A 57,671-nucleotide genomic window follows, 5' to 3' on the forward strand; every position below is an offset into this window, starting at 1 on the left:
GCGCGCACTCCCAAGGTTCGCCCGGCTTCCCGGACCAGCCCGGTCACACGGTGACCGAGGAGCACGTCGACGCCAGGAGTCTTGGCCGCATGGGACCTGATCAACGGGTCGAGGGTGCTGCGCCGAATGTTGTACGCGTACGGCAGCTCGGGGCCCGCCGGCGCGGCCCTCGGCTCGATCCATCCCCAGCGGGTGTACCAGCGGGCGTCGTTGCGGACGGCGCCCGCCTTCTCCAGAGCGGGGATGAGGCCGAGTTCGTCCAGCACGGGGTAGGCGCTGGCCTGGAGGGAGTGGCTGCAAAGCACCTTGTGCGCTTCAGGGTCCGAGCGGCGTTCCAGCAGTGCGACGCGGACACCGCGCCGAGCGAGCAAGATCGCCGCGGCGCTGCCGGCGAGGCTGGCTCCGCTGATGACGACCTCGTAGTCGTATCCCGCGCTCTCAGGCTTGGTCATGCGCTGATCGCCCCCTTCGGGTGTGGTGCCGTTCGTGGGAGTGGTGCAGTGCCACTGGTGTCAGGAACATGGCTAATTGTCAAGCGAGGACCACCTGCGCATCGCGATCGCGGGGCCGGGCGGTAATCGCCGGCACTGCCGGCCCCTGCGGGGCGCCGGACAGACGTCCGGGACGACGGCCACATCATCGCCCTGGAGCGGGGGTGCCGGCGTCGTTCGCCGAGCAACTGCGAGGCCAGCTCAGGAGCGTGCGCTCGCCGTTCGCAACTCGTCTGGTCGGGCCTGCTCCTTGTTGACGGTGCGTGCGGGCCGTCAGGCCGGGCTGTCGGCGGGCGCCTCGTCGGAGTCGAGGATCGAGATCTCCAGTTTGCGCAGCAGCCGGGCGAGCTGACGCCGTTCGGAAGGGGAGAGACCAGCCAGCATCCGCCGCTCGTTGTCCAGGTGCTCGGCGAAAACAGTGTCGACCGTGACCAGTCCCTGCTCGGTGAGACGCGAATATACGAGCCTGCGGTCGTCCGCATCCCGTTCGCGGACGATCAGCCCGTCCTTCTCCAGCCGGTCGATCCGCAGGGTCACCCCGGCGGAGGAGACCAGGCCGGAGTCGGCGAGCTGTCCGGCCGTCAGCCGGTATGGCTCACCGGACCGCCGGAGCGCGGTGAGCACGTCGAAGCCGGCGACGGACAGGCCTCGGCGCTCGATCGAGGAGGTGAGCCGGGTGTTGTACCGCAGGAAGGAGCGGTGTAGCCGGGCGAGGACCTCCAACGGGCTGGTGTCCAGCTCGGGGCGTTCACGCGCCCAGTCCTCGATCACCTGCGCCACGGCGTCCAGGTCTGCCGGCCTCGATGTAGCCATGCCCGTCCCCTCGTACAGCGGCCGCGAAGATTCTCACGGTACTGAGAATCTTACTGCTCAAAGGACGGCCTCCCGCCGGGGAAGCTGTGCCGGTCAGCCGAGCGAACGCCGCCGCAGCGCCCGGATCAGCACGACCGCCGCCAGGACCGCCGCCGGTTCGGCTGCCTTGCGAAGCAGCACGGGCAGCGCCGCCGCCCCGAGGCCTCGCTCGCCGCCGGCCCGGCGGCGAGCGAGGCCTCCGGCTCCCGCAACAGCGCTTCGAGACGGGCGGCGTGCGGCCGGACGATGCGGTCGCCGACCTCGTTCATGATGCGGCGGCCGAACTGCGCGGGGCGGCCGGTGGTGTCGAGGTCGGTGCCGACCCACATACGGGTGCCGGCCAGGTCGGCGGTGAGCGTCGCGGTGACGGTGGCCGACGTGGTGCCCGCGCCTTGGGTCTCGCTGTCGCTGAGGTCGAGTCCACCACCTTCACGCCACCCCGACCCACCCCCCTCACCCCGAGGATCGGACCACCGGACGGCGACCGCACACGGCCACGCCGCGCCCGAAAAGCCCGGAAACCCCCAGGCACACACAGAGTTCTAGAGACGCTGTTCCATCGGTGCAGGGTCATGCCGGACGGCGCGAGCGGGAGCCGCCGCCGCGGGGAGGCGCAGTTCGAAGAGCGCGCCCCCGGACGGCGCCTCGCCCGCGGTCAGCGTGCCGCCGTGGCGCCGTGCCACGTCGCGGGCGATGGCCAGGCCCAGGCCCGCGCCGCCGTCGTCGCGAGTGCGCGCGTCGTCCAGCCGGACGAACCGCTCGAAGATCCGCTCGCGTTCGGCGGCCGGCACACCGCCGCCGTCGTCCGTGACGGTGAGGACGATCCGGTCGCCCTGCCGCCGTATGCGCACGGCGACCTCGGCGCGCGCGTGCCGCTGCGCGTTGTCCAGGAGATTGCCGATCACCCGAACCAACTGACCGCGCGAACCGGCTACTTCGTGCCCCGCTTCGGCGTCGACCGACACCGGCCTGCGGTCGGTGGGGCGGCGCCCCACCTCCTCGCGGACCAGCTCGCCCAGGTCGACCGGCCCCTGCCCCGGCCGCTCCCCGGCGTCGAGCCGGGCTAGCAGCAGCAGGTCGGCCGCGAGGTGCTGCAGTCGCTCCGTGTCCTTGACCGCGCCGGGCACGTCCAGCAGTTGCGGGTGCGCCGAGCCGACTTCCAGTTGGGTGCGCAACGAGGCGATGGGGCTGCGCAGTTCGTGCGAGGCGTCGGCGACGAAGCGGCGTTGCCGGTCGACGGCGGCCTCCAGCGCGGTCAGCGTCTCGTTGGTGGTGCGGGCCAGCCGGGCCACCTCATCATGCGAGGCGGGTTCAGGCACACGCCGGGAGAGGTCCTCGGAGGCGGTGATCGCCGCCATCTCCCGCCGGATGCCCTCCACCGGGGTCAGCGCGCGCCGTGTCACCAGCCATGTCACCCCGCCGACGACCAGCAGCACCAGCGGCAGTCCCGCCAGCATCGCCGTCCCGGTGCTGCGGACCGCGGTCTCGCGTGCCGTCAGCGAGGCGCCCGCGTGGACGAACACCGTCCGGCCCCCGAGATCCGTGGCCTTGATCGTGGCGAACCGGTACGGGGCGCTCCGCCCGTCGACCACTGCCCGCCCGGAGCTCTCCTGGACGGTGTCGCTGATGGTCCCGATGGCCGGGTCGTTCGTGTGGGGCGTCGCGCTGTCGTCCGTTCCGTGGTCGTCCGTCGCGCTGTCGTCCGTCCCGCGGCCGTCGCTACCGCGGTCCCGGCCCCGGCCACTGCCGTGCCCGCCGCCGTGATCGTCGGCCGTCTCGTCGTTCCGGTCGGCAACGGGAGCGCGAGACGAGGTTGGGGCCGGGGAAGCGGACGCGGACGGGGACGCAGCTGCCGGCGAGGCGGTGGCCCGCGGCACGTGCACGGCCGTCACACCGGTGCCGCGGATGCTCTCCAGCCCCCGGCCGACTGCCAGCAGTCGGCCGTCCTCGTCCGTCACCTGCACCGGGACCCCTTCCCGTACCCCCTCCGGCAGCGGCAGCCGGGCGCCGCCCCCGCGCCAGGTGGCGACACCGAGGGCGATCCTGCGGGCTGTGTCGTTGGCCTCGCTCTGCGCCTGCTCCGTGAGGTTCGTGCGCAGCGACAGCAGCACCGCGATCCCGGCGGCCATCAGCGCGACCGTCACCACGGCTGTCGCCCCCAGCACCATCGTGGCCTGGACGGAACCGAACAGCCGCCGCCTCACGGCGCCACCATTCGATAGCCGGCGCCGCGCACGGTCTGGATCGTGTCCGTGCCGAGCTTGCGGCGCAGCGTGCTGACGTAGACCTCGACGATGTTCGGGTCGCCGTCGTAGGCGAAGTCCCAGACGTGCTCCAGGATCTCGGGTTTGCCGACCACCTGCCCGGCTCGTGTCGCGAGCTGTTCCAGCACGGCGAACTCCTTCGCGGTGAGCGTCACTTCCGTCTCGTTCCGGCACACCCGGCGGGTGGCCGTGTCGACGACGAGCTGCCCGACGCGCAGCACCGGCGACGCGCCCGCGGAGCCGCGGCGGCGCAGCAGAGCCTTTACGCGCGCCACCAGCACGACGTACGAGAACGGCTTCGTCAGGTAGTCGTCGGCCCCGGTGTCCAGGCCCTCCGCCTCGTCGTATTCGCCGTCCTTGGCCGTGAGCATCAGGATCGGCACGTCGTGGCCCGCCGCGCGCAGGGCCGCGCAGACGCGGTAGCCGTTGAGGCCCGGCAGCATGATGTCGAGCACCACCAGGTCGTGGACGCCCTCGGCGGCCAGGTGGAGCCCCTCGGTCCCGTCGTGGACGACGTCCACGGCGAAGCCCTCGGCCCGCAGGCCCTTCGCCAGCGAGAGCGCGAGCCGCTTCTCGTCCTCCACGATCAACAGGCGCATGTGCCCAGCCTCCCAAATGGAACCTGAAGGGATCTTCAGGTGGCTTCAGGTCTCCTTCAGCTTGCCCCCGGCACATTGGCGTCACGGAACAGACAGGACACAGACGAGACACAGGCCGGACAACTGCCCGGCCGGGGAGGCCCATCATGAAGCGCACCACCTCGATCGCCACCGCCTTCGTGGCCGCCATGCTCATCGGCGGCGGCAGTTACTCGGCGCTCGCCGCCGGCGGCAGCGACCGGCACGGTAGCGGTTCCGAGGATCGGCCGGTGGTGACGGCGTCGCCGTCGCCGTCGTCTGTGACGGCCGCACAGGCGGCAGCCGCCGCGCAGAAGATGTACCCGGGCACCGTCGCCAAGGTCGACCTCGACGACGACCACCCGGGCTACTGGGAGGTGTACGTCGTCGGCGCCGACCACGTCCGCCGCGAAGTGCGCGTCGACGCCCGCACGGGCGCTGTCACCATGGACCGGCGAGGCAGCGACGACCGCCCGGGTGACGGCCAGGGCGTGCACACCGGGGGAGGCGGCCACGGTCGCGAAACCAGCGGGCAGGACGACCGTCCAGGAGATGACCACGGTGGCGCCATGGGCGGCGGTGACGACCGCCGGGGTGACGACCACGGCGTACACGACCACGTCGGTGACGACAACGACAACGGCGGCGGTCGTGGCCGGGACCGTGACGGCCACAACGACGACGACCGCTGACGGGACGCGATGGGACGCGTCGGAGCAGGCAGGACGGGCCACGCGTGTCAGTATTGCGCCCCGGTGTTCCCTTCCGTCGATCCCGATGGGGAGGGCGCGGAACACACTGGCCGAGGGGGTTGACGGGGCTCACACCTCATCGCCCCCAACGTCCGGGTCCACGAAACCCGGCGCGCGCCCCGTGATCTCGCGACCTGCACGTTCGCCGGGCGGGGTGCTCACCGACTGTGGATGCCGGCGTTTGCGCGAGACATGCTGCCGGCGAAGGGGCGGCTCCTACGGCGGCGCCTGCCACAGGCGGTCTGAGTGCCTTCGGCTCTGGCCGGGCTGCCTGGGGCCGGGTCACAGGATGGCGATGTGAAACGGCTGGTCGGAGGCGTTGCCGCCGCGTCCGGTTATCACCCGGACGGTGTTGGGGGTGTCGGAGTCGCCGATGTAGACCTCGCTGCCCGGGGCTGCGTTCCGGTCGAGTGTGGCCTGGTAGGCCGCTCCTTGCAGCTTTACGGAGGCATGCACGTTGACGTCGTAGCGGCCCGTGCCGAGCTTGGTGACCCTGGTGATTCCCTCGGCACGCACCAGGGTGCCGTCGGCACGGACCACGGCGGTGGCGCGCACGTAGAGGGCGTTGATCTGCTGGTCGATGACGACGCGCGCTTCTTGGACAGGGATCAGGCGCCACTGCTGCGTGACAGAACCGCTGGCCGCATTTTGCACGACGTGGTGGCTCTTCGTGCCCGCGCTCACGACGTCCAGGAGCATGCCGCTGGAAGCGTTGATGAGGGTGTAGGTGTCTTCCGCGGTCCGCGTGAAGTGCCACTGCTGATGAAGGCTGCCGTCGGCCTCCCACTGATGGAGCTTGGCACCGTCCTCCGTACTCCCTGCAGGGATATCCAGGCACTTGCTGCTGAAGACGTTGCGCAAGGTGTAGCGGGCGTCGCCCACCTGGGCCAACTCCCACTGGTGGATGACCTGGCCATGTCCCCGCATGGCTTGCGCAGCCACGCCGTTGTCCTTGCTCTCGCCGGCGAGGCCCAGGAGATAGCCCCACTTCCGCTCAGCCAGTAGGTATACGCGGTTCTCCGGCAGCGACTCCCGGGAAGGGACGCCGATGTGCACCGACTCGATGGACTTGCTCCAGCGTCTGGTGTCCCAGCTGTCGTCCGATACACGCATGCCATCAAGGTTCGTGCGAGCGCCCCCGTTCGGGACAATGAGCTGGTTGGACACGAAGGCGGGCCCGGTGCAGCAGGTCACGTCGTACCCGGTGCGGTTCACCAACGACATGCCCTTTCCCTGGAAGCCGTAGGCGGACAGGTCGACGACGCTCTCGTCACTGACCAGGACGCGATTGGCGTTGTCACCGCCGTCCGTGTTGAAGTGAGGGTTGCCGTAGAGCGCCCATGAGCCTCTTGGGCAGGCAGCCGTACCGCAGTCCGTGACCACCTCGACAGGCACTCCGTCTCCCCTCCTGCTGACCGAACCGAGCGGTTAACCGGGCGATGCTCCGGTGGATGTGGGTGCGGTGGGGGCCCGGGCGCGGAGATGTTGGGTGAGGGCGTCGCCCAAGGCAGGGTCGGAAGGGCCCACGTGGGCGATGCCGAGTTGGGTCGCCAGGTCGGTGGCATGAAGGCGGACGGCCGCTTCCAAGAGTTGGGCGTAGGTGTCGACGGCATTACGTATGCGGTACCTGGCGGTCAGGGCGAGGGCAGCGGCGAGCGGGGCGGCAGGCCACCACCATGCGGTCAGCGGGGTGTAGAGCAGGGCCCAGCCCCCCAGGGCGGCGGCGCGAGTGAGAGCCCGCTCCGCGCTGGTGATCTCGACGCGGGTGGTTTCGGGCACAGTCAGCCACAGGTGCGGCCACAACACCGACACGTCGAGATGATGGTCACGCTGCAAGCGTACGGCTGCTGCCTGGATGCGGTCACCGCTCCAGGTGGGGCGGTCCGGTTCCTCAGCGGCGATGCGCTGCACGGCGAGGAACGCAGCCCTACGTGGCGCAGGATCGGGCCTGCTCCCTGTGCGGGCCAAGGACCGTGCGTCGGTGTTGAGTTGCTGCTGGTAGCGGTGTACGGCGGCGATCCAGCGGGCGCGGCGGCGAGTCACGACAGTGCGCGCACACCGCGCCAGCGGAGTCGGCCAGATGTGCCAGTCCGCGGCCAGTGCGGTGCGCTGGATCAAGCTCCCCAGGCCCTGGGCAGCCAGTCCAGCCCCAGCAGCGGCGGCAAGGACCGCGCTGATCAGCACCACTTGGCCACCGACCGTGGTGACGGCGGGACTCCTGGCCCACTGGGTGATCCGCTCGGTGAGGCGGACGTAGTCCAAGGCGTGGGTCTGACCGAGAATGCGGGCGGCGGCGGCAGTGGCCAGGAAGAGGGCCCCGGGGAGCACCAGCAGAGACAGCCATCGCTCGGCGAGCTTCTGCCCCAGGGCACTCAAGAACCCGTTCACCACTACAACCGCTCTGTGCGGAGGGGTTGGCCGCTGATGAGACACCGGGCTGCGCCGCAGCTGCCGGGCCAGGCATGACGCGAGCACTGATGGATCGGGCACAGCAGCACCCGTTCGTCGGGTGTGGGTGCACCGACACCGATCGGCTCCAGACCGCGGGCCTGGCCACGGATGCCCGCGGCGTCGCCTGCGGCCAGCAGTGCCTCGTGGAGCGTGCTCAGCGGTGCGGCGAGATCCTCCCCGCCGTGCAACGCTGTCAGAAGGCACTCCAGCGGGACCACGCCATCACGGCCGTATGCTTCCAAAGCCGTGCGGATGCGGTCCAACTGGTCGCACACGTAGGCGATGTCCTCGCGCAGGTCCGGAGCGGTTCCGTCGTCGTACTGGTTCGCCTGATCAGCCTGGTCACGCACCCCGTTCCCCCGTCGTCTGAGAGCCTTCACGGCGATGGCGCGGCCGCGTGCCTGGGGTGTGCGGCACCCGGTCCACCGCCGAAGTGCTCATGATGTCCGAATCGACCATGGCTGGGCAACAGTCGCCTCGAGTTTCATAATTGACGACTCGGCAGGTGTGTGCGGGGGTGGTTCGTGCAACGGCGTGATGAGCTGATGGCGGCCGTGGGGGCACGCGTCCAGCGGGTGAGTGTGACGAGCGACGATTTCGAGGTTCTTTCCCCGGCAGCATGCGCGGAGGCACGCCATCTGTTCCGGTACGCCGACGCCGACCCGGCCGATCTGGAAGTGGCGTACGTCCTGGGCCGGCTGCACTACCGTCGAGCCCTTGCTCTCCCACGCGCGGTCGCCGAGCAGGATCGGGAGGCCACGATTCGCCTGTTGACGAAATGTTTCATTGCGGGGAGAGAAGACCTGCCGCAGCCTCTGCTCGCCGCCCTTGCCGAGGCGGCCGTCCACGCCGCACAGGACCTGACGAACGCCATCGTCATGTGGCCGCGAGGCGCGCTGCCGTCGAAGCCGTCCCTCACGATCATCCCGAACGTGGCAAGTATCCGGACACTTCCAGAGCGGCTCTCGTGATGCACTTCGACCGTCTGGGGGAGTTGACGGATCTGGATGAGGCAGTGGAGGCGAGTCGCGCCGCCGTCCGGGCCACTCCGCTCGATCACCCCGACCACGCCCACTTACTGTCCAGGCTCGGGCACTGCCTCGTGAGGCGCTTCGAGCACACCGGGCAATTGGGGGATGCGGACGAGGTGGTGGAAATCCTCCGCACCACCGCCCACGGACATCCTGAACACGTCGCGATCCTGTCCAACCTTGGCTGCGCTCTGGTGAAGCAATGCGAGCCCACTGGGCAGTTGGAGGAGCTGGCCGAGGCAGCGGCAATACTCGGCACCATAGCCGAAGTCACCGCCGGCGATCACTTTCACCATGCCACCAACCTTGTCTATCTCGGCATCGCCCGGCTGAGGTGCTTCGAGCGCACCCGTGAGCCGGGGGACATGGAGGAGGCGGTGGAAGCGGGTCGTGCGGCCGTCCACGAGGCCGGCCGCGACCACCCTCACTACGCCACTGCGCTTTCCAATCTTGGCAACGCCTTGCTCGCGCGGTTCAAACACACGGGGGAGTCGGGGAACGTGGACGAGGCGGTGGAGGCAGGTCGTGCCGCCGTCCAGGTCACCCCTCGAGATGATCCGAACTACGCGGTCCTCCAAACCAACCTCCGCGAAGCTTTGATGGCGCGGTTCGAGCGCACCGGACAGTTGAGCGATCTTGATGAGGCGGTGGCGGCCAGTCGCACCGCCGAGGCTGCCCTCCACGATCATCCGCACCCCGCCCGCGTCCTGGACCATCTTGGGTACGCCCTGGGGGTGCGGTTCAGTCGTACGGGCGATGTGACGGATGCGGACCAGGCCGTGCAGGCATATCGGGGCGCACTCGAGGCCACCCCCCACGACGACCCCGATCGCGTCGGCCGCCTGGGCAGATTTGCCCACGCCCTGAAGGAGCGGTTCAGGCGGTTCGGGGCGGTGAAGGACTTGAATGAAGCGGTGGACGCGGGCCGCGCAGCCTCGGATGCCACTCCTCAGGGCCATCCCGGCCGCGCCGCGCACCTCAGTTCTCTCGGCCACCTCCTGCAGATGCGGTTCGAGCGGTTCGGGGCGCTGGGGGATCTGGATGAGGCGGTGGCGGCGAGCCGCGCCGCCGTCCAAGCCGCCCTTCATGACCACCCCAGGCACGCCCACTTCCTGGTCGACCTCGGCATCGCCCTGGGGAGGCGCTTTGAGTACACCGGTGATTTGGGGAATTTGGATGAGGCAGTGGCAACAATCCGGGCCGCCGTCGAAGCCACGCCCCCCAGCCGTCCCGAGCACGCCGGTTACCTGGTCAATCTCGGCGCCGTCCTGGGGAAGGGTTTCGAGCGTACGGGTGACCTGAGGGATCTGGACAAGGCAGTGGCCACGGTCCGTACCGGTGTCGAAGCCACACCCCTCGACCACTCTTTCCACGCCAGGTATGCGAACTGTCTCAGCGGCATCCTGCTGCGGCGCTTCCATCACACCGGGGAGCTGAGGGATGTGGATGAGGCGCTGGCCACGATCCGTGCCGTCGTCGATGCCACACCTCCTGACCACCCCGAGCACGCGGCCTTCCTCGTCGGCCTCGGCCGTGCGCTGGAGAGCCGGTTCGAGCGGAGCGGCGAGCTGAGGGATCTGGACGAGGCAGTGGAGACGATTCGCGCAGGCCTCCAAGCCACCCCTGACGATCACGCCGACCGCGGCAAGCATCTGACGGCGCTCGGCTTGGCGCTGGACAGTCGCTTCGAACGTACCGGGGACGTGGGGGATCTGGGTGAGGCGCTGGCCATGATCCGCGCCGGTGTCGAAGCCACGCCTCCCGACCACCCCGAGCATGCCATCCGCCTGGCCAATCTCGGCGTGGCGCTCTCGCGACGCTTCAGGCGCACCGGGAATCCGGGAGATCTGGACGAGGCATTGGGAGCGATGCGCGCCGCCATCGCGGTGACACCCGACGACCACCCCAGCCAAGCCCTGAACCTGAACTGTCTCAGCATCACCCTTCAGATGCGGTTCGAGCACACTGGGCAGTCGAGCGACCTCCATGAGGCAGTGGTGGCGAGCCGTGCCGCGGTCCGGGCCATTCCCCATGACGCCCTGAGTCGCGCCTCCGTCCAGTTCACGCTGGGTCGGGCCCTGGAGTTGCGGTTCGGGCATACGGCGAATCCAGCCGATCTGGAAGAGGCGATGGAGGTGACTCGCGCCGCCGTCGCAGCCACCCCCCAGGACCTCCCCGCCCGCGTCGGACGCCTGCTCGGGCTCGGTGTGATTCTGATGACGCGATACGAGGGCACAGGGGAGCCGGCCGTCCGGGAAGAGGCAATGTCCGTGCTGGGGCAGGCGGTCACGAATCACGTGGGTCGGCCGGGGCAGCGGATTTCTGCGGCACGTCGGGCAGCGGCCCTGGCCAGGTCATCGGATCCGGGCCAGGCCGCCGATTTCCTGGCACAGGCAGTACTGACACTGCCGGAGATGGTTCCGCGCCGGTTACGCCGCGGTGACCAGCAGCATGCCCTCGGCAGCTATGCCTCCGGTCTCGCGGCCAACGCAACCGCCCTGGCCCTGGACGACACCAGAGGCAGCGAAGGGCAACGAGCTGCCCAAGCGCTCAGGCTGGCGGAGGCAGGGCGGGCCGTCCTCCTGTCCCAAGCCTTGGACACCCGAAGCGACCTGACCGACCTAAGCACCCAACACCCCGAACTGGCCAAGCGTTTCACCGAACTCCGCGAGCTGCTTGACGCGGACCCCGCAGCCACGGTCACCGTGTCCGACGCCCACCTGGCAGAGCGGACGGGCGGTCGTGTGCGTCACCAACTGGTTGCAGAGCTGGGGAAGTTGCTGCGGCGCATCCGGGCCTGTGAAGGGTTCGGCGACTTCGGCCTGCCGCCACGTCCCGAAGAGCTGGTGGCGGAGGCTGCACACGGACCCGTCGTGACGTTCAACGTCAGTCTCTACCGCAGCGACGCCATCCTGCTCACCCGCAACGGCATCAGCTCCTGCCCGCTGCCCGGACTCACTCACGACACCGTGATCGAGCAGGTCAACACCTTCTACCGGGCCCTGGCCGAGACGACGGCGCCCAACGGTGATCGCATCGCCGCCCAGCAGACGGTCCGTCGGACCCTGGAGTGGCTCTGGGAAGCGGCCGCCGAGCCGGTGCTGTCCGCCTTGGCCGCGCAGGGCGAGGTCATCGCCGCTGAGACGGGTGAGCAGGCCGGGTCGGGCAGTCGGCCGCTGCCGCGGGTGTGGTGGTCGCCCGGCGGGCTGCTCGGCCTGCTGCCTCTGCACGCCGCTGGATTTCACACCGATCCCGCGCCCGGGCCGCGCCGCAGGACAGTCATGGACTGGGTGATCTCGTCATACACTCCGACCATCCGGGCACTGCGCCACTCTCGCAGACAAGGTGTCCGGCCCGTCGGCCAGCACCAGTCCCTGATAGTCGCGATGCCTACCACCCCGGGCCACGTTCCACTACGGCATGTCCCCGAGGAGATTCGCCGGATCCGGCCCTTGCTGCACCGACCGGTCCAGCTCACCGGACCCGCCCCGGCCCCCGATGGTGCTCGCCCGGTCCAGAGCACGGACACTCCGACCGCGGAGGGAGTCCTCACCCGTCTCCCTTCCTGCACCATTGCCCACTTCGCCTGTCACGGCGCCACCGACCCCACCGACCCGTCCCGGAACGGGCTACTCCTGTCCGATTACGCCACCGCACCGCTGACTGTCTCCACACTTGCTCAAGTCAACCTAGAACAGGCGCAGTTGGCTTACCTCTCCGCCTGCAGCACCGCGATCCCTGGAAACTCCAGCCTGCTGGACGAGGCCATCCATCTCACCAGTGCCTTCCAACTCGCAGGATTCCGCCACGTGATCGGGACGCTGTGGCCGATCGACGACCGCCTGGCCGTCGAGGTCGCCGAATCCTTCTACACCCGCCTGAGCAGCGGCCCGCACGGACTGCTCAAGCCCGATCGGGCCGCCACGGCCCTGCATCACACCATCCGTGCGGTACGCGACCGCTACCCGGCCACCCCCTCCCTCTGGGCGGGATACCTCCACGCCGGCGCGTAGCCGATCAAACGGCGCCTGTACAAACCCACCAACGGTCGGTGTCCGCCGAGACACCGCCCACGAGCCGCTCGGACCTCACCCCTGCAGGCGGCTCCGGTGGCGCTGCCGATCACCCCGGTCACCAAGTCAAGTCCCGGCCGGACTCTCGACAACCGCTGTCGTCAGCCGCAGGACAGCAAGCCCGCCTTCTGCTTGGCAACCAGGATGCGATGGACACTTTGGTCCACCTTGGTACGGAAGGTCGCGTTCTGTGCCATCCGGGTCTGTACGGCCTTGGCCATGGCCGGAACCAGGTTCGGTTCGACGGTCAGGACTTGGTCCCCGCCGGCGGACAGGAAGTTCAGGGCGCGGTCGGCCACGGGTACGGACTTCACCGCCACCGCCTTCCCGAGGTCGTCGGAGATCACCACGCCTTTGAAGCCCAGTGTCTTGCGGAGCAGTCCCTGGATCACCGTGGAGGAGAACACGGCCTGATGCTTCGCGTCGATCTTGCTGTACGTGGCCAGAGAGATCATGACGAATGGCGCGCCCGCCTTGACCCCCGAACTGAACGGCGTGATGCTCGCGCTCGTGCTCGTCGTCACCGAGTCCACCACGTTCGCCGTGGTGTCGGTGTTGCCGCGGACGTAGCCGAGTCCCGGGAAGTGCTTGAGCGTGGCCAGCACGTTGGACTGGGCGAAGCCCGCGGCGAAGGCGTTGCTGTGGGAGGTCACGATCGCGGCGGTATGGCCGAACTCGCGGTCGTACCGGCCGATCGGACCGTTGTTCCTGCCCAGGCCGGCCGGAACGACATCGGCGACGGGCGCGAGGTTGAGGTTCACACCGGCCGCCTTGAGCTGCTTCGCCCACACGGCGGCCGCACTGCGAAGCTTCGAGGTGGACCAGCTTCCCTGCACCAGCGCGCTCGGCATGGTCGAGAACCCAGGACCGGACAGCACCTGCACCTGGCCCCCCTCCTGATCGGTGGAGACCAGCAGGCCTACGCGATGCCCCGACACGGTGTCGGCCTTCGCTTGGAGACTGTCGGCCAGAGCCTTGGTCGCCTTCGTGCCGGACGCGCTCCGTCCGGCCAGGAACACCGACCCGACGTGGTACTGGCGCAGCACCTGGATCCGCTTCTGGTCAGGGTTCGAGGCGCTGATGCCACCCATGAAGAGCTGGCCGACTCGCTGCGGCCCGGTCATCCCCGCGAAGACCTTGTCGACGCAGGTCGCCGTTGTGCTCATGGTCGCCGAAGCGGGTGCTTCCGGTACGACCGCAGCGTGCGAGGTGTCAGCGCCGCCCAGGCCCGCGGCCGCCAGGGAGAGCGTCAGCAGTGGGACGGGCCAGAGCGCCCGCTTTCCCTTCGGGTTGTGTGATGGCGCCTGCTGCGAAGTCATGCGGAGCCCCTTCCGGTACGCCGACCACGGACCGGGCGGGGCTTGCTCGGCCGTCGACGGCGGTCACAGAGCCAGTACCACCAAACGTACATCCATTCGACGGCGTTCGCCTCCGCTGTGGAGGACGTGGCGCGCGAGGCCCGGGAACGTCATACAGAGCACGCCGGAGTGCGGGGTTGGGGCGGGCGATGTCGGTCAACTCATGCTCAGAGGAGCGAGGTTGGCGCTGTGAGTTGACGCCGCCATCGGGGAGGCGTCGAGTGGGGAGAGGATCTTCCAGCGGTGCGGGGCGGTGTCTCCGCGCGGGGATGCGAGCCGTCGCCGGTTTTGCCGTGGAGTGATGGCCGAGTGCGCACGACCGGTGGCCGGCTCCACACAGGCGGATGCGCCGCGACAAGGCCGCGGACATCCCTGGCCTGGTCCGCTCCATCGTCGCCGGAAGGCCTCTCCCGAACGGCTTCGGTATCGGGCATGATGGGGCATCTGTACCGGTCAAGTGACGCCGTGCTGTCGTCAGAACTGAACTATTCACCGTTCACATACGTCGAGCGAACGTCCCTCCGTCCTACCCGTCACACGCTGCCCGGTCACGCCCGCACAGCGGTGCGTTCCGGTGGCACCGAGGCAGCGGCAATGTCGTCAATCACGGAAGGAAGTGCCGTGGCGCCGGTGCTTGTTGGACACGAAGGATTGCTTGCCGGAGAGCGCATACCGGTGATCGGCACCAGGGTCACCTTCGGACGTAATCCCGATAACACCGTCGTCATCTCCAGCTTAAGCGTTTCGCGCTTCCACGCGGAAATCGTCCTCGACGACACCCAGGGCTACGTGCTGCGCGACTGCGGCAGCAGCAACGGAACGCTGGTGAACGGTGAGGAGATCGACTCCCGACTCCTCAAGCCCGGAGACGACATCACCATCGGTGACCAGGAGTTCCGCTTCGAGGTTCCGGACGCCATGGAGACGATCATGGCGCTCTCGTTGCCGAGGTCTCTGACCCACGGTGACGAGGAGATCGAACGCGGGCCGGTGCTGCGGGTCACCATCGCGGGCGGGGGACCCGTCGGCCTGTCACTCGCCCTGCTGCTGGAGCATTTCCTCGGCGCCCAGGTGCACATCACCGTCTACGACGGCCGGTGGCGCAAACAGGGCCGCAAAGTCGTCTGGAAGGACGCGAGCCAGGGCAATGTACGGCGCCAGCAGGTGGTGACCATACAGAGTCGCCAGTACCTCAGCCTGCCCGAGGAGGTGCAGACCCGGCTCTTCGACCCGGACCACTACACCGAAATGTGGCCCTCCGGCCCCGACTCGATCGGCGATCACCACCCGCGCAACATGCGTATCGCCTACATCGAGGACCGGCTGCTGGAGGTGGCGAACGAGAAGCCGAGGGGAATCCACCTCGTTCCCACCCGGTTCAGCATCGATGAGCAGAAGGACTTTCTGACCACCCAGCACGTACTGGCGATCTGTGACGGCGGGCGGTCGCGCACCCGTGACCACTTCGCCGCCAAGTTCGGCAAAGCAGACGAATCCATCTACTCGCTGAACGATCGCCATCTCCAGGACGTGGTCCTCGGCCTGCGCGTGAAATCGGGTCTGACCGACCCCATGGCGGTACTGCTGACCGTCGGGCAGAACCGGTTCCTGCTGAACTCCTTGCGTGGCGAGGGCTTCCTCAACATGCGCCTGACGGATGTGGAGGCCGCAGAGGTCGTCGGCATCGATCCGATCCGCCGCGTCTTCGAGGAGTGCATCGCCTCTCGCCCCTGCCTCATGGGGCGCGACGAGCACGGCGACTTCCGGTGTTCCACGCACAGCACCCTGTTCCTGCCCGCCCTCATCAGGGGCTCGGCCCTGTGGAAGCGGGTGGGCGAAGGGCTGCGCCTGTTCGGCGTCGAGCCGGGTGACCTGAGCGCGGTCACCTCTTTCCGTCTGGACATGGTGCAACGCCCCCGCTTCACAGCCGAGTTGTTACCGCCCACGGCCAACTCCACAGGAACGTACGGCTTTTTGCTGGGCGACGCGGCCAACGCCATCCACTTCTGGCCGGGCCGGGGGCTCAACAGTGGCCTGGCCTCCGCGATCTCGCTCGCACGGTCCCTCAACGGAGCATGGAACGGAAAGCCCTTCCGGGACGCGGACTTCCTGCGCCACGAGGCCGCCATGTCGATGCTCCAGTATCGACACAAGAGCCGGGCCTGGAAGGCGATGGTGACCACCGACGACCAGGGCACCACCTGGGCTATCAAGGACATCATCGCGCACGGCATCGACGGAATCGCCGAGGAGCCGGATCGCGAGGCGGACACCGCGATGCTGCTGGAGCGGCTGCGCGGGATCCGCTCCCGACTGGCGGCGCGCATGCCCGGTATGCCGGACGACGAGGCGATCCTGGAACGGCTGGGAACCTTGGAGGGCAGCACACTCCGCATGCTGGTGCTCAGCGGTGCCTGGGACACACTCACCATGGGCGGTGAGGAGGTCGACATCGACATTTTCTACGGTCAGGACTCCGCCGCCGCGGCAGCGGCCGTCGAGGCCCTTGAGCCGGCCGCCCAGCTCTGAGGCGCGTCGAGCCTGTGTACGTGCGAACTTTCGAGTATCCGCAACCGGCGGCTCGCGCCTCAACCCCGCCTTGCCTCTCGGGCCCATGCGCCGTCCGGCCCAGCCCGCCGACGTGGCCGACCAGGTGGCGTCGGTGATTGCCGGCACCTGTCTCACCGGTGAGGTGATCGTGCTGGACGGCGGGCTGAATCTGACCTGAGAAGCCATCAGCTCACCTGTCGACGGGTCTGGCGGGTCGAACCGGGTTTCTGATCGGTGATCACTTCGGGGCGCGGATGAAGGGCCTCTTGGTAGCTCGGGTAGCTGATCCCCAGCTCCGCCGCGACCGCCTTCATCGCGGACCACTGTGTGTCGTACTCGGGCCGTACCTCGGCGACCGTGCGGACCGCGCGCTTGCGCAGCCCAAGGAGGGGGGAAGGCCCATGCCATGACTCGATCCGTTCAAATGATCGAGTCCCTACCGGACCCGGAACGGTTCAGTGCTTCCAAAGGTTGCCCAAGTCTGTCTGGATGCTGGCTGTTTTGTGCACGCGGACTTGCCAACGCCTTGACGATCCGTTCCATGTACGTTCAACCAATCGTCTGTGACTGCGTTGTGTGCCGTCCCTAAGGTCCCTGAAGGTTGTGAAAGAAGGGACTCATGGACACACTCCTCGCAGTCCGAGCTCGTGGGATCACCAAGTGTTTCGGCGACGTCGTCGCACTCGACGGCGTCGAACTCGACGTGCCGCAGGGGCAGATCCACGGCTTGGTCGGACCGAACGGCGCCGGGAAGACGACATTGCTCGGCCTGCTGCTGGGCCTGGCCGTCGCCGACGGCGGCCGCCTGGAGATCCTGGGTACGCCGGTCGGGCGGGCGCTCGCTGCTCCCGACGGTGTCGCGGGCTTCGTCGACGGGCCAGGTCTCTACCCCTCGCTCACCGCCAGGCAGAACCTCGCCGCGCTGGCCGCTCTCCGCGGCCGCGACGCGCGGACAACGGGAATCGACGACGTGCTCGACCAGGTCGGGCTCACCGAAGTCGCTGACGAGGGGACCCGCGGCTTCTCCCTCGGCATGCGTCAGCGACTCGGACTCGCGGCCGCCCTGCTCACCAAACCCCGGCTGCTCGTGCTCGACGAACCTTCCAACGGACTCGACCCGGCCGGGAAACGACACGTCCACCGTGTCCTCACCCGGCTCGCGGCGGACGGAACCAGCGTCGTGCTCTCGAGCCATCGCATGGACGACCTGGAGGCACTGTGCTCCGAGGTCACCATCCTCGCCACCGGACGGGTCGTCTTCTCCGGCCCGCTGAGCAAGCTGGCCGCCGAGAACCGTGAACTCGACTACCGGCTGCTCACCTCCGACCCGCAGGCCGCCCGCCGGCTGGCTGCCGACACGGCCGGGATCGGCGTCGTCGACGACGCTGGGGCACGGCACGGCGCCGAGGTGCTCGTCGTGCGCGCGCTGGTGCCCGCCCTCGACGAACTGGTGGTGAGGGTCGTGCGCGCGGGCATCGCGGTGCGCGAGCTCGCCCCCATGGTGTCGCCGCTCGAAGCCGCCTTCCTCGCCCTCACCGAACAGCAGGAGGCCGGCCGATGACCGCGATCGCGACCGTCGCCGACGACGACGTTGCCCGGGTCCACCCCGTCTCGGTGGCCCGCGGCTACCGTTTCGAACTGGTCAAACTGGTCTCGCAATGGCGTATCCGTCTGCTGGTTCTCGCCTGCTGGATCGCGCCGGCGCTCTTTGTCGCCGCGGTGAGCCAGCAGAGCACGCTCCCCTCCGACACTCTCTTCGGTCGCTGGATGCACGCCACGGGGTGGGCCGGATCGCTGGTCGTGCTCGGCTTCGCGGGCACCTGGGCGCTTCCACTGCTGACCTCGGTGGTCGCCGGCGACGTGTTCGCCTCCGAGGATCGGCTCGGTACCTGGCGCCACCTGCTGGTGGCGGTCCGGTCGCCTCGACGGATCTTCGTGGCGAAGGCACTGGCCAGCCTCACCGTCATCCTGCTGCTCGTGGCGGGGTTGGCGTGTTCCAGCGCGGTCGGTGGGGTCGTGGCGGTCGGCAACCAGCCGCTGGTCGGCCTCGACGGCCACGTGTTGACGCCGTCGGACGCCGCCGGTGAGGTCCTCCTCGCCTGGGTGTGCGTGCTCGCCCCGACGCTGGCCCTTGCCGCGATCGGACTCCTCGGGTCGGTCGGGCTGGGGCGGTCCCCGATGGGGCTGCTGCTGCCCGCGCTCGTCGCGCTCGTGATGCAGCTCGCCCAGATGCTGCCGCTGCCCGTGGCCGTACGCCTCGCCCTGCCCGGCTACGCCTTCATCGCCTGGAACGGTCTGTTCACCAGCCCGGCACAGGTCGAACCGCTCCTGATCGGCATCGCGGTCAGCCTGGTATGGGCCGTGACGGTGACAGCGCTGTCGTACCGCCTTTTCCTGCGGCGCGACTTCACCAACCCGACCAACGAGAGCACGGGGCGCCGCGCGATCACCACCGGACTCCTGCCGCTGGTCGGACTTGTCGCCCTCACGGTCGCGGTCGTCGCCGTGGCGACGCCGTCAATGGGTTCAGGAATCGAGCAGGGCAAGGTCCAGCGTTCGGTCGCCACGGCATTCGCCCACCTCTACCGCATGCAGACCAAGCAGCTCAACCGCCCCGACGTCAGCGAGGCGCAGTTGCGGGTCAGGGCGGCGTGCAACAAGGGCGGCGGCCAAGTCGCCGCCCATGGGCCGGGCAACGACTGGCGTTGCGTCGTCACCTGGCATCTCCCCGACGTAGAGGCCGCAGGGACGGCCATCTACCAGCTCGACGTCACCTCAGACGGGCGGTTCGTGGCCGATGGCGACGGACCGAAGGAAGTGAACGGCTACTTCCTGGTGCGGACCCCGACCGGGGACGCACCTAACCCGCTGTGGCAGTTCGACGGCAACGTCGAACTACTCTCCACCACCCCGAAGGGATGACTCAATGCAGGTAACACGCCGCCGTCGGCGTGTCGAGAAGGAGCATTTCGTCTTTCTCGGTAGACGCATCGGGCGCCGGATCACACTGGTCACCACGGGTGTCACCGCTGTTGCGGTGGCCGCCGCAGGCACGGCATTCGCCCAGACGCACCAGTTCGGCACCGAGCAGGTCGGCCAGACCACCGATCAGGGCCAGGTCATCTCCAGCGACCAGTACATCGCCCCATACGGTGACCGCCTCGTCGTGAACAACGGCAAGATCATGTCGTCCTCGGTCAGCCCGGACGGCACCCACCTCGCGGCCTCGGTCACCGACGGTGGGATGGCGCTGTCCATCGTGGACCTGAAGAACTGGAAGGTGCAGCAGCTCGTCGGCAACTCCGCGTCGGCGGACCTGCGCATCAGCAGCAACAGCGTGGGCCAGGAAGGCCCCACGTACTCGCCCGACGGTTCGCAGCTGTGGCTGGGCCAGACCGACGGCTACACCAAGTTCACCGTCAACCCGGACGGCAGCGTCGCCAACCCGACGTCCGTCAAGATCCCGGCGGCTGGGGCCAAGCACGCGTTGGTGGGCGAGGCCGTGTTCTCGCCCGACGGCTCCACCGTCTACTCCGCGGTCAACGGCCAGAACCGAGTGGTCGCCATCAACGCGGCGACCGGGGCCATCCAGCAGAGCTGGGCCGTGGGCAACGCCCCGCGTGACATGATCAAGGTCGGCGACAAGCTGTACGTCAGCAACGAGGGCGGGCGTCCGGCGAAGTCCGGCGACACCACCATCAACTCGTACGGCACCCAGGTGCCCGCCGACCAGGTGACCGCTGCCACCACCACCGGCACGGTCAGTGTCATCGACCTGGCGAAGCCGGATGCTGACGTCGCGAGCATCGACGTCGGTCTGCACCCGACCGCCCTGTACGCCAAGAAGGGGGCGCTGTTCGTCACCAACACCGCCACCAACGAGGTGTCGGTCATCGACACGGCCGGCAACAAGGTCGTACAGACGATCGCCACGCAGCCGTGGCCGGAGGCGTCGGTGGGCTACGAGCCCGACGCGGTCACGCTCACCGACGACGGTCACCTGCTGGTGACGCTCGGCCGCGCCAACGCGGTCGCCGTCTACCGGTACACGACCCCGCAGGAGCCGGTCAGTTACGTCGGCCTGCTGCCGACGGACTACTTCCCCGCGGAGATCGCCACCGTCGGCAACCAGGTCGTGGTCTCCAACACCCGTGGTATCGACGCCCGCCGTCCCACCAGCAGCGCCGGGCACGCCACTCACGACACGACGTCGAGCGTGCAGCGTTTCACGCTGCCGGACGACAGCGTCATCAAGTCCGAGACGGCCAAGGTCTTCAAGCAGAACGGCTGGAACGGTGGCTCGGTCAAGCTGACCAAGGGCAAGAGCAGCGCCAAGCCGGTACCGGTCCCGCTGAAGCTCGGCGACCCCTCGACGATCAAGCACGTCTTCCTGATCGTCAAGGAGAACCGGACCTACGACCAGGTCTTCGGTGACGTCCCGGAGGGCAACGGCGACCCGTCGCTGGCGGAGTTCGGCGAGAACGTGACGCCGAACCAGCACGCGCTGGTCAAGCAGTTCGGGCTGTACGACAACACGTACGACATCGGCACGAACTCCGCCGAGGGTCACAACTGGCTGATGCAGGCCGACAACCCCGAGTACACCGAGTCATCGGCCGGCGAGTACGCGCGCAGCTACGACACCGAGGACGACGCTCTCGGCCACCAGCGGACCGGGTTCATCTGGACCGGTGCGCAGGCGGCGGGGAAGACCGTGCGGGACTTCGGCGAGTTCCAGCAGTTCCTGACCAAGCCGTCGGGCGCGAGCTGGCAGAACCTGTACTGCGACTCCAAGAACATGGCGGCGACCGGACAGGACACCGCCTACACGCTGAACTCGTCCTCGCCGATTCCGTCGCTCAACGACGTGTCGGTGTCCGGCTTCCCGAAGTTCGACACCAGCGTCCCGGACATCTACCGGGCAGAGATCTGGAAGCGTGACTTCGAGAAGAACGGGCCGGCGAACCTGAACATGTTCTGGCTCTCCAGCGACCACACCGGCGGTCCGGCGAACGCGGCCGCTCAGGTCGCGGACAACGACCTCGCCACCGGCAAGATCGTTGACGAGATCTCGCACAGCAAGTACTGGAAGGACTCCGCGATCTTCGTCGTCGAGGACGACTCCCAGGCCGGCCTCGACCACGTCGACGGCCACCGTGCCCCGATCCAGATCATCAGCCCCTGGGCCCAGCACGGCGTCGTCGACAGCCGCTACTACTCGCAGATCACGATGATCCGGACCATCGAGCAGATCCTCGGGATCCACCCGATGAACCAGAAGGACAGCGCGGCCAGCCCGATGACCGGGGCGTTCACCCAGCACGCGGACTACACGCCGTTCACGGCGCTGCCCAACCGGACCTCGCTGACCGCGGGTCTGTCGACCCCGCCGTCCTGCGGGGTGGACACCCCGGCGCCGCAGGACCCCAGTGCCGCTGCCGCGCCGTCGGCGAAGGTGCCGGCGGACAAGCAGGCGGTCGCGGCGAAGTGGGAGAACTGGAAGTCGAAGCAGCGGCTGACCGGGCCCAACGCCGTGCCCGACTTCGCGAACCCCGCGCAGATGAACCACTTCACGTGGTACCAGACGCACGAGTGGACGAAGCCGTACCCCGGCGAGGACAAGATCTTCGCGCCGGAGGACGTGCCGGGCGCCTACATCCCGTCGTCGGAGTCCGACGGCTGACGCAGGCTGATCGCGTCAAGGGGCCTCCGGCCGGCGGTGACGCCGGCCGGAGGCCCCTTGACGCGCGCCGGCAGTGCTGCCCTGCGGCCGCTGATGGGTGGATGCGTCTGTTGGAGCACGGCTACACCAACCTCAGCGGTGATCAGCGCGGCGATGTCGTCGCGGCGCGCGTCCAGCAGGGCACGGGTCGGTGTTCATCGCCTCCGCCTGGTGATCAAGATTTCCGGAATGTTCGGATGCGCCGGCGCGCGGCGTGGGGAGCGCCCCCGGTGGTGCAGCCCCCTGCTGGTCAGGGTGTGGTTCGGTTCCGTAGCAGAGCGTCCAGGGAGTCCACGATCCAGGCCCAGGATTCCTGTGCGTCGGGGGCGCTGTGCTCGAAGCCTCCGGCCAGCTCCAGGCTGACGTAGCCGTGGAAGACGCTGCCCAGCATCCGGACCGCGTGCGTCTGGTCCGGCTCCGCCAGGTCGTAGCCGCGCAGGATCGCCCGCGTCATCTGCGCGTGCCGCACCCCGGCGCTGGCGGCCGCCGTCTCGGGGTCGAGCCGGAGGCGGGCGGCGGTATAGCGACCGGGGTGCTCCCGGGCGTAGTCGCGGTAGGCGTTCGCAAAGGCGGCCAGGGCGTCCTTGCCGGCACGCCCGGCCAGGGCATCGGCGACTCGGTCGGCGAGTTCCTCCAGGGCGAACAGGGCGATCCTGGTCTTGAGCTCCTGGGAGCTCTTCAGATGCGAGTACAGACTCGCAACCTTGACGTCGAACCGCCGGGCAAGCGCCGAAACGGTCACCTGATCGAAACCGACCTCGTCGGCCAGTTCTGCCCCCGCCAGGGTCAGACGCCCCGGGGTCAACCCCACTCTAGCCATAACCTTCCTCCCATGCGGCGACAGCCATTATGCATTTGCCTAAAACTTATAGGCAAATTAGCCTGCTGCTCATGAAGCCGCTGACTGAGCGAGAGATCCGTACCGCGTTCGTGAACTGCACCAAGGGCGAGGCGAAGCGCCTGTCCGTCCCTCGAGACCTGGCCGAGCGGCCCTGGGACGACCTGGACTTCTTCGGCTGGCGTGACCCCCAGGCTCCCGATCGTGCCTATCTCGCCACCGAGCTGGACGGCCACCTGGTGGCGCTCGCCCTGCGCTGCCCCAGTGCCGCCTCTTGGCAGATGCGGCGAAGCATGTGCTCGATGTGCATGACCACCCACACCGGGGGCGTCTCGCTGATGGTCGCGGCGAAGGCAGGCAAGGCCGGACAGCAGGGCAACTCCGTGGGTGCCTACATATGCAGCGACCTTGCCTGCCCGCTGTACGTGCGGGGCAAGAAGGATGCGGGTGTCGGTGCGCGGCTTCCCGAGTCGCTCACCTTGGATGAGAAGATCCAGCGGACCGTCGCGAACCTCGCCGCGTTCATCGCCAAGATCACCGCATGAAGCAACCAGCCATGTACGCCGCATCTGCCCGTATTGGATGTGACGCGGCGTCATTCGGACTTTTCGCCTACGGGATCCCCCGTTGGACAGCCCGCCAGAACTGAACCCGGTCGGCTTCAGGCCGGGGCTGGCCTGGGCGGGAGTGGGGAGGGTGTCACCTGCCGGAGTCGAGCGTGAGTGCGGGCCGCTCCAGGTCGAACCAGACGGCCAGGTCCAGTGTTCTTTCCAGGCCGTTGCGGTCTGCGGTGGTGACCTGGCCGGGTTCGGTGCGGGTGATCTGCTGCAGTCTGCTGTGGTCCACCAGGTCGAGGGCGGAGTTGCTGCCCTCGGACAGCAGGTCACGGACTTGGCTTTGCAACTCCACGACGTAGGCAGGGTCCTGGGTCGAAGGGTACGGGCTTTTGACTCGTTCGAGGACCGAATGCGGCAGGAGGTCCGTGGTGGCGTGTCTCAGCAGGCTCTTCTCACGGCCGTCGAAGGTCTTCAGTGACCAAGGGGCGTTGAAGACGTACTCGACCAGACGGTGATCGCAGAACGGGACGCGCACCTCCAGGCCGGAGGCCATGCTCATCCGGTCCTTCCGGTCCAGCAGGATGCGCACCATGCGGGTCAGGTGGAGGTAGCACACCTCGCGCATCCGGCGTTCCAGCGGATCGTGCTCACCGTCGAGGCGCGGCACCTCGGCCATGGCCTCCTCATAGCGCTGAGCCACGTAACCCTGCAGGTCCAGGCGCTCCCGCAACCCTGGTTCGAGCACCGAACCGCCGTCGCGACCGCGCTGGCTCTCCATGGCCACCAGCCAGGGGAAGGTGCCGGCGTCGCGTGCGACAGGGTCGTGGAACCATGCGTAGCCGCCGAAGACCTCGTCGGCGGACTCACCGGACAACGCCACGGTGGAGTGCTGCCGGATCGCGCGGAACAGCATCAGCAGCGACTGGTCCATGTCGCCCAGACCCATAGGCAGGTCCCGGGCCCGTACCGCGGCGGCGCGCACGCTGGGGTCCGCCAGTCCCTTGGCGTCGAGCACGATGTCTTCGTGTCTGGTTCCGGCGTGCCGGGCGACCTCGTGCACGTACGGAGTGTCCGGGGTGGCCCGCAGCTCATCAGGGACGAAGCGTTCCGTCTGGCCGACGAAGTCGACGGCGAAGCTGCGCACCGTCTCCTTGCCGCGCAGTTGCTCGGCCGCCAGCGCGGTGATCGCGCTGGAGTCCAGGCCGCCGGACAGCAGGATGCACCGTGGCACGTCGGCGACCAACTGACGGCGGACGATGTCGTCGAGCAGTTCCCGCACCCGCGCTACGGTGTCCTCGCGGCTGTCGGTGTGCTGCTCCGCGCGCAGGTGCCAGTAGCGGCGTGCACGCACGCCTGTGCGGTCGACGGTCACCACCGTGCCCGGTTCCACCTCCCGCATTCCTGCCCAGACGGCGTGTCCGGGGGTCTTGACCATGGAGAACAGTTCACGCAGGCCCTCCAGGTCCACCTCGCGGGGCACCATCGGGTTCGCCAGAACGGCCTTGGGTTCGGAACCGAAGAGCACCCCGTCTTCGGTGGGGAAGTAGTACAGCGGCTTGATGCCCATCCGGTCGCGCATCAGCAGTAGCTGATCGGTCCGGCCGTCCCAGATCGCGAAGGCGTACATGCCGTTCAGACGCTCGGGGAGCTCGGCGCCCCATTCCAGGTAACCGCGCAGCACCACCTCGGTGTCGCTGTCGGTGTGGAAGCGGTGGCCACAGCGGCGCAGTTCCTCCCGCAGTTCCACGAAGGTGTAGACCTCTCCGGAGTAGACCAGGACGACGTCTCCTTCCGGGGTGTGCGCGACCATCGGCTGGGCGCCCCCGGGCAGGTCGATGATGGCGAGTCGGCGGTGGCCCATGGCCGCGTGCTCGTCGAGCCACAGGCCCTGTGCGTCGGGGCCGCGGCAGGCCATCGTGGCGGTCATGGCTTCGGAGGTGGAGCGTTCCTGACGCAGGTCACGCTGGTAGGACACCCAGCCGGAGATTCCGCACATCCGATGGCCCTCCTGGGCGGGGGAGAAGTTTCAGCAGCCACAAATTCGCATACTTCTCGTAAGTTACCAAAACGGACAGATTTTGGACTGTGGTGGAGGGCGACGGCTCCGCCGACAGGCCTTGGGCAGCGGCGCCATCGTCAACTGCTCCTCACTGGGCGGCCTGGTCGACAACCAGCCGATTCAATCGGTTCGACTCCGCCGACGAGATCGCCCAGGCCGTCCTGTGGCTGCGCGGCCCCGGCGCCGGCTTCGTCGTCGGCGTCGCGCTCCCCGTCGCCGGCGGCCTCGCCGCCCGCTGTCCACACCAGCCCCGATCGCCGGGACGTCCGGCACCCCGATCCGGTGTCGACGTGCGCTTACGGAGCCCCCATATGCGTCCGCACGCAGCTCACTCGGTTGGAGGCGATCTCTGCCGTCAACGGCATACCGAAGACCGCGCCGTCCAGCACCCTCGTGTGCCCGCATGCCGACGGACCCGGCGGGGAGCAATAGCCGATACTTGTCGATGAGTTGACTCTCAGGAGGGTGCGTCTCACATGGCCGAGCTCTATCCCCCTATCGAGCCGCACGAGCACGGTGTGCTCGACGTCGGCGACGGCAACCGCGTGTACTGGGAGATCTGCGGGAATCCCGCGGGCAAGCCCGCCCTGGTCCTGCACGGCGGGCCGGGGTCCGGGGCCGGGCCGTTCTGGCGTCGGCTGTTCGACCCCGCGGCGTACCGCATCGTGCTCTTCGACCAGCGCGGGTGCGGGCGGAGCACGCCCGATGCCGCCGATCCGCAGACCTCGCTCGCGGCCAACACCACCCCACATCTGATCGCCGACATCGAGCTGTTGCGGCGGTACCTCGGCATCGAGGAATGGCTGGTCATCGGCGGCTCCTGGGGCGTGACCCTCGCGCTGGCATACGCAGAGCAGCATCCTGGACGCGTATCCGAGCTGGTGCTCTTCAGCGTCACCAACACCACCCGCCGCGAGGTGGAGTGGATCACCCGGGACATGGGGCGGGTCTTCCCCGAGGAATGGGCCCGGTTTCGCGACGCGGTACCGGAACGGGAGCGTGACGGCAGCTTGGTGGAGGCGTACGCCCGGATGCTTGCCGACTCCGATCCTGCCGTACGGGAGCGTGCGGCGCGGGAGTGGTGCCGGTGGGAGGACGTGCACGTGTCCACCCACCGGGGGTACAAGCCCGATCCCCGTTATGCGGACCCGCATTTCCGGCTGCGCTTCGCCCGCCTCGTCACGCACTACTGGCGGCACGCCGGCTTCCTGGAGGACGGGGCGCTGCTGCGCGATGCCGGGAAGCTCGCCGGCATCCCCGGTGTGATGGTCCACGGGCGAATGGACATCAGCGGGCCGCCGGACGTCGCGTGGCGGCTGGCGCAGGTGTGGACGGACGCGGAGCTCGTGCTGATCGGTGAGGAAGGGCACGGGCTGTCGGGGGACGCCACCACGAAGGCAGTGTTGGCGGCTACGGACAGGTTCCGATCAGTCTAGAAAGTGATGGGCCGGCCGTGGCTTGAGTTCGTCGACTCAACCCAGCGTCCACGCTGCCATGGTCTCCACGGCGCGTTCGAGACGTTGCCGGCTTTGTGGACCCAGCACCTGATGGGGGCCGTGAGGGAGACCTCGGCCAGGGGCTTCCACAGGCCCATGGCACCGTCGCCGACGACCAGCGGGGCACGCATGTCGCGTCGGCGGCAGTCGCGCAGCAGGTCGGCCCACGACTCGGTGGATTCGCGCAATCCCTCGGCCGGCGCGACCGGTGCAACGGCTCCTGGCCCGCCGGTTCACCGTGTCGCGCGGCACCGTGCAGCGCGCCCTGCGAGAACTGGAGTCCCTCGGGCTGGTGCGATCCCGGACAGGCCTGTCTTGAGGAAGACTCTCGGAAACGGCTCTGTCCGCAGTTCCGGGCGCAGTTGGTGATCTCTTGGCCGGGCAACTCCCGGCATCCTCACCACGCTCGGAGTCTTCACCACCAACCCGTTTCCGATCCGGGCACCAGCCTCGTTCACCCGGATCGACGACGTCGCCGTACACAAGCCGGTGATACCGACGAACGTCTGCCAGCCGGTGGCGCAGCACTGCCCGCTCCCGACGACTTTCCCTTTCTTGACAAATTTTTTTGTCGGTTGCATTCTGGGGCGGTGCTGGACGTTGCTGTGATCGAAGAACCCGCCGCGGCCGAGGCGTCCCTGGACCCGGCGCGGTCCCGGATCCTCGCCGCCCTGACCGGGCGCGGCTCGGTCGCCATGCCGACAGCCCGCGGGCCGGCTGCCGGCGCTGGGGGTGCGGCTGGTGCAGGAGGTCGGCGCTTCACTGACCGGCGCCTCCCGGGCCCGGCGGCGGGAGGCCACCTCGTGGGAGCGCGCTCGCACGCCGAGCGGGCCGGCCTGTCGCCGGTGGACAGCGGTGACCTGGTCGGACGACGAGCGCATCGAGGTCCGCACCGCCGACGGGATCTACACCTTCCACCGCTTCATTGCCGTGGCGCTGATGTTCCATCACCTCTTCGGCCCGGACGCGGACAGCGTCGAGACCGCCTGGCAGCCGTGGCTGACCGGCCTCCTCGCCCGACCGCCGGCTCACCAGCGCACACGACCGCACCGCCGGGCGCCCAGACCCGCATCACCAGAACCGCCGGACCAGCCGCTCTCCGCAGCGGTCACCGGCGCCTCGCCATCAGAGCACCGGCGCCGTGAACGCGGCCCACGCGCAGACCGAGCAGTCACACACCACACATCCAAGACACCGAGGAAGATTTCTCATGCGCACTGTGATCAGCACGGCCTTCATCTCGCTCGACGGCGTCGTGGAGGGGCCGGGCGGCGAACCCGGCTACCGCAACTCCGGATGGACCTTCAAGGAGGTCGAGTTCGTCCCTGAGGCATTCGAGATCAAGGAGCGGGAACAGCAGGCGTCCACCGCGATCCTCATGGGCCGGGTCAGCTACGAGGCGTTCAGCCCGGTGTGGCCGGACATGGCGGAATTCGCGCACTACAAGACGATGCCGAAGTACGTCGTCTCCACCACCCTCACCGAGGACAAGCTGGTCTCCAATTGGGGCGAGACGACCGTCTTGCGCTCCCTCGACGAGGTCGCCGCCCTCAAGGAGACCGACGGCGGCCCGATCATCGTCCACGGCAGCGCCTCGCTGAACCACAGCCTTTCGGACGCGGGCCTGATCGACCGCTACCACCTGCTGGTCTTCCCGCTGCTGCTCGGCGCCGGCAAGCGCCTGTTCAGCACCACGGACAAGGACACCCAGAAGTTGAAGCTGGTCGAGCACGAGGTCTACAGCAATGGCCTGCAGAAGCAGGTCTTCGACGTCGTCCACTGACGACGCGCCGGGTATCCCACGCTGCCCCGCCTGCGGGCCGTGGCGGCCCGTCAGGCGCGGCTCGGTGTCGGCTTCGGCTCGGCGAGAGGCGCTGCCGCGCGGCGGGGGAGCAGCAGCGGGGTCGCCAGCAGGAGCACGCCGGCCAGGCCGATCGCCGTACGCGGGCCGAGCAGGACGCCCAGCACGCCCCAGACGGCTGTCAGGAGCGCGGTCGAGGCCTTGGTCGTCACCGCCCAGGCGGACAGCGTGCGGGCGACCCGGTCGGTCGCGGTGCGCTGGAGGCGGTAAGTGGCGTAGACGGGGTTGAAGACACCGCAGCAGAAGATGAGCCCGAGCTCGACGCCCATCACCAGCAGCAGCCCTCCGGTGCCCGGCCCCAGGAAGGCCAGGCCGACGGGCCAGAGCGCGCGCAGCGTCCCGACCACGACCAGAACCTGGTGCTGCCCGAACCGGGCGACGAGCGGTCGGGCCAGCCGCGAGCCGAGCAGCCCGCCGATCGAGGGCGCGGCGAAGGCGAGGCCGTACTGCCACGGTGCGAACCCGAGGCGGCCGAGCATCAGGACGGCCAGCAGCGGCTCGGCGGCCATCACCAGGCCGTTGAACAAGGCGGTGTTGAAGAACAGCGGACGCAGCGTCGCGTCGGCGAGGATGTGGCGCCAGCCGTCGAGCAGGTCCCCGGCCCGCATGCGCGCGGCCTCCGGGCGCTCGGGCCGGGGCTCGTGCCCGCCCGTCGCGCGGATGCCCAGGGCCGAGAGCAGGTAGCTGACCGAGTCGGCCACCACCGTCGCCACCGGACCGAGGAGCCCGATCGCGGCGCCGCCCAGCGGCGGTCCGATGATCGTGGTCGTCCAGGCCGTGGACTCGAATCGGGCGTTGGCGACGAGCAGGTCCTCGGCCGGCAGCAGCGTCTTCAGGTATGCGCCGGAGGCGGCGCGGAAGGTGATGTCGGCGGCCGCGACGACGACCGAGACCAGCAGGAGCTGAAGGAACGTGAGCACGCCGAGCGCGAACGCGGCGGGGATCGTCAGCAGCGCCGCGAACCGTACCAGGTCCATGGCGATCAGCACCGGCCGCTTGCGGCGGAACTCCACCCACGGACCGAGCGGCACCGCCACGGCCGCGCCCACCGCAGCCCCCACGGAGGAGAGCGCGGCGACCTGGGCCGGTCCGGTGTGCAGCACCCGGATGGCGATCAGCGGGAACGCGCCGAAGGCGAGCCACGTGCCGAGCGCGCTGGTCCCGTACGCTCCCCAGAGCCACCCGAACCGCCGCCCCAGCCGATGTCCGCGCAGGTGTCCCAGCCGGTGCCCGCTGTTCATGCCCGCCGCCCCTCGCCACTCACCCGCACAACCGATCCGCGATCGGAAACATCAAAGCGGGCACCATACCCGGGGATCAAACAACCGCAGGGTCGTCGGGCACAACCAACGGTTGTGCCCATAGGGTGTCGGTATGGACCTCGACACCGTGCGGACCTTCGTCGCCGCCGCCGACGCGGGGCAGTTCCAGGAGGCCGCCGTCGAGCTGGCGGTCACCCAGCAGGCTGTCTCCAAGCGCATCGCCGTGCTGGAGCGCAACCTCGGCGTGCGGCTGTTCACCCGCACCGGGCGCGGCGCCGAGCTCACCATCGACGGGCAGGCGTTCCTGCCCCACGCGCGCGAGCTGCTGCGTGTCGCCGAGCGCGCGGTCACGTCCGTGCGCACCGGCCGCCGTGCGCTGCGCGTCGACATCATCGCCTCGCGCGGCGCGGCGTCGGGCCTGATGCGCGGCTTCCACCGCGCGCACCCCGAGATCGACCTCGACGTGGTCATGCTGTTCGACATCGAGACGGCCGTCGCCGCCATCCGGTCCGGTGAGATCGACACGTCCTTCCGCGCCGTCGCCGCGCCCGGCCGGCCCCTTCCCGAGGACATCGAGTCCGTCCGGGTGCTCGACGAGCCGCTCCAGCTCCTCACCGGCCCCGCCCACGCGCTGGCGGGCGCCCGGTCGGTGACCGTCGCTCAGCTCGCCGGGCACCGGATCTGGATGCCCGGCATCGTCCCCGGTACCGAGTGGGCCGCCTACTACGAGGACCTCGTCACCGAGTTCGGCCTCACCATCGAGGCGACCGGCCCCAACTTCGGCTCGGACGCGCTCCTCGACACCGTCGCCGACACCCCGGCCCTGGCCACCTTCATGGGCGAGCACACCCGCCTCGTCTGGCCCGCCGGCCACGGCCTGCGCCGCATCCCGGTGACCGACCCGACGCCCGTCTACCCGCACTCCCTCCTCTGGCACCGCGACAACCCCCACCCAGCGCTGGCCACCCTCCGCGCCCACCTCGCCGCCACAGCGGCCGGCCACGACGCAGCCGGGACCTGGGCGCCGGGCTGGGTGACGCCGCGCTGAAGCGGCCGTCGACCGCACCGCCTTCTACGGCACCCCGCCCCCGTCCCTGTGCCTGCTGTCTGCCGCCAGCCCGAACCACCGTGCTCGGGACATGCAGTTGATACCGGGTGCCCGCCCGGATGGCGGCTCTCGCATGGCGAGAGTTGGTCCTCATCAGCGATCAGTCGAAGCCTCGTCGGTCGGCGAAGGCACGGCGTACGGACGCAGGACCATGAGCGAGTCTTCCAAGGTCGCCACCATGGCGAAGGGGAACCGGTCGAGCTCAAGACAGAGTGCGACGTCATCAGGATGGACTCCTTGACGCACGCCCTCCGCCAGCTCGGCGGCGGCGCGCGACTCGCCGGCGCGGCGGAGGAACTCAGCTGCATCCGTCCCAGCCTCGGTGACCCTCCGAGCGATGTATTGAGCGCACGCCCGATCTTCATCGGCGTGCCCATCGTCGCCAGTGACCACGAATGTGACACTGTCACACTCGCGTGTCCGCAAGAGCCGAGCCGTTGCCTCCGCCACCACGAAGCTGGCGCACAGCACCAGCGACGCCTCCTTGACCGCAAGGGCGCCGACCGTCCCTGCCGTGGTTTTCTGCACAACGGTCCGTCCGGCAAGGTCAATGGACCGCAGCAGCCCCGGCGAGTTGACGGTGTCGAACCCGGGCGCGGGCGGACCGTCTTTGACGGCCACCCAATCCGGGTGGCGAGCCTTGAGCGCCAGGGCTTCGTCCAGCGACTCAGCAAGAACGATCTTTTCGGCCCCCTGGGCAAAGGCCCAGGCAGCCACTGTGAAAGCACGCATGACGTCGACCACGACCGCCACGGACGGGGCTTCGACCAGCTCAGCGATGCCAAGGAAACGAGCGTCCATCCGGTCATGATCGCGTATGCCTGACCCGAAGCACCCAGGCGGTGATACGCATCACATCGACGGTCTCGGAATGCAACACCTCCGGCTGCGGCCCGAACCGTCGATCGGCTGTCACAACTCGCGGCCGGCACCTCACCTCTTCCGGGCACGAGCTCAATCGGGCGGCGTGACCGGGGACCACACGCCGAACCACTGTTCGGCGCCCCACTCCTCGAACCGTTGCACCTCGGTGAACCCCAGCTTCGCCGCGAGGCGCATCGAGCGGTCGTTGGCGGTCTGGGTGTACAGGACCACCGGCTCGCCGGGCAGGGCGTCGGCGAACCAGCCGAGCGCCGCCGCGCACGCCTCGGCGGCGTACCCGCGTCCCCATGCTTCTGGCAGGAACAGGTAGCCGAGCTCGGCCTCTCCGGCATCCGGACGGACATGACTCCGATGCTCCGCGTCGCGCCGGTTGAGTTCGATGATGCCGATCATCGCTCCGTCGAGCTCGATCACGAAAAGGCCGGGGCGCCTCGCGGGCGTCTCGGGCAACGCGCGCTCCAACTCATCACGCGGTCGAGGGCCGCCTATGTAGGCGCCCACCTCCGGCGAGGTGAACAGCTCGATGAACGCCGCACGGTCCCGGGCCTCGGACTCGCGGAGTACGAGCCGCTCGGTGTTGATCGGGGCAGGTGGCCAGGCGACGGATCCTGGTTCAGTCATGGCGGGTAACTTATCGCCCGCTCGGCGCCCGCGGGGTGACCACCGCCGGGGAGCTGGTTGCCATCCTTGCCGCACGGCCCGCCGACACCACGCTGTTCCTCGCCGACCAGGCCGCCGCCCCCCCGGGCCCGGCACCGTCACCGGCCGCCGCCAACCCCGGCGGCGATTTGACGGAGCGTCACCCTCGCCTGTCAGGCGGCAAGGCGTACGTTACGCGGTCTCACGGGAACCCGCTCTCTCGCCATCAAGCACCGGGGTGACGCTCCGCTACCGATTCCCAAGCTCTGTGCCAGAACCGAGTTTTGATGTCACTCGGTGTGCGGCAGGGACCGTGGTGGATCGTTGGAGAGCCGTCGCCAGCGTGAAGCCCGTGGGGTGTCCGCGTTCTTGCCTGGCGGCGACAGCGGTCAGGGCGGCGACGAACCGGCCCGCTGAACAGGCATGGAAACGGTGAGCTTTCGGGCGGCTCTGTCCTCTAGGTTTCGTCCCATGGCCTCATCCGCCGGTTCTGAAGACCGAGTTGCCGAGGCGCGGCCGCGTCTGGTGACCCGCCCGCTGCTTTTGCGCTTTGTGACGGTCGTCGGCTCCTCGGCGAGCTTCTATCTGCTGCTGTCGGTCGTCCCGGCGTACGCGCAGAGCGCACCGGGCGGGGGCAGCGACAAGGCGGGCCTGGTCACCGGTGCGCTGATGCTGGCCACGGTGGCCGGCGAGCTGGTAGCCCCATGGCTGGCCGCGCGCTGTGGCCATCGGGTGATGCTGGGGGCGGGGTTGTTGTTGCTGGGTGCTCCGGCACTGGCCCTGATCGTGTCGCAGAGCATGGCGTGCATCGTGACGGTGTGCCTTGTCCGGGGGCTCGGCTTCGCGTTCACCCTGGTGGCGGGTGGGGCGCTGACGGCGTCGCTGATCCCGCCCGAACGCCGCGGTGAGGGGCTGGCCCTGATCGGCGTCATGGCCGGTGTGCCGTCGCTGGTGGGCCTCCCGCTCGGGGCCTGGCTGGCATTGCACACGGGGTACGGGCCCGTCTGCTCGGTGGCGGCACTGATCGCCCTGGTCTCCGTCGCCGCCGTCCCGGGCCTGCCCGGGCGGGAAGCGGCGTCGGGGCTGCCCCTGGGGATCTTCGCCGGGGCCCGCTCCGGCACGCTCAGCCGCCCCACGGCCGTGTTCGCGGTGACGGCAGTGGGCGCGGGGATCGTCGTCACCTTTCTGCCGCTGGCCGTGGCGCCGGGCCATTCCAGCGTGGTCGCCGCGGCTCTCTTCGTGCAACCGGCCGCCGCGACCGCATCCCGCTGGTTCGCCGGTCGGCGCGCCGACCGGCGCGGAGCCGCCGGGCTGGTCGTGCCGGGAGTGGTCGCCTCAGCCGCCGGCATCCTCGTCGTTGCCCTCACGGGAGTTCCCGTCGCGGTCGTCGTGGGTACGGCCGTGTTCGGGGTCGGCTTCGGCATCACCCAGAGCGCAACCCTCACGCTGATGTACTCCCGGGTCCCGGCCTCCGGGTACGGGACGGTGAGCGCACTGTGGAATGTCGCCTACGACGCGGGTATGGGCATCGGCGCGGTCGGCTTCGGCACGGTGGCCGGCTTGACCGGCTACCCCTGGGCCTTCGTCCTGACCGCGTTCCTGATGCTGACAGCCCTCGTCCCGGCCCGGTGGGATCAAACGGTGGCGTGCAAACCTCATGCGACGACTTGAGGGGATCGGGCGGTGACGGAGGAGGGGCACCAGTGCAGGGGAGTGCCCTCAAGCGATATCGCGCCCACGTCCTCCCGCCAGCTCACCGTTGGCTGGTCACGCCCACGTGGCCGGCTTGCGGGTCGGGTGGAGGCCCCAGTCGCAGGCGGGGATGAGGCACCCGGCCAGGGCACGCTATACTTGATCTTGAGCGTGCTGCGGAACTGCAGGGAACACGTCGTGCGTTGGTGGTCCAAGGAAAGACGCCCCGCTTCCTGCGGGGAGATGCAGGTGCAAGGCCTGCCCGGCGCTCAAGGGAACCCCGCCCCGGATACCCGGGGCGGGGTTCGTGCTTGTCGGCGGGCTTGTGAAGGGCACGCTGCGCAGATGTGACCAGACCGAGCGACTGCGGCGTGCCTCCAGCGGAGAGCGTCATGGCGCTTCCTTCGGCGCCTGGCCCTGATCCCGAACAGGCGGCAGAGGGCAGCGGCCGCCCCAGGGATGTCCCGAGGCCGCCGCCGTTTCAGGCGTCACGCCGCAACTCTCATGTTTGCGCGGTCAGTTCACTGATCCTGAAGAAGCCCGTTGTCGCGCCAGGGGTCGGGCTGGTCAGTTCCAGGCGCACCCTGCTCGTCTCCACCTCGGAGAAGGAGAACGTACTGGGTGCGTCCGAGGTGGCCACCCAAGTGATGCGCACGTCCGGAACGGGCACGTACTGCGCGCCGTCCCAGTACGTGACACGCACCGACTGTGGCAGGGACAGGGCGCCACCTGTGGTGAACCGTGCGGTCAGGCTGGAGACGGAGCGCCTGCCGGACCAGTTGAGGGCCACCCATTCCCGCTCATGGGCGTGCGTCATCGCCGGGAACTGGAGGCTCGCGCCTTTCGAGGCGAGATTCGACCAGCCGGTTGCGGGGTCGTCGTCGGTCATCGCCTCGGGCGGCGTGGTGGCCGAGCCGGAGAAAGTCGCGTCGGCCGGTGGTGCCGGGGACGCCGCACCCAGGGTGGCGGTGACGTGTGAACTGTACGACGTCTTCACCGGGAACACGTTGTTGTACGGAGTCGGCTCGCCGATGCAGTCCTGGCCCGACCAGATGAACTGGCCGGCGAAGTACTCCCGGTCCCGGTCCTTCTTCAACGCGTGCTCGCCGCTCGACGCCCACCCCACGATGTTGTTGTCGTAGGAGGACGGCTCGCGCCGGCCGGGCGTGTAGTCCTGCGCCGTGTTGCCCCACTGGGGGTCCTGGTAGGCGCCGCGCGCCGACGTCGCCGACGCCGACTCCGACTCGAAGAAGAAGGTGTTCGGGTACTTCGCGTGCAGGGCGTCGATCGACTTCGCGGAGTTGTAGACGGCCGCGCAGAGCACGGCCGTCCGTCTTCCTCTCGTCATCGCTGCGACACCGTCACTTCGTGTACAGGTGGATGTTCTTGAGGTAGATGTCGCTGCGTGCCGACATCCCGTCCCGCCCGTACAGGCCCGTTTTGAAATAGTGCGTGGCGTCGCCGTGGTCCTTGTACGTCTTGATGAAGGTGCGGTTGACGAAGACGTGGACGTTTCCGGTGTCCGTCTCGTGCACGACGTTGAGCCGGACGTACGTGTCGTAGATCGGCGAGTAGAACTTCTCGATGTCGTAGTAGTCGAGGCTGTTGGTGTTCATGGCGAGCGTCATGAACGCCGTCGCCCAGGTCGAGCCGCCGAAAATCTGGAAGACGGTGACGTTGTGGGCTCCGGAGGCGACCTTCATGTCGCACTCGAACTGCGTCTGCCCGCTGGTGTAGTCGTTCTTCCAGCGCATCTCGCTGCGCGGCCCCGACGAGCTGTCCGGCCACAGCCACGGGTCGCTGTCGTACAGCCACAGGTGGTGCTCGCCGGTCGCCGACAGGTACTCGTAGCGCGTCGTGCCGGGCGGGGTCTGGAGGGTGAAGCCCGGGGAGATCTCGGTCCAGCCCGTGCCGATGGGCGCGGCCTGGGCCTGCGGGGCGGAGGCGAGACCCCAGCCCGCGAGGCCGAGCCCGGCGGCCGCGCCGCCGGTGAGGATGGTTCGTCTGCGCACGATCAATTTCCCTTCACTGTGAGGTTAGTTGGTGAGGCGGTGCTGTACGTGGGTCAGCGCGCGGTCCACCAGTCGACGGCGGCCACATCGGGCAGCCCTGCTCGGCGTGGTTGGCGAGCGAGATCTTCGTCGGTACGTAGCCGGCGTCCGGCGGGATCGTGACGATCCGCATCTTCTGCTGCGGATGTGCCTTCTGGTACTCCTTGGCGGCCGTGGTACGGGTGTTGTCCACCCACACCAGCAGCTCCTTCGAGCCCTCCGAACCGGCGCCGCCGCCCCCGCCGGTGCCGCCGCAGGCGCAGCGTGGCGAGCGTGGCGCAGGACAGCGCGAGCGCGCGCAGAACCGCCGGACGGCGGCGCCTTCCGAACAGGGACATGCAGAACATGTCTGTCATCAGCTCCAGTCGAAGGACAGGGTCAGGGCAGAGTGAGGACGGCCGTCTGCGTGTGACCGCGCGTCCCGGCCGTCCGCACCGTCACCGTGTGGGGGCGCGCATCCAGCGAGACCGTCGAGTCCGCCGACTCCACGCCCTTGACCGGCCACGGCAGGGTCAGCGTCACCGTCTGAGTCGTACGCGACGGATCGGACACCGCGAGCCGCAGCCGGGCACCGTCACGGCGCAGCAGGACGGAGCAGGGGCCGTCGGCCGTCAGGGCGGCGACGTCGGCGGCCTGCCAGAAGTTCGCGGCGATCAGATGCAGCCGACCGCATCGAATCGCTTGTGCCCGAGCCGAGTTGGCGAGGATCTCGATCTGGGGATCGGCCGCGTACCCCTCCGTACGGGCGGCCGAGGCGCGCGGCAGGACGGCATACGCGTACCGGGCGTTCTGAGGGTCGGCGCCGTGGTCGAACCAGAGGGTGGTGTAGTGGCGGGTGCGCGGGGTCGTGTCGCCGCTGGTGGTGGCGCCCTGGTCGATGTCGAACCAGGCGCCCGTCCGCTCCTCGCGCCTGAGCCGCAACTCCCCGCCGTCGAGCACCGCGTAGCCCGCCGTGCCCTCCAGGTGCGCCCAGCGCTCGCCTTGCGCGAAGGGCGCGTGCGCGTCGTGCGTATTGCGGTTCTCGACGACCGTCTCGATCGTCCGCCCGTCGCTCGACGTGATGCCCGCGCCGAGCGCGATCACCGCGTCGTCCAGCAGGAACCAGGACTTCTTGGCGCGCAGGCTCACCCCGTCGGGCACCAGGTCGAGTCCCGCCGCCGCGAACGCGCCGTCGAGAACGGCGCCGCCCGCCCAGTCCGCCGGCGGCCGGTAGTTCTGGCTGTGCGGCAGATCCTCGCGCACCCGGGTGTCGACCGTCGTGCCGGGCAGCCGGTACGAGTCCACGGTGGGCCAGAAGTGGTCGCCCCAGTGCGCCTGGTCGTCCGCCGTGTACAGGTACGTCATGCCGTCGCCCGTGTACCAGCCGTGCAGGTTCTCCTGGTTGATGGACTCCACGGCCCCGACCCGCCGCGACGACAGGGCGATCGCGTACGACCAGTCCGGCCTGCGGTGCACGATCCGGTCCATGTCCGCGAAGACGTACGTGCCCACGGTCCGCTTCCCGACCGGCACCGCCGGATCGTCCAGGATCTCTTTCGCCCGCCGGATCGACGGCAGGGAGATCCCGCGCAGGATCGGCTGGTACGTCTGCCGGGTCAGCCAGCCCTTCAGCAGCGGCCGCCACCGCGCGGTGTACGCCTCCGGGGCGCCCTGCGCGAGGAGCAGCACCGTCTCGGTGACCTCGCGGCCCACGTACTCGGCGCCCGAGCTCTGCCGGCTGATGCCACGGCCGCGCAGGGCGTCCATCATGTGCCCGTCGAGCACCACCGGCACGAACGCCCGGTCCACGATGTCGTACACGTTCCGCAGGTCGGGGTCGGTGCTCTGCCACGGCGAACCGGCGAACAGCGCGACGAGCTGGGCGACTCCGCTCAGATACGTCGATCCGTACGCGCCGGTGTACGGGTAGCACTCGTGCTGGATGAACGAGCCGTCCGGGTAGAAGCCGTCGCCCGGTCCCTCGGTGTAGGCGAGAAGGCTGTAGCGGCCGCCGCCGGCCACGTCCGACATGCCGTCGCGGGCCAGTTCCAGCTTGTGCGCGTCCTTGCCGAGCAGCCCGCGCACCGCGACGATCACCGCCTTGTCGGTGCGGTTGGCGCCGGTCTCGGTGATGGTGGCGTTGCTGATGCGGCGATCCGGGTCGGGGCACCAGCGGTCCACCGGGCGCAGCCACGCGGTGAGGCGGTCGGCGGGGATGCGGTCGTAGAGCAGCGTGCATGTGTCGACGAGGGACCGCGGGGTGCCGATCTCCCACCAGTACCAATTGCTGCCCTGCCGTTCGAGGGTCTCGTTGTAGGCGTTGGCGTACAGGAACTCCAGTGCGTCCACGAGGAGCCGGGCGGCGGACTCGTCGTGGTAGCGGCTGGTGCCGGGCGTGTCCCAGGCCAGTGCGAGGGTGCGCAGCGCGCCGTACGCCTTGTTGAAGTTACCGGTCTTCGGGTCGGTCAGCGGGAGGTCCGGCCACAGCGCGCCGCGGCCCGCGCTCGCGTCGAACGTGCGCCAACGCGCCTCGGCCGCCGCGTCGATCCCGGCGACCCGCTCCGTGAAGGCGGGGTCGCCCGCGTCGAGGTCCCCACCCGTCATCATCGTGCGCCAGCGGTTCCGCAGCGCGTCGAAGGCGTCCTCAGCCGCGGCGACCGCCGGAGTGACGGTCAGGCTGAGTCCCAGGGCGGCGGCCGAGGCGAGGACGGCGCGGCGGCTGAGCGGTCTCGGGCCGGTCATCGGGGCTCCTCCACGGACAGCGCGAAAATGTGCAGCGCCGGCTTCGAGGCGACCGGCAGGGTCAGAGAGCGCAGTTCGCGGGCCTGATCCACCGTCACTGGGGTCTGGAAGATGCCGACCTGGAGGGAGTCGGGAGCGCTCTGCCCATGCCGGTGCGTGCACCGCACCAGCTCGCTGCCGTCGGCCGGCGCCGTCCCCGCCCAGTCGCTCATCGCCAGTTCCACCGCCTGCGTGGAGCCGTCCGTGTACGTCGCTATCAGCGTGGTCTTCAGAGCGCCGTACGAGCACGCCCCCAGGACGCGGAGCTTCGCGTACCGGCCCGGCGGCACCGGGATCGTCTGACCCTTGGCGGTGACGTTGTTGAGAGCGCCGTTCGCGTACGACGGGAAGGTGTACTGCACGCCCTCGAACGTGAGCGGGCCCGCGGCAGGGAGCTCTTCGGCCGGGTATGTGCGTCCCGTGCCGTCGAAGTCGCCGTCCGTCATGTTCTCGTGGGTGCTGATCCCGTCGCTGTCGAAGTGCTCCGACAGGTCGACGGGGGTGGTGCGGCCGGGCGGCGGCAGCGCGGGCAGGCCCCAGGCCTGCCACTCCCCGGACACCTCGACCGGCTCCACGACCAGATCGCGTACACCCTCAGCCAGGAGAAGAGCCTCCTCGCCCGCCGCGAGCTCCAGCTCGACGACCCCTTCCCCGGCCTCCCGCCACTTCGCCCCGTGCACGGTGACCGGCCCGTCGATCCCGTGCCGCACCCGGCACGGCGCTCCGGCCAGGCTGCGGATCCGGATCCACCGGGTCGCGCCCTCGCGGCGCACCGCCGTCACCAGGAACGCGCCCTGCGTCCGGAAGTCCCGCACCGTCACCGCGTCCCAGGCCCGCGGCACCGCGGGGAGGACGCGGATGGTGTCGCCCCAGCTCTGCACCAGCATGTCGTGCAGGGACTGATTGGCCGACAGCGGCGTCTCGATGACCGGGCCGCCGCCCTCCCGGTACATGGTGTTGGCCTGGATGAAGCCCTGCGCGAGGAGGTCCTTGAGGTAGCCGAGGCTCTGGTCGCCGCGGCCCATCTGCGCGGCGATCGAGGCGGCGCCCGTGAAGCTGTAGCCCCGCAGCGCGCCGGTGAAGCCGATCCAGTGGTTCAGCGAGGTCTCGATCAGCTCGCGCTGCTCCGGCTGCTCCCAGTTGACCAGGTACAGCGGGTACACGGACAGCATGTGCGAGTAGTGCCGGTGCGACTTCGCGAACGGCACCCCCGCACCGATCATGAAACCGTTCTCGTCCACCGGATAGTCGACGAGCGTGCGCAGCACCTCGTGCCAGCGCGGCAGCAGCGGATCGTCCACGCCGAGGATGCGGGCGGAGTCGACGAGTGTCGTACAGCCCCACCGCAGCAGCGCCAGATCGTAGTTGCAGTCGGGCGCCGTGCCGCCGTACTCGGGCGAGAACGTCGCCGGCAGGTGCAGCTTGCCGTCCGGGCCCGGCTGCAGGAAGTGCAGATAGAAGTTGATCGCGCGGCGCAGCAGCGGAAAGAGGACGTCCCGCAGGACCGAGATGTCCATGGTGTGGCGGTAGCTGAGCCAGACGTTGTGCAGCGCCCAGGTCAGATTGCCGACCTCGGGGTCACGGTCGCCCGGCACCCGCAAGGTGCCCACCTGGCAGAACTGGTCGGTGGCGCGCACCACCCCCGCCGAGTCGTGCTGATACGCGGCGGGCACGCTCTCGATCAGGTGCTGCCGGTTCTCGTCGAGGGTGCGCGTGACGGAGTCGAGCTCCAGATGGTTGGAGCCGTGGATCAGCCAGTACTCCAGCTGCACATTGAGGTTCCACCACACGCCGGGCCAGCCGCCCGGCTGCAGCCACGGCCCCGACGTCGCCATGACCGGGGCGTCGCGGCGCGTCGCCGAGGCGATCTTGTAGAGCTGGATCCAGTAGAAGCTCTGCAACCGCCCGTCGGGCAGCGAGACGAAGCTCTTGGGGTAGTAGGCGTGCCACCAGTCGCGGTGCGACTTGACGCGCACGCTCGGTGGTCCGTCCAGCACGTCGGCGAGCCGGGCGACGGCGGCCTTCTCGGCGGTGCGCCCCGGATGCGAGTGCGTCACCGTGCAGTACAGCCAGCTGTCCTCGTCGCGTCGCAGCTCCCGGTAGGCGGTGACATGCTGGCCTCCGGCGAGCAGCTGTTGCACCGCCAGGTGCGTGTCGCCGTCCTGCCGGGTCTCGGGCGCCGGGTTGTAGACGTAGGAGTCGAGCGGGTTGGTGAACTGGCGCGGGCTGATCGCGTCCGCCGGATGGAACGTCCACGCGGCTCCGCGCTCGCCCTCGCTCGGCACGAGCCGCACCATCAGCACCGACCGCGTGCTGTGCACCAGCGCCGTGAGCGCGATCTCGCCCTCGGTGGTGGTGACGGTGCCGGACAGCTCGGCGTTCCACAGGTCGAGGCGCCAGTCGACGCCGGTGACGGTGCCGACCGTGTCGAGGCTGAAGTACCCGAGGGGTAGCCGCGCCAGACCGTAGAGGCTGCCGCCCATCTCGGGGCGGTGGTCCTGTACTTCGCTGTGCTGCACCTCGAAACGGACGCTCCGGCCGTCCTGAGGCACGTACACGATCGATCCAAGCCGTCCGTCGCCGAGGAACGGGCCTTCCGTCCAGGTCCGCGGGACGCGTCCCCACACGAGGTCCTGGTCCTTGAGGAAGCGGGCCCACTGCCCGCCCGTTCCGACCAGGTCCCGTACGACAGGCGGGTGTTCATCGGCGGACGCGGCCGCCGCCGGTACCGCCGGCAGGGACAGCGCGGCGCCCGCCGCCATCGCGGTTCCCAGGAATCCGCGCCGGGCCATCTCGATGTCAGACATGGCCGACCCCTCTCGGGTAGTGCTCGCCCACGCCGATGTGATCGACAAGCAGCTTGTGGTAGAAGGCCGGCACCGAATCGGCCGCCCAGGTCGAATCGACGTCGAGCCGTACGTAGCGGCACCGCACGCCGAGATCGATGAAGCGCACGCCCTTCGCGCTCTCCAGCACCCCGACCGCCACCGGGTCCTGGCTCCACGCCTTCCCGTCGTCGCTCACGTACACCCGGTAGTCCTTGATGCGGGCCGAGTCCTCCTTGCGGCCGAACGTCTCCCGGTTCTGCGTCGGCGACCACTCCCGCTGGTTGAGCGCGAGATACGCAACGGGCCGTACCTCGCCCACGTCGAGCGTCACGGAGACCGGGATCGTGTCGCCCGCATCCCAGTACGTCGTGAAGTCGCCGTCGACCAGATGCGCGGCCGGGTAGCCGGACTTGGAGCTCGTCGCCGTCGCCGTGATCTCGGACGGCGGGATCAGTCCGATGCGGTCCTCGGCGGTGCGGACCGTCAGGACGGTGTCGTACGTGTCCCACTGTGTGATGCCGGATACCGTGAGGTAGCCGTCCGCCTGGGTGAAGGCGAGTCGCTCCCCGGTGCGGAAGTCCTCGACGCGCCACACCTTGTGCGCGTTGTCCCGGATCCGGACCGTGTCGCCGGACGGGCGTGTGGTGATGTGCAGGTACTGAGTGGTCGGGTCGTCCTTGGCGACGGTGACCGCGACGAAACCGCCGTCCGCGATCCAGCCCGGCTGCATACCGCCGTACAGATAGCCGCCGCCCTCGGTGCCCTCGAGCGCGCCCCAGGCGCCGTCCAGCCACGTCTTCGCGAAGTCGTTGAACGCCTCGGTCTTCGCCGGGAACCGGCCGCCGTGCTGAGCGCCCTCCGCCACCAGCGACCGTATGGAAGCACCGCAGTTGGAGATGATGCGGCGCAGGGTGAGCGGGTAGTCGACGCTGTTGTCCGAGCCGTTGTACCACCAGCGTCCCGCCACCGTGAAGCAGCCCTCGGCGAGGCGCGGCAGGGGAGTCCAGGTGGCCGCCGCGTAGTCGTAGTCCGGGAGCATCCCCCGCTTCTGCTCATGGCTGACCATGTCCATGATCGGGGTGTCCTCGTTGTTGTTGCTCAGCGTCATCTCGGGCCGCTCGCGCCGGATCCGCTCGTAGAGGCCGTTGGTCTCCCAGTACGCGTTGTCGTTGTCGATCCAGAACCCGGCGAGGTCCGGGTAGTCCGCCATGACCTCGACGAAGTTGTCGTACGAGAACATGCCGAAGCCGTCGCGCGTCGAAATGTCGACGTCCCGGCCCTTGTGGGCGGAGTACGCGGCCGAGTCCAGGTAGTCGTGGCCGGTCTCGTCGTGCCACTGCGGGTCGTCCGTCATATAGAGGACGACCTTGAGGCCCTTGGCCTTGGCAGCTGCGATCAGTTCGCCGAGGAAGTCGCGCCGGGTACGGGGCGAGCCGGGGATGCGCGACGGCCACGTACGGACGTATCCGAGCTTGGAGTGGAACGAGGTGAGCACGAGGTACGAGGCGTGCAGCTTGATCGCCTCGTCGACCCAGTAGTCGGCGCTCCAGCCGTCGCCGGTGACGCGGGCTTCCCACGCCTCTACGTCGGTGTACTCGGGGATGGTGCGCATGCCCCAGTGCAGGAACAGGCCGATACGGGACTCCCGGAGCCAGGGGTGGCCGGGGTGGTAGTCGGGGTCGGCGGCGTATGCGGGCAGTGAGTCGAGGGCGCCGCCGAGGGTGAGGGCGGCGGAAACGGCGACGGCCGAGGCGAGGAAGTTGCGCCTGCTGAATGCGGTCATGACGGTTGCGGCTCCTGGCACGTGGGGATCAGGCGGGCTTGAGCGTGTACGTCGTTCCGGGGCGCGTCGGCCAGGTGAGCAGGCCGTCCGTGACCGTGTGCGGGACCTCGGCGCCGGACGTGTCCGTGAGGCGGGCGGCGCCCGCTCCCCACGGGTCGGCGATCCGGACCGTGCCGCCGCGCTCACTGTGCAGCTCCACCTCGCGTACGGCGCCGCCGGCCAGGCGGGACGACACGAGGAAGGCGCCCTTGGCGCGCAGCGTCCAGAACGCGGCGTCCCGCTCCTTGGGCCACACCGGGAACAGGCGGATGACGCCCGCCTCGCTCTGCAGCAGCATCGAGTTGAGGGCCTCGGTGGCGCCGGACGTCTCGATGCCGCCGCCGCCCTGGAAGCAGGTGTGGTTCGAGGAGCGCCACAGGTAGCGGATGCCGGCCTTGAACTTGTCGACGAGATCGGCGGCGGGCCAGCCGATGCGGGCGGCGATCGGCCACACCTTGCAGAAGCCGTTGTTGGACGCCCCACCAGGGGCTGTGCACCAAGAGCCCATCTTCTCCAGCGAGTTGCGGGCGGTCTCAAGCAGCTTCTCGTCGCCGCCGATCGAGAGGACCTCGCCGGGGTGGACGGAGCCCTCCAGGTTGATGGGCTGGTTGCCGGGCTCGAAGAGGAGGTTCGGAGTGGTGCCGTTCTTGTAGCGGACCTCCTCGGCGATGTAGAAGACCTCGGCGCCGTCGACGACGCCTGTCGGGTAGTCGGCCAGCTTCTCGGTGAACTCTCGCCATACCGGCCGGAGTTCGGCGTCCACGTCGAGGATCTCGCTGGTCTCGATGAGCGTCGCCGCCGCGCGCCGTGCGAAACCGAGGTCGAGATTGGGGTTGAGGTCGACCGCGCCCTCGTGCGCCGAGCTGTTGCGGATCTGCCAGCAGCCCTCGCCGCCCTTCCCGGCCGGGTCCCACTCGGCGTAGTCCCGGTAGAAGGCGTCCATCTCCTTCAGCGGCGGGTACACGTGCTCGCGCAGGTAGTCGACGTCGCGCGTGTACTCCCAGCGCCAGATCAACGGCAGCAGCGTGAAGATCGCGTTGGACTTCTGGTCGCTGGGCAGCTTCGTCCAGTCCTTGACGGCGGCCACCTGCGTCGGGCTCGGCGCGGGCCGCACCATGTCGTACGGGGTGAACGCGCGCCCGTAGCAGATGCCCTGGTACCCGGCCTGCGCGGTGCGCTGCCGCTGCCAGGGGTTCTCCGCGGCGACGTACTTCTCGAACGGGGTGATCAGCTCGGGACGGTTCGAGGAGCACGCCCCGTAGTAGGGGGCCTGGGCGTTGTAGTTGAGGAAGTACATGCCGCCCCAGCGCGTCGGCTCCCCGGCCGGCCACGGCCCCCACAGCGACGGCGGCAGCGCGGCCCCTTCGCGCGTCGCGGCGCCGAGGACGTACTGGGCGCCGTAGTAGAACTCCTCCAGCGTCTGGTCGTGCACGCGGATGAACGAGCGCGACCAGAAGTCCCGCCACCAGCCCAGGTGGTCGTGCCACCAGCCCTTTGTCACGACCGGGGTGCGCACCCGGGCGGCGGCCAGTGCCTCGTCCCGCAGGCCGGTGACCGTGGTGGTGCCCGTCGGCACCTCGAAGTAGCCGCGCAAGGTCGTCACGATGCGCACGGTCTGCCCGGCGCGCAGCACGAACGTGCCACTCGCCTCGGCAGGGCCCGACTCGGTACGCGTGAAATCGGCGTCGACGAGCCGGGTCGCGGTGGCGCAGCCGCTGCGGAAGGGCGTGAGGCTGTTGTCCTGGCGCGTCGTCCACAGTGCCCCGTCCTCGACGCCCGTCTCGTACGGGAACTGGGCCTCGGCCGGCACCGAAACGCGTGCCGTCAGCACCACGTCCGGGCTGCCCTCGGCCGACGACACCTCCGTGACCAGGGCGTCCTCGGCGTCCGGCGTCCACGAGCGGAGCGTGACGTCGGCGGCGCCGATGCGCAGGTTCGTGGTGACGCGGGCCCGCAGGATGTCCTGCTCCATGCGGTAGCCGGCGAGCGGGTCGCCGGTAGTGGCCTCGGGCGAGGAGAGGGTCAGGGAGCCCGCGGTGAGGATCGTGGTCTGCCAGCTCGGGTCGGTGGACTTGCGGCCCCAGAAGTCGGCGCGGCCCAGCCGGAACGTCTGCCGGTCGGGCTGCTCGTCGCCGACGATCACGCCGACGTCGCCGTTGCCGAGCAGCATGCCCGGCGTGAACTTGTCCGTGGCGATCTTGGCGATGGGCGCGGTGACGGTGGCGGCCATGGTTTCCAGGAAGGCCGCGATCGCAGGGGCGCCGCCGGGGACGGCCCGCGCGGACCCGGCGGCCGGCAGGCCCGCCGAGACGGCTAGCGCGGTCACCGCGGACGACTTCAGGAACGTACGGCGTCTCATGCCCTGCCTCTCTCGTTGCTGTCGCTGTCGTCGTCGTTCTCGTTGTTCAGGAAGATCTCGATCACCGGCAGGGCCACATCCGGCCTGCGGACGGGGAGTTCGAGGGTGTGCGCGCCCTCCGGGACGCCCTTGGGGCTCACGTTGCCGTTGTCCCAGTTCGGGTCGGTGTTCACGGGGCGGATCTCCGAGGCGTCGTGCAGGAACTGGGCGTAGCGCACCCGGCCCGAGAGCCCGGGCAGGTGCAGGTGCTTGTACGGCCACTCCAGGAGATGGACGTAGAGCCGGTCGCCGCGCTGCGTGTAGCGGGTGCCGGTGGGGGCGGCGTAGGAGGAGGGTCCTGCTCCGTGGATCGAGCGGGAGTGCAGCCGCATCCAGGCGCCGATGCCGCGCAGCACGGCGAGGGCGCGCGGTTCGAACTCGCCGCGCGCGTTGGGGCCCACGTTGAGGAGAAGGTTGCCGTCCTTGGAGACGGTGTCCACGAGGAGGGCGATCAGCTGCTCCGGTGTCTTCCAGTTGAGGTTGTCGCGGTCGTATCCCCAACTGCCGTTCAGGGTCTGGCAGGCCTCCCACACCTCACCCGGCGGAACGAGCGGCTGGTACTCCTCGGGGGTCGTGAAGTCACCCGGAACACCCAGGCGGTTGTTGACCAGGCAGCCCGGCTGGAGCCTGCGGACCAGTTCCATCAGCTCTCGCGAGCGCCACTCGTCGGGGCCCTTGCCGCCGATGACCGGCTTGCCCTGGCGGATCCGGCCCGCATAGCTGAAGTCGAACCACAGGGTGTCCACCGGCCCGTAGCGGGTGAGCAGCTCCTCGACCTGGCCGTGCAGATGGTCGGCGTAGGCCCGCATGTCACGGTCGCCCGGGTCGCCGGTCGCGTCGTCCCACTCGGGGTGGATGGTGTCCAGCGGGAACTGCGGGTGATGCCAGTCCAGAAGCGAGTGGTAGAAGCCCACCCCGAGCCCCGCCGCGCGGAACGCCGACACGAACGGGCCCACCAGGTCCTTGCCGTACGGGGTCGCGGCCACGGAGTAGTCGGTCAGGTCCGAGTCCCACAGGCAGAAGCCGTCGTGGTGCTTGGTGGTCAGGACCGTGTACCGCATCCCCGCCTGCCGGGCGGCGTCGGCCCAGGCCTCGGGGTCGTACAGATCGGGATCGAAGTGATCGACATAAACCTGGTATTGATCGCGCGTCAGGCGTTCCCGCTGCCGCACCCACTCATGGCGGGCCGCGGCCGCGTACACGCCCCAGTGGACGAAGAGACCGAAGCGCTGGGCGCGGAACTCGGCGAGGCGCCGGGCCCGAGGCTCGCCGGTCGGATCTGTCGAGGTCATGACAGCTTTTATCCCTTCACCGCTCCGGTGGTCAGGCCCGACAGGAACGTGCGCTGGAAGGCCAGATAGACGAGGACGCTCGGCACCAGGGCGACCAGGGCCCCGGCCAGCAGTGCCCCCACGCCCACCTCCGGCACGGAGCGCAGGAGCTGCAGCCCTACGGTCAGGGGGTACTGGTCGGGGGACGTGGCGACGATCAAGGGCAGCAGGTACTGGTCCCAGATCATGTTGAAGCCGAAGATCACGACGACGCCGAGACCCGGCTTGCACAGCGGCAGGATGATCTGCCCGAAGATCCGCAGTTCGCCCGCGCCGTCGACCCGCGCGGCCTCCTCCAGTTCGAGGGGGATCTCCTTCATGAACTCGCTGAGCACGAAGATGGAGAAGCCCCAGCCGCCCATCGGCAGGATCATCCCGAGCAGCGTGCCGCGCAGGCTGATGCCCAGGCCCGGCAGATCGCCCAGGACGAGCGAGAGCGGGATCGCGATGATCTCCTCGGGCAGCATCATCGTCGCGAGAATCACCATCAGGACGATCGCCTGCCCGCGGAAGCGGTGCCTGGCGAGCGCGTACGCGGCGAAGACCGTGACGCTCACCTGGAGCAGCAGCGCGCCCCCGGTGATGACGAAGGAGTTGCGCAGATACGTCCACAAGCCTCGCTCACCGGCGACCTCGAAGTTGTCCAAAGTGACATGACGGGGGATCAGGGACATCTGCGACGGGTCGGGGGTGCGGTCGAAGGCGCCCGTGAACACGGCGAGCAGCGGACCGCAGAACACCAGCAGCACGAGTGCGTACAGCACGAGCCGGGTCGTCGAGGCGAACGGGTGTCGGCGGCCCCAGTCCCAGCCCAGCGCCGTGTCGTAGCGAGAGGCCGTCATGACAGCTCCTTCCGGCGCCGGTACCACGTCACTCCGCCGGTGAGGACGAGCGTGAGCAGGAAGAGGACGACCGAGCAGGCCGAGGCGAACCCGAGGTCGTTCGCGCGGAACCCGAGGTCGTAGATGCGGGTCATCAGCACGTCGGTGGAACCGGCCGGACCGCCGCCGGTGAGGATGTAGACCTCGGTGAAGACCCGCATCCCGCGGATCGCGGCCAGCGTGAGCAGGATCGTCACCACCGGGCGCAGCGCGGGCAGCGTCACATGGCGAAGCCGCTGCCACAGGCCGGCGCCGTCCAGGGCCGCCGACTCGTACAACTGCCGGTCGATCGAGGCGAGTCCGGCGAGCACGATCATCATGTCGTACGGGGCGTTCTTCCAGATCCCGACGACGATCACCCAGCCGAGCGCCTGGTCCGGGTCGTCGAGGAAGCGCTGGGCGTCCGAACCGAACCAGGACAGAAGGGAGTTGAGCATGCCCTCGTGCCCGGGGAAGTACAGCAGCCGCCACACCTCGGCGACCACCGCGACCGCCGCGACGACCGGCAGGAACGCGGCCGACCGCACGAACCAGAGATGGCGCGCCCGACCTTCGAGCAGCAGCGCGAGCGCGAAACCGACGAGCATCGCGCCCGCCGTCTGCGCCACCGCGTACACCGCGGTGTGGCCGAGCGCCCGGCGGAAGGACTCCTCGTCGAGGATGCGCGTGTAGTTGTCCAACCCCACCCACTGGTCGCCGAGGAACGGCTGCACCTTGTAGAAGCTGAGGCTGATGCCCTTGGCCATCGGCAAGTACTTGAAGTACAGGAAGAGCAGCAGCGCGGGCGCCAGGAACAGCCAGGGCAGGGCCGCCCGGCGCAGCCGGACCCGGCGGGCCGAGGGGACGGACCTCGGGGCCTGGGGAGGCGGCCCCGGGTCCGAGCGTGTGGGCTCAAGGCCCGTGGCGGCCGTCATCCTCCGTACACCTTCTGCGTCTCGAGCTCGGTCCTGAACTCGTCTGCCAGCTCGGCGAGTTCGGACTTCGGGTCGGTGTCGCAGCGGGCGAACAGGCCGTTGAGGGTCTCCGCGGACTTCTGGCGGAACGGCTGCCAGTTGGGCACGTTCGGGGTGTAGCGGCCGTGCGAGTCGAACTCGTCGACGAACATCTTCCAGCGGGCGTCGCCGCCGCGCTCCGCGACCGTGTCGACCTTCTTGTTCACGGAGAGGCGTACGGCCGGCTCGGGCTTGGTCGTGTTGAGGCCCATCGTCTGGCCCTTGGGCGAGATCAGGAACTCCGCGAGGCGGCGCTGCTGCTCCTGCACCTTCGAACCCGCCATGAGGTAGACGTTCTCGCCCTCCGCCAGCGTCGCCTGCCCGCCGGGCCCGGCGGGGGAGGGGACGACCTCGAACTTCTTGCCGAGGTCCACGTCGTACTTGCCGACCATGTACGGGCCGGTCATGTAGATGCCCGCCTTGCCGCTGCTGAAGAACTCGTGGGCGTCCTTGGTCTGGAGCGTGAGCGCGCCCGGCACCACGACCTTCTCCTTGCAGAACAGGTCCTGCATCCACTGCACCGCGGCCACCGACTCCGGGGAGTCGATCGCGGGCTTGTACTTGCCGTCGCCGGCCTCGGTGAGGAAGTCGCCGCCGCCCTGCCACAGGTAGGAGGACGCCCACCAGGAGGCGTAACCGCGGTCGGTGGACGCGGGCACGAGCATCCCGTACGTGTCGTTCTTGCCGTTGCCGTCGGGGTCCCCGGTCTGGAAGGCCTTGGCGAGGGCGGTGAGGTCGTCCCAGGTCTTCGGCTGTTTCAGGCCGAGCTTCTCGCGCCAGTCCTTGCGGATGAACGTGGCGAACGACTGCACGTTGAAAGGCACGCCGTAGTACTTGCCGTCGTACGCCTTGGCCTGGTCCCACGCCCGGTCGAGTACATCGGCCGCCCCCTTGAGCTTGTCCCTGTCGACTTCCTGGACCAACCCCTGGGAGACGTTCGTGCCGAGCATGCCGGAGTCGTTGATGATGACGTCGGGCAGGTCCCGGGCGGTCGCGGCCTCGGCGACACGCTGCTCGAAGTTGTCCAGGATCGGGGTGTACTTGACTTTCACCCCCGTCTCCTTGGTGAACTCGGCGAAGATCTTCTTGTACACGGCTCCGGTGACGGGCGAGGAGCGGGACCACACCTCCAGCGAGCCGTCGGAGGAACCGCCCGAGGCCGAGCCGGAACCTGACCCGCAGGCGGTGAGGACGGTGAGGCCGGCCACCGCCAGGGCGGCGGAGAGGCGGCGGGACGTACGCATGAGGAGGGCTCCGATCGAGGAAGTGAACGAGGGTCGGCGGATCCAGAGAGCAGAGAGTGGAGCTGGAGAGCCGGGGTCGGAGAGCTGTGGGCGAACCGTGCGAGGGCTGAGGGGAGCCCGGGAGGCGGTGCGGTGCGATCTCTTGCGCAAGCTTTCGCAACTTCCGTGACTCGCCGTAACGTAGGAGAAACATCGGATGTCGTCAAGGCTTCGCGTCTGATGTTTCCGGGCTGCTCTGGTGTCTGAACTCGACCACGAACAAGGGGAGTTATCCATTGACCAAGCGAAAGACGCTGGCGGCGATCGCCGACGAGGCGGGGGTCTCCATGCCGACGGTCTCCAAGGTTCTGCATGGGAGATCGGATGTATCGGCGGACACTCGGGAACGGGTGGGGCGTCTGCTGAGGCGGTACGGCTATCCGCAGCCGGGCCGCGGCCACCGTCCGCCGGGCGGCGGGCAGATCGAGTTCGTCATCAACGAACTCGACAACCCGTGGGCCGCCGAACTGATCCGGGGTGCCGAGGCCGCGCTGCGTCCCGAGGGCATCGGGCTCGTCGTCAGCGCGGTCCACAAGGATCAGGAGCAGGCCGAGCAGTGGGGCAGGGCGCTGCGCGAACGCGGCTCGATGGGGGCGATCCTCGTGCTCTCCGAACTCTCGGCGGCGCGCGAGGCCGACCTGCGCGACCACGGCATCCCGTTCGTGATCGTGCAGCCGTCCACCGACGCCCGCGCCGACGCGCCGTCCGTGGGCTCCACGAACTGGCACGGCGCCTACGCCGCCACCTGCCATCTGGCCGGCCTCGGACACCGCCGCATCGCCGCGCTCATGGGTCCGGCCCACCGGCACTCGCCCCGCACCCGGCTGCACGGCTACCGCGCCGCCCTGGAGGACGCGGGTCTGCCGTTCGACCCGGACCTCGTGCGGCACGGGACGTACGAGCGGGAGCCCGCGCGGTCCCTCATGCACGAGCTGCTGGACCTCGCACAGCCGCCGACGGCCGTCTTCGCGGGCAACGACATGCAGGCGCTCGGGGTCTACCGCGCGCTGCGGGAACGGGAGTTGAGCGTGCCGGACGACATGAGCGTGGTGGGCTTCGACGATCTGCCGTTCGGCCAGTGGATCACGCCGGAGCTGACCACAGTGCGTCAGCCGCTGGACGAGATGGCCGCCGTCGCCGCCCGCATGGTGGTGCGGCTCGCACGCGGCGAACAGCCCGAGTCGGTGAACCTGGAGCTGCCGACCACGCTGGTGGTGCGCGAGAGCACCGGACCCGCACCGGTGGCGCCGCCGTCACGGTGACCCCGCCGCGATGACGGACGCGGTGGTCGACGTACTCGATGGCCCGGTTCCGGGCCATGCGGGGTGACGTGTCGGTCATGCGGGACCTCCTGCCTGTGCGCAAGGTTCGCGCAACCAGCTGAGTGAGAGGGAACGCAGGATGTGGGGAGGGTCAGCTCGAGGCGCGCACCACCAGTCGCGGCACGATCACCGTCTCGGCCGGCTCCTTTCCGGACAGCAGCGCGTCGAGCTGTCGCACGGCGGCCCGGCCCAGATGGCGCTTGTCGACGTGCAGGGTGGTCAGGGGCGGATCGACCAGCTCGCCGAGCGTGAGCCCGTCGCATCCCACGAACGCGCAGTCGTCCGGCACGGACCGGCCGAGGTACCGTGCCCGGCGCATCGCCCCGATCCCGATCAGGTCGTTGTACGCGAGGACGGCGGTGACCTCGGGACGTGTCTCCATCAGGAGATCCATCCCGTGGGCCCCGCCCTGAAGAGAGTTGACGCAGGGCACGACCCAGCTCTCCTGCGCCTCCAGCCCGTACTCCCGGGCCACCTCCAGGAAAAGCGCGTGGCGGCTGCCCGCGGAGCCCGCGTCGGGACGGGCGCCGTCGTCGAACATCGCGAGATGCCGGTGCCCACGCTCGATGAGATGGCCCATCGCCTGCCGGATGCCCGATGCGAAGTCGATGCGCACCCCGCCCGCGGCCGCCTGCCGCCGGTCGTGGTGGTCGAGCAGGACGACCGGGATGCCCGCCTCGCGCACCTGGTCGACGGCGTGTTCGTCGAGGAGGAACGCGACGCAGGCGTCGACGTGTTCGGTGATAGCACGGGTCACGGCCATCTCCCGTTCGAGGGCGGCCCCGGTGCTGTACACGGCGACCTGCCAGCCCCGTTCGTCCGCGGCATCCATGACGCCGGCGACCACTTCGGGGAAGAACGGGTTCAGCACGTCGGCGATGACCAGACCCACGGTGGTGACGCCCCGGCTGACCAGTCCGCGGGCGAACCGGCTGGGCCGGTAGCCCATCGCGCGGGCGACGGCGAGCACCCGGTCGCGGGTCGAGGGGTCGATCTCGGGCTTGTCGTTGATGGCGCGTGACACGGTCTGCCGGGACACGCCGGCGGACCGGGCCACATCGTCGATGGTGGCGGGTCGGGAGCGGCCGGCCGGTGGATCCTCAGGGCCGTCCTGTGCGGGGGCCGTGGGCCCAGGGGGTGCGGACACCGGGTCCGTCTCCTTGTCTGTTCGGGTGCTGTCGACTCTGGCCGGGCGCTGCCGGCAGTGCGGCGCGCCGCGTCACGTGAGCGCTCACGGCCATGATGGGCAGGCCGACGAAACAGTGTCAACGGGCGCAGCCGTACGGCCGAAGGCACGGCAAGCAGCTGCCAAATTCCTTTTCTGTCCGACGGGTTGACGTGACGACGGCTCGCGCCGATGGTTCTCCGTGAGCGTTCACGGGAGCGCTCACATCGTTGTGGCGGTGCGTTGTGCGTCCGTACCCGGCCGACCCCCGCCGTCACCTTCCGTCGAAGGAATCCGCGATGCACACACCCCGCAGGGCCGTCCTCACCACTGCCGCGGCTGCCCTTGCCCTCTCGCTCACCGCGTGCTCGGTGGACGAGGGGACGGGCACGTCCGACTCGGCAGGCAAGGGCAAGCAGCAGATCACCTTCCTGACCTTCGAGACGCCCAACCTGACGCCGGAGTACTGGAACGCGGCGATCAAGCGGGTCGAGGAGAAGTACCCGGACATCACGGTGAAGAAGCTGGTCGCGCCGACCACCGACCGCACCGCCTACGCCAAGCAGCTGCTCGCGTCCGGGCAGTTCCCGGACGTCATGATCGCCGTGGCCCCCACCGGTCTCGGCGACGCGGGGAACCTGTACGCGTGGCAGCCGGACGAGCTCAAGGACTTCCAGGTGCCCGACGGGGGCGCCATCGACGGCAAGGTCTACCAGCTGCCCGCCAACACCCAGTCGATCCCGGCCGTCTACTACCGCAAGTCCATGTTCGAGAAGGCGGGGATCACCGCACCCCCGAAGACGTACACCGAACTCCTCGACGCGTCCGCCAAGCTGAAGGCGAAGGCGATCCAGCCGTTCGTCGTCGGAGGAGGCAAGGACGGCTTTCCCACCGTGCTGCCGCTCACCGGCACCGTCGCCACCGACGTGTACAAGAAGGACCCCGACTGGATGGTCCACCGCCGCGCCGGCAAGGTGAAGTTCGCCGACGCCGACTTCGTCGGTGCGCTGACGAAGGTGCAGCAGCTGGCCCGGAGCGGCTACATCGACAAGAAGATGGTCTCGCTCGACTACGCCGCCACCGAACAGGCCTTCCTCAAGGGCAAGGGTGCGATGTACCCGATGGGCTGCTGGTTCGCCGCGGCCGGTGACAAGAGCGCCATCAAGAACGACATCGGCGTCTTCGACTGGCCCACGGACGACGGCTCGCAGCTCGCCTCCGGGTACACCGGCGGCGGCCTGTCCGTGAACGCCCACTCCAAGCACCTGGACGCCGCGAAGAAGTTCGCCCTCGCCTTCCAGCTGGACAAGTCCAACCTCGACAACTCCGTGCGCTCCGACGCGCTGTTCCCCGCCATCAAGGGCTACACCCCGCCCTCCGACACCGGCCCGGTCTTCAAGGAGACGTACGACCTGTGGCGCAAGGCGAGCGAGCAGCAGGCCACCGTGAAGGCGTTCGCCTGGGAGACCGGTGGTGACGCGTTGCTGCCGGGCCTCGATGCGAAGGTGCACGCCGCCACCCAGGACGTGATCATCGGCCGCAAGACGCCCAAGGAGGCGGCCGAGTTCCTGGACACCGAGTGGGACAAGGCCTCCTGACCATGGCCACCGATGTCCCGGTCCGTCCCGCCGCGCCGCCGAAGGCCGCCCCGGGGACCGTCGACCGCGGTCGGGGACGCCGACTGCGCTCCCGCGCGGGCAGGTTCGCCGTCTTCGGTGCGCCCGGTCTGCTGGTCTACGCCTGCTTCGTGCTCGCACCGGTCCTGATCAGCGTGGCGTACAGCCTCACCAACTATAACCCGTTCGGCCCGCCCACCGAGTTCGTCGGCCTGCGCAACTTCCGACTCCTGTTTCACGACGAGGAGTTCCTCACCTCACTGAAGGTCACCGTGCAGCTCACCGTGATCCTCGTGATCGTGCCGAACGTCGCGGGGCTCGGCATCGCGCTGCTGCTCGACCGCAAGGGCTGGTTCTACAACGCCTGGCGGGCCGTGTTCTTCGTGCCCGTCGTACTCAGCTCGGTCGTCGTCTCCCTCGTGTGGACCCGGCTGCTCGCCGACGACGGCGTCGTCAACCAGGCCCTCGGCCGGGTCGGTGTCGACCCCGTCGGCTGGCTCTCCGACCCCGACCTGGCCCTGTACTCCCTCGCCCTGATCATGTCCTGGCAGATGCTCGGCTTCTGCGTCGTGGTGTATCTGGCCGGCCTGCAGTCCGTGCCCGGCGAACTCCTGGAAGCCGCCGCCATCGACGGGGCGGGCGTGCTCGCCCGCTTCCGCCACGTCACCTGGCCGCTGTTGGCCCCCGCCCTCACCATCAACACCGTCGTCCTGCTCATCACCGCCTTCAAGGCATACGACCACATCCAGGTCATCACGAACGGAGGCCCCGGCTCGGGGACCACCGCCACCGTCGCGTTCGTCATCCTGCAGACCGGCTTCACCGCCAACCGGCAGGGCTACGCCAGCGCCATGGCGCTCGTCATGCTCGTCATCGTCGCGAGCGCGGCGGCCCTCGCGCTCAAGCTGCTCCAGCGCAGGGAGGTCGACCTGTGAGAAGTACCCTGCGCCCGCTGGCCGTCACGGTCCTCGGCGCCGCCTTCGCCGTCCCCCTCTACGTCGTTGTCGCCAACGCCTTCAAGACGGGCGCGGACATCGCCCCGCACCCCGCGAGCCTTCCCCTCCCGCCCACCCTGGACAACCTGACGGCCGTCCTGACCCGGCCCGACCACCTGTTCTGGGTCTCCCTCACCAACAGCCTGATCATCACCACGCTGTCCGTGGCCGTCCTCACCGTGCTCTCCGCGATGCTCGGCCACTACCTGGCCCGGACCGACTCGCGCTGGGGCCGCTTGGCCACCCTCGTCCTGCTGTCGGGCCTGATGATCCCGCCGCAGGTGATCCTGCTTCCGATCACCCGGGTGCTGCGCACTTTCGACCTGATGGCCACCGTGCAGGGCCTCGTTCTGTTCAACGTCGGCTACTACGTGCCCTTCGGGGTGTTCGTCTTCGCCGGTTTCGTCAAGGGCGTCCCGGTGGAGCTGGAGCAGGCCGCGGCGATCGACGGGGCCGGCTGGTTCCGCACATTCTGGCAGGTCGTCTTCCCGCTGCTCAGGCCCGCCACCGCCAGCTGCGTCATCTTTTTCGGCGTCTGGATCTGGAACGACTTCCTCAACCCGCTGATCATCCTCGGACCAGGGTCCGGCACCACCGTGACCACCGGCATCTACCGCGCCATCGGCCAGTACCAGGCCGACTTCGGCACCGTCTTCGGGCTCATGTTCCTCGCCACGCTACCCGTCCTCGTGCTCTACCTCGCGCTGCAGAAGCAGTTCGTGAAGGGGCTGACCGGCGGGGCCACGAAGGGATGACCATGCACACCCCGCCAGCCGCACCGGCGAACGTCGTCGTCTTCAACGAGAACCATCACGAATCCACCCGCCCCGAGATCCGCGCCCACTATCCGCGCGGCATCCACGGCACCCTCGCCGCCGCCCTCACCCGGCACCTGGACCCGGCCGTCCTCACCGTCCGCACCACCACCCAGGACGCCCCCGACCACCCGGAGGTCCTGCTCACCGCCGACGTCCTGGTGTGGTGGGGGCATCTGCGCCACGACGACGTCGACGACGCCCTCGTGGAGCACCTGCGCGAGCGCGTCCTCGGCGGGATGGGCCTGGTCGTGCTGCACTCCGGCGCGGGCTCCCGGCTCTTCCGCGCCCTGCTCGGCACCACCTGTGCCGTGCGCTGGCGCCACGGCGACGACCGCCAACTGGTGTGGACCGTCAAACCGGGACACCCGATCGCCGCCGGCGTCCCCCAGCCGCTCGTCATCGACGGCGACGAGATGTACGGCGAACCCTTCGACATCCCCGAACCCGACGAGCTGGTCTTCATCTCCTCCTTCACCGGCGGCGAGGTGTTCCGCAGCGGCGCCTGCTTCACCCGCGGCGCGGGCCGCGTCTTCTACTTCAGCCCCGGAGACCAGGAAGCACCGGTCTACGAGCAGGAAGGCGTCCAACGCGTCATCGCCAACGCCGTGCGCTGGGCCGCGCCCACCACACCGGTCGGGCCCGCACCCGCCAACGCCCAGTCCCCGGTGGGCTGGTGGCGCGCATGACCACGACCACCTTCGCCACCCTTGCCCACGACCGGCCCCTGCGCGCGGCCATCGCCGGGGCGGGCTTCATGGGCGGGCACTGGGCGCGGATCCTGGCGGACGACCCGCGCGTCACGATCGCCGGATGGGCCGACACCGACGAGCCGCGCGCCCGTGCCCAGGCCCGCG

General features: G+C 69.4%; 45 protein-coding genes and 2 pseudogenes (2 of these 47 running past the window's edge). 20 read left to right on the forward strand and 27 right to left on the reverse strand.

The annotated features are described in order from the left end of the window. From ACFY16_RS25205 to ACFY16_RS25225, 5 genes are all read right to left on the reverse strand, one after another. A protein-coding gene (locus ACFY16_RS25205) for an NAD(P)/FAD-dependent oxidoreductase (protein WP_390649436.1) crosses the window boundary here: on the reverse strand, positions 1-452 show its beginning. Its footprint begins 832 nt before the window's first position; 452 of the gene's 1,284 nt are visible here — the first part of the coding sequence; its start codon is at positions 450-452; its stop codon lies beyond the left edge, outside the window. Positions 453-764: 312 nt separating this feature from the next. Next, on the reverse strand, positions 765-1,304 hold the full coding sequence (locus tag ACFY16_RS25210) for a MarR family winged helix-turn-helix transcriptional regulator (protein ID WP_390649437.1): 540 nt from the start codon (positions 1,302-1,304) through the stop codon (positions 765-767). A 125-nt stretch (positions 1,305-1,429) separates the two neighbouring features. Continuing rightward, positions 1,430-1,672, reverse strand: a complete 243-nt coding sequence (locus ACFY16_RS25215) for a hypothetical protein (RefSeq protein WP_390649438.1) — start codon at positions 1,670-1,672, stop codon at positions 1,430-1,432. A gap of 213 nt (positions 1,673-1,885) precedes the next feature. Then, entirely contained in the window at positions 1,886-3,511 is a 1,626-nt protein-coding gene (locus ACFY16_RS25220) for a sensor histidine kinase (protein WP_390649502.1), read from the reverse strand. A gap of 32 nt (positions 3,512-3,543) precedes the next feature. Beyond that, positions 3,544-4,206 (reverse strand): response regulator transcription factor, encoded by a 663-nt coding sequence (locus tag ACFY16_RS25225; protein WP_390649439.1) that lies wholly within the window; start codon positions 4,204-4,206, stop codon positions 3,544-3,546. Between the two features lie 146 nt (positions 4,207-4,352). On the opposite strand from ACFY16_RS25225, the gene ACFY16_RS25230 reads away from it, so the two are divergent. Continuing rightward, a complete protein-coding gene (locus ACFY16_RS25230) occupies positions 4,353-4,916 on the forward strand; it encodes a PepSY domain-containing protein (RefSeq protein ID WP_390649440.1) in 564 nt (187 codons plus the stop codon). 342 nt (positions 4,917-5,258) lie between these two features. Here ACFY16_RS25230 and ACFY16_RS25235 read toward each other — a convergent pair whose 3' ends face one another. From ACFY16_RS25235 to ACFY16_RS25245, 3 genes are read right to left on the reverse strand one after another with little or no spacing between them, the layout of a single operon-like run. Continuing rightward, on the reverse strand, positions 5,259-6,371 hold the full coding sequence (locus ACFY16_RS25235; RefSeq protein WP_390649441.1) for an RICIN domain-containing protein: 1,113 nt from the start codon (positions 6,369-6,371) through the stop codon (positions 5,259-5,261). Positions 6,372-6,404: 33 nt separating this feature from the next. Then, entirely contained in the window at positions 6,405-7,352 is a 948-nt protein-coding gene (locus ACFY16_RS25240) for a hypothetical protein (RefSeq protein ID WP_390649442.1), read from the reverse strand. 14 nt (positions 7,353-7,366) lie between these two features. Continuing rightward, on the reverse strand, positions 7,367-7,777 hold the full coding sequence (locus ACFY16_RS25245) for a hypothetical protein (protein WP_390649443.1): 411 nt from the start codon (positions 7,775-7,777) through the stop codon (positions 7,367-7,369). A gap of 195 nt (positions 7,778-7,972) precedes the next feature. Here ACFY16_RS25245 and ACFY16_RS25250 point away from each other — a divergent pair, with 195 nt between their 5' ends. Both ACFY16_RS25250 and ACFY16_RS25255 read left to right on the forward strand, forming a co-directional pair. Continuing rightward, the gene (locus ACFY16_RS25250; RefSeq protein WP_390649444.1) at positions 7,973-8,398 is read left to right on the forward strand and encodes a hypothetical protein; all 426 of its coding nucleotides are present in this window, start codon (positions 7,973-7,975) and stop codon (positions 8,396-8,398) included. Next, on the forward strand, positions 8,398-12,471 hold the full coding sequence (locus ACFY16_RS25255) for a CHAT domain-containing protein (RefSeq protein ID WP_390649503.1): 4,074 nt from the start codon (positions 8,398-8,400) through the stop codon (positions 12,469-12,471). Before ACFY16_RS25250 ends, ACFY16_RS25255 begins: the two co-directional genes overlap by 1 nt. A gap of 161 nt (positions 12,472-12,632) precedes the next feature. Here the strand turns inward: ACFY16_RS25255 and ACFY16_RS25260 are convergent, their stop codons facing one another. Further along, positions 12,633-13,850: a glycoside hydrolase family 3 N-terminal domain-containing protein gene (locus tag ACFY16_RS25260; RefSeq protein ID WP_390649445.1), complete on the reverse strand. Its 1,218-nt coding sequence runs from the start codon at positions 13,848-13,850 to the stop codon at positions 12,633-12,635. 714 nt (positions 13,851-14,564) lie between these two features. On the opposite strand from ACFY16_RS25260, the gene ACFY16_RS25265 reads away from it, so the two are divergent. From ACFY16_RS25265 to ACFY16_RS25280, 4 genes are all read left to right on the forward strand, one after another. Then, positions 14,565-16,418, forward strand: coding sequence for an FHA domain-containing protein (locus tag ACFY16_RS25265; protein ID WP_390649446.1), 1,854 nt, complete (start codon positions 14,565-14,567; stop codon positions 16,416-16,418). Positions 16,419-17,058: 640 nt separating this feature from the next. After that, the gene (locus tag ACFY16_RS25270; protein WP_390649447.1) at positions 17,059-18,000 is read left to right on the forward strand and encodes an ABC transporter ATP-binding protein; all 942 of its coding nucleotides are present in this window, start codon (positions 17,059-17,061) and stop codon (positions 17,998-18,000) included. Further along, positions 17,997-19,361: an ABC transporter permease gene (locus tag ACFY16_RS25275; RefSeq protein WP_390649448.1), complete on the forward strand. Its 1,365-nt coding sequence runs from the start codon at positions 17,997-17,999 to the stop codon at positions 19,359-19,361. The genes ACFY16_RS25270 and ACFY16_RS25275 overlap by 4 nt, the downstream gene beginning before the upstream one ends. Before the next feature lie 4 nt (positions 19,362-19,365). Further along, on the forward strand, positions 19,366-22,122 hold the full coding sequence (locus ACFY16_RS25280) for an alkaline phosphatase family protein (protein ID WP_390649449.1): 2,757 nt from the start codon (positions 19,366-19,368) through the stop codon (positions 22,120-22,122). A gap of 289 nt (positions 22,123-22,411) precedes the next feature. Here the strand turns inward: ACFY16_RS25280 and ACFY16_RS25285 are convergent, their stop codons facing one another. Then, the gene (locus ACFY16_RS25285; protein ID WP_390649450.1) at positions 22,412-22,981 is read right to left on the reverse strand and encodes a TetR/AcrR family transcriptional regulator; all 570 of its coding nucleotides are present in this window, start codon (positions 22,979-22,981) and stop codon (positions 22,412-22,414) included. 71 nt (positions 22,982-23,052) lie between these two features. On the opposite strand from ACFY16_RS25285, the gene ACFY16_RS25290 reads away from it, so the two are divergent. Further along, positions 23,053-23,544 (forward strand): FBP domain-containing protein, encoded by a 492-nt coding sequence (locus tag ACFY16_RS25290; protein ID WP_390649451.1) that lies wholly within the window; start codon positions 23,053-23,055, stop codon positions 23,542-23,544. 154 nt (positions 23,545-23,698) lie between these two features. On the opposite strand, the gene asnB is transcribed toward ACFY16_RS25290, so the two are convergent. After that, on the reverse strand, positions 23,699-25,552 hold the full coding sequence (gene asnB / locus ACFY16_RS25295) for an asparagine synthase (glutamine-hydrolyzing) (protein WP_390649452.1): 1,854 nt from the start codon (positions 25,550-25,552) through the stop codon (positions 23,699-23,701). A 188-nt stretch (positions 25,553-25,740) separates the two neighbouring features. Here asnB and ACFY16_RS25300 point away from each other — a divergent pair. Then, a pseudogene (locus ACFY16_RS25300) lies at positions 25,741-25,851 on the forward strand (oxidoreductase); the annotation flags it as partial. A gap of 240 nt (positions 25,852-26,091) precedes the next feature. Continuing rightward, complete coding sequence (gene pip / locus ACFY16_RS25305; protein WP_390649453.1) at positions 26,092-27,051, forward strand: prolyl aminopeptidase; 960 nt, start codon at positions 26,092-26,094, stop codon at positions 27,049-27,051. 80 nt (positions 27,052-27,131) lie between these two features. Here the strand turns inward: pip and ACFY16_RS25310 are convergent. Continuing rightward, positions 27,132-27,317, reverse strand: a pseudogene (locus ACFY16_RS25310) (IS256 family transposase); the annotation flags it as partial. A gap of 47 nt (positions 27,318-27,364) precedes the next feature. Between ACFY16_RS25310 and ACFY16_RS25315 the strand changes: the two are divergent. Beyond that, positions 27,365-27,430 (forward strand): hypothetical protein, encoded by a 66-nt coding sequence (locus tag ACFY16_RS25315; protein ID WP_390649504.1) that lies wholly within the window; start codon positions 27,365-27,367, stop codon positions 27,428-27,430. 891 nt (positions 27,431-28,321) lie between these two features. Next, positions 28,322-28,894, forward strand: coding sequence for a dihydrofolate reductase family protein (locus ACFY16_RS25320; RefSeq protein ID WP_390649454.1), 573 nt, complete (start codon positions 28,322-28,324; stop codon positions 28,892-28,894). Between the two features lie 50 nt (positions 28,895-28,944). Here ACFY16_RS25320 and ACFY16_RS25325 read toward each other — a convergent pair whose 3' ends face one another. After that, positions 28,945-30,213, reverse strand: coding sequence for an MFS transporter (locus tag ACFY16_RS25325; protein WP_390649455.1), 1,269 nt, complete (start codon positions 30,211-30,213; stop codon positions 28,945-28,947). A gap of 133 nt (positions 30,214-30,346) precedes the next feature. Here ACFY16_RS25325 and ACFY16_RS25330 point away from each other — a divergent pair, with 133 nt between their 5' ends. Beyond that, on the forward strand, positions 30,347-31,282 hold the full coding sequence (locus ACFY16_RS25330; protein ID WP_390649456.1) for a LysR family transcriptional regulator: 936 nt from the start codon (positions 30,347-30,349) through the stop codon (positions 31,280-31,282). Between the two features lie 153 nt (positions 31,283-31,435). On the opposite strand, the gene ACFY16_RS25335 is transcribed toward ACFY16_RS25330, so the two are convergent. Together ACFY16_RS25335 and ACFY16_RS25340 are read right to left on the reverse strand one after the other, a co-directional pair. Further along, the gene (locus ACFY16_RS25335) at positions 31,436-32,143 is read right to left on the reverse strand and encodes a 2-phosphosulfolactate phosphatase (RefSeq protein ID WP_390649457.1); all 708 of its coding nucleotides are present in this window, start codon (positions 32,141-32,143) and stop codon (positions 31,436-31,438) included. 153 nt (positions 32,144-32,296) lie between these two features. After that, positions 32,297-32,845 (reverse strand): GNAT family N-acetyltransferase, encoded by a 549-nt coding sequence (locus tag ACFY16_RS25340; protein ID WP_390649458.1) that lies wholly within the window; start codon positions 32,843-32,845, stop codon positions 32,297-32,299. Between the two features lie 489 nt (positions 32,846-33,334). Here ACFY16_RS25340 and ACFY16_RS25345 point away from each other — a divergent pair, with 489 nt between their 5' ends. Continuing rightward, positions 33,335-34,534: an MFS transporter gene (locus ACFY16_RS25345; protein ID WP_390649459.1), complete on the forward strand. Its 1,200-nt coding sequence runs from the start codon at positions 33,335-33,337 to the stop codon at positions 34,532-34,534. Between the two features lie 523 nt (positions 34,535-35,057). On the opposite strand, the gene ACFY16_RS25350 is transcribed toward ACFY16_RS25345, so the two are convergent. From ACFY16_RS25350 to ACFY16_RS25400, 11 genes are all read right to left on the reverse strand, one after another. Then, positions 35,058-35,903 carry a hypothetical protein gene (locus tag ACFY16_RS25350; RefSeq protein ID WP_390649460.1) on the reverse strand — a complete coding sequence of 282 codons (846 nt, stop codon included), beginning with the start codon at positions 35,901-35,903 and terminating at the stop codon, positions 35,058-35,060. A gap of 13 nt (positions 35,904-35,916) precedes the next feature. Further along, on the reverse strand, positions 35,917-36,567 hold the full coding sequence (locus tag ACFY16_RS25355) for a polysaccharide lyase family 7 protein (RefSeq protein WP_390649461.1): 651 nt from the start codon (positions 36,565-36,567) through the stop codon (positions 35,917-35,919). Positions 36,568-36,580: 13 nt separating this feature from the next. Then, complete coding sequence (locus ACFY16_RS25360; protein WP_390649462.1) at positions 36,581-36,799, reverse strand: hypothetical protein; 219 nt, start codon at positions 36,797-36,799, stop codon at positions 36,581-36,583. 185 nt (positions 36,800-36,984) lie between these two features. Further along, a complete protein-coding gene (locus tag ACFY16_RS25365; protein WP_390649463.1) occupies positions 36,985-39,327 on the reverse strand; it encodes a polysaccharide lyase 8 family protein in 2,343 nt (780 codons plus the stop codon). Further along, positions 39,324-42,173, reverse strand: coding sequence for a glycoside hydrolase family 95-like protein (locus tag ACFY16_RS25370; RefSeq protein WP_390649464.1), 2,850 nt, complete (start codon positions 42,171-42,173; stop codon positions 39,324-39,326). The genes ACFY16_RS25365 and ACFY16_RS25370 overlap by 4 nt, the downstream gene beginning before the upstream one ends. Next, positions 42,166-43,977, reverse strand: a complete 1,812-nt coding sequence (locus tag ACFY16_RS25375; protein WP_390649465.1) for an alpha-L-fucosidase — start codon at positions 43,975-43,977, stop codon at positions 42,166-42,168. Before ACFY16_RS25375 ends, ACFY16_RS25370 begins: the two co-directional genes overlap by 8 nt. Before the next feature lie 28 nt (positions 43,978-44,005). Further along, positions 44,006-46,375, reverse strand: a complete 2,370-nt coding sequence (locus tag ACFY16_RS25380) for a glycoside hydrolase family 95-like protein (RefSeq protein WP_390649466.1) — start codon at positions 46,373-46,375, stop codon at positions 44,006-44,008. Next, positions 46,372-47,706: an alpha-L-fucosidase gene (locus ACFY16_RS25385; RefSeq protein WP_390649467.1), complete on the reverse strand. Its 1,335-nt coding sequence runs from the start codon at positions 47,704-47,706 to the stop codon at positions 46,372-46,374. Before ACFY16_RS25385 ends, ACFY16_RS25380 begins: the two co-directional genes overlap by 4 nt. An 8-nt stretch (positions 47,707-47,714) precedes the next feature. Beyond that, positions 47,715-48,587: a carbohydrate ABC transporter permease gene (locus ACFY16_RS25390; RefSeq protein WP_390649468.1), complete on the reverse strand. Its 873-nt coding sequence runs from the start codon at positions 48,585-48,587 to the stop codon at positions 47,715-47,717. After that, positions 48,584-49,540, reverse strand: coding sequence for a carbohydrate ABC transporter permease (locus ACFY16_RS25395; protein ID WP_390649469.1), 957 nt, complete (start codon positions 49,538-49,540; stop codon positions 48,584-48,586). The genes ACFY16_RS25390 and ACFY16_RS25395 overlap by 4 nt, the downstream gene beginning before the upstream one ends. Beyond that, positions 49,537-50,862 carry an ABC transporter substrate-binding protein gene (locus ACFY16_RS25400; protein WP_390649470.1) on the reverse strand — a complete coding sequence of 442 codons (1,326 nt, stop codon included), beginning with the start codon at positions 50,860-50,862 and terminating at the stop codon, positions 49,537-49,539. Before ACFY16_RS25400 ends, ACFY16_RS25395 begins: the two co-directional genes overlap by 4 nt. Before the next feature lie 275 nt (positions 50,863-51,137). Between ACFY16_RS25400 and ACFY16_RS25405 the strand changes: the two genes are divergently transcribed. Beyond that, positions 51,138-52,163, forward strand: a complete 1,026-nt coding sequence (locus tag ACFY16_RS25405) for a LacI family DNA-binding transcriptional regulator (RefSeq protein WP_390649471.1) — start codon at positions 51,138-51,140, stop codon at positions 52,161-52,163. A 151-nt stretch (positions 52,164-52,314) separates the two neighbouring features. Here the strand turns inward: ACFY16_RS25405 and ACFY16_RS25410 are convergent, their stop codons facing one another. Continuing rightward, entirely contained in the window at positions 52,315-53,370 is a 1,056-nt protein-coding gene (locus ACFY16_RS25410) for a LacI family DNA-binding transcriptional regulator (RefSeq protein WP_390649472.1), read from the reverse strand. Positions 53,371-53,687: 317 nt separating this feature from the next. Here ACFY16_RS25410 and ACFY16_RS25415 point away from each other — a divergent pair, with 317 nt between their 5' ends. The 5 genes in view from ACFY16_RS25415 to ACFY16_RS25435 are tightly spaced (at most 2 nt apart) and all read left to right on the forward strand, a layout consistent with a single transcriptional unit that may run on beyond the window. Continuing rightward, positions 53,688-54,986: an ABC transporter substrate-binding protein gene (locus ACFY16_RS25415; protein WP_390649473.1), complete on the forward strand. Its 1,299-nt coding sequence runs from the start codon at positions 53,688-53,690 to the stop codon at positions 54,984-54,986. A 2-nt stretch (positions 54,987-54,988) separates the two neighbouring features. Then, positions 54,989-55,939, forward strand: a complete 951-nt coding sequence (locus ACFY16_RS25420; RefSeq protein WP_390649474.1) for a carbohydrate ABC transporter permease — start codon at positions 54,989-54,991, stop codon at positions 55,937-55,939. Next, positions 55,936-56,754: a carbohydrate ABC transporter permease gene (locus ACFY16_RS25425; RefSeq protein WP_390649475.1), complete on the forward strand. Its 819-nt coding sequence runs from the start codon at positions 55,936-55,938 to the stop codon at positions 56,752-56,754. Before ACFY16_RS25420 ends, ACFY16_RS25425 begins: the two co-directional genes overlap by 4 nt. Before the next feature lie 2 nt (positions 56,755-56,756). Then, on the forward strand, positions 56,757-57,503 hold the full coding sequence (locus tag ACFY16_RS25430; RefSeq protein ID WP_390649476.1) for a ThuA domain-containing protein: 747 nt from the start codon (positions 56,757-56,759) through the stop codon (positions 57,501-57,503). Beyond that, positions 57,500-57,671: the 5' end (the start) of a Gfo/Idh/MocA family protein gene (locus ACFY16_RS25435; RefSeq protein ID WP_390649477.1), read on the forward strand. Its footprint extends 875 nt past the window's final position; the window shows 172 of its 1,047 coding nt (coding positions 1-172); it begins with the start codon at positions 57,500-57,502; its stop codon lies beyond the right edge, outside the window. The genes ACFY16_RS25430 and ACFY16_RS25435 overlap by 4 nt, the downstream gene beginning before the upstream one ends.

It is taken from the genome of Streptomyces sp. NPDC001315 (assembly GCF_042896175.1).
In the GTDB taxonomy this organism is placed as follows: Bacteria; Actinomycetota; Actinomycetes; order Streptomycetales; family Streptomycetaceae; genus Streptomyces.

Excerpts from the sequence above, each read along its gene's own strand:
- asnB (WP_390649452.1), bottom strand. The coding sequence starts at position 25,552 with ATGTGCGGAATCTCCGGCTGGGTGTCCTACCAGCGTGACCTGCGTCAG.
- pip (WP_390649453.1), top strand. The coding sequence starts at position 26,092 with ATGGCCGAGCTCTATCCCCCTATCGAGCCGCACGAGCACGGTGTGCTC.
- ACFY16_RS25290 (WP_390649451.1), top strand. The coding sequence starts at position 23,053 with ATGAAGCCGCTGACTGAGCGAGAGATCCGTACCGCGTTCGTGAACTGC.
- ACFY16_RS25400 (WP_390649470.1), bottom strand. The coding sequence starts at position 50,862 with ATGCGTACGTCCCGCCGCCTCTCCGCCGCCCTGGCGGTGGCCGGCCTC.
- ACFY16_RS25225 (WP_390649439.1), bottom strand. The coding sequence starts at position 4,206 with ATGCGCCTGTTGATCGTGGAGGACGAGAAGCGGCTCGCGCTCTCGCTG.
- ACFY16_RS25415 (WP_390649473.1), top strand. The coding sequence starts at position 53,688 with ATGCACACACCCCGCAGGGCCGTCCTCACCACTGCCGCGGCTGCCCTT.
- ACFY16_RS25420 (WP_390649474.1), top strand. The coding sequence starts at position 54,989 with ATGGCCACCGATGTCCCGGTCCGTCCCGCCGCGCCGCCGAAGGCCGCC.
- ACFY16_RS25370 (WP_390649464.1), bottom strand. The coding sequence starts at position 42,173 with ATGTCTGACATCGAGATGGCCCGGCGCGGATTCCTGGGAACCGCGATG.
- ACFY16_RS25255 (WP_390649503.1), top strand. The coding sequence starts at position 8,398 with ATGCACTTCGACCGTCTGGGGGAGTTGACGGATCTGGATGAGGCAGTG.
- ACFY16_RS25395 (WP_390649469.1), bottom strand. The coding sequence starts at position 49,540 with ATGACGGCCGCCACGGGCCTTGAGCCCACACGCTCGGACCCGGGGCCG.
- ACFY16_RS25380 (WP_390649466.1), bottom strand. The coding sequence starts at position 46,375 with ATGAGACGCCGTACGTTCCTGAAGTCGTCCGCGGTGACCGCGCTAGCC.
- ACFY16_RS25230 (WP_390649440.1), top strand. The coding sequence starts at position 4,353 with ATGAAGCGCACCACCTCGATCGCCACCGCCTTCGTGGCCGCCATGCTC.
- ACFY16_RS25350 (WP_390649460.1), bottom strand. The coding sequence starts at position 35,903 with ATGACGAGAGGAAGACGGACGGCCGTGCTCTGCGCGGCCGTCTACAAC.
- ACFY16_RS25275 (WP_390649448.1), top strand. The coding sequence starts at position 17,997 with ATGACCGCGATCGCGACCGTCGCCGACGACGACGTTGCCCGGGTCCAC.
- ACFY16_RS25430 (WP_390649476.1), top strand. The coding sequence starts at position 56,757 with ATGCACACCCCGCCAGCCGCACCGGCGAACGTCGTCGTCTTCAACGAG.
- ACFY16_RS25365 (WP_390649463.1), bottom strand. The coding sequence starts at position 39,327 with ATGACCGGCCCGAGACCGCTCAGCCGCCGCGCCGTCCTCGCCTCGGCC.
- ACFY16_RS25285 (WP_390649450.1), bottom strand. The coding sequence starts at position 22,981 with ATGGCTAGAGTGGGGTTGACCCCGGGGCGTCTGACCCTGGCGGGGGCA.
- ACFY16_RS25330 (WP_390649456.1), top strand. The coding sequence starts at position 30,347 with ATGGACCTCGACACCGTGCGGACCTTCGTCGCCGCCGCCGACGCGGGG.
- ACFY16_RS25375 (WP_390649465.1), bottom strand. The coding sequence starts at position 43,977 with ATGACCGCATTCAGCAGGCGCAACTTCCTCGCCTCGGCCGTCGCCGTT.
- ACFY16_RS25270 (WP_390649447.1), top strand. The coding sequence starts at position 17,059 with ATGGACACACTCCTCGCAGTCCGAGCTCGTGGGATCACCAAGTGTTTC.
- ACFY16_RS25345 (WP_390649459.1), top strand. The coding sequence starts at position 33,335 with ATGGCCTCATCCGCCGGTTCTGAAGACCGAGTTGCCGAGGCGCGGCCG.
- ACFY16_RS25385 (WP_390649467.1), bottom strand. The coding sequence starts at position 47,706 with ATGACCTCGACAGATCCGACCGGCGAGCCTCGGGCCCGGCGCCTCGCC.
- ACFY16_RS25320 (WP_390649454.1), top strand. The coding sequence starts at position 28,322 with ATGCGCACTGTGATCAGCACGGCCTTCATCTCGCTCGACGGCGTCGTG.
- ACFY16_RS25390 (WP_390649468.1), bottom strand. The coding sequence starts at position 48,587 with ATGACGGCCTCTCGCTACGACACGGCGCTGGGCTGGGACTGGGGCCGC.
- ACFY16_RS25325 (WP_390649455.1), bottom strand. The coding sequence starts at position 30,213 with ATGAACAGCGGGCACCGGCTGGGACACCTGCGCGGACATCGGCTGGGG.
- ACFY16_RS25210 (WP_390649437.1), bottom strand. The coding sequence starts at position 1,304 with ATGGCTACATCGAGGCCGGCAGACCTGGACGCCGTGGCGCAGGTGATC.
- ACFY16_RS25280 (WP_390649449.1), top strand. The coding sequence starts at position 19,366 with ATGCAGGTAACACGCCGCCGTCGGCGTGTCGAGAAGGAGCATTTCGTC.
- ACFY16_RS25340 (WP_390649458.1), bottom strand. The coding sequence starts at position 32,845 with ATGACTGAACCAGGATCCGTCGCCTGGCCACCTGCCCCGATCAACACC.
- ACFY16_RS25335 (WP_390649457.1), bottom strand. The coding sequence starts at position 32,143 with ATGGACGCTCGTTTCCTTGGCATCGCTGAGCTGGTCGAAGCCCCGTCC.
- ACFY16_RS25260 (WP_390649445.1), bottom strand. The coding sequence starts at position 13,850 with ATGACTTCGCAGCAGGCGCCATCACACAACCCGAAGGGAAAGCGGGCG.
- ACFY16_RS25220 (WP_390649502.1), bottom strand. The coding sequence starts at position 3,511 with ATGGTGCTGGGGGCGACAGCCGTGGTGACGGTCGCGCTGATGGCCGCC.
- ACFY16_RS25215 (WP_390649438.1), bottom strand. The coding sequence starts at position 1,672 with ATGTGGGTCGGCACCGACCTCGACACCACCGGCCGCCCCGCGCAGTTC.
- ACFY16_RS25250 (WP_390649444.1), top strand. The coding sequence starts at position 7,973 with ATGGCGGCCGTGGGGGCACGCGTCCAGCGGGTGAGTGTGACGAGCGAC.